54 protein-coding genes and 1 tRNA gene (2 of these 55 running past the window's edge) are annotated in these 57,671 nt (G+C 23.7%); 24 read left to right on the top strand and 31 right to left on the bottom strand.

Going from position 1 to position 57,671, the window contains the following annotated elements:
* Together purD and guaA are read left to right on the top strand one after the other, a co-directional pair.
* On the top strand, positions 1-1,033 hold the 3' portion of the coding sequence (gene purD / locus BLBCPU_RS02230; RefSeq protein WP_014246377.1) for a phosphoribosylamine--glycine ligase. Its footprint begins 203 nt before the window's first position; the window shows 1,033 of its 1,236 coding nt (coding positions 204-1,236); its start codon lies beyond the left edge, outside the window; it ends in the stop codon at positions 1,031-1,033.
* Positions 1,034-1,074: 41 nt separating this feature from the next.
* The gene (gene guaA / locus BLBCPU_RS02225; protein WP_014246376.1) at positions 1,075-2,628 is read left to right on the top strand and encodes a glutamine-hydrolyzing GMP synthase; all 1,554 of its coding nucleotides are present in this window, start codon (positions 1,075-1,077) and stop codon (positions 2,626-2,628) included.
* Positions 2,629-2,634: 6 nt separating this feature from the next.
* Here the strand turns inward: guaA and accD are convergent, their stop codons facing one another.
* Genes accD through BLBCPU_RS02210 form a run of 3 tightly spaced genes read right to left on the bottom strand, consistent with a single transcriptional unit; the run spans position 2,635 to position 6,744 of the window.
* Complete coding sequence (gene accD / locus BLBCPU_RS02220; protein ID WP_014246375.1) at positions 2,635-3,474, bottom strand: acetyl-CoA carboxylase, carboxyltransferase subunit beta; 840 nt, start codon at positions 3,472-3,474, stop codon at positions 2,635-2,637.
* A 4-nt stretch (positions 3,475-3,478) separates the two neighbouring features.
* The gene (fbaA, locus tag BLBCPU_RS02215) at positions 3,479-4,546 is read right to left on the bottom strand and encodes a class II fructose-bisphosphate aldolase (RefSeq protein WP_014246374.1); all 1,068 of its coding nucleotides are present in this window, start codon (positions 4,544-4,546) and stop codon (positions 3,479-3,481) included.
* 14 nt (positions 4,547-4,560) lie between these two features.
* A complete protein-coding gene (locus BLBCPU_RS02210; protein WP_014246373.1) occupies positions 4,561-6,744 on the bottom strand; it encodes a hypothetical protein in 2,184 nt (727 codons plus the stop codon).
* A gap of 41 nt (positions 6,745-6,785) precedes the next feature.
* Between BLBCPU_RS02210 and BLBCPU_RS02205 the strand changes: the two genes are divergently transcribed.
* On the top strand, positions 6,786-9,380 hold the full coding sequence (locus tag BLBCPU_RS02205) for an exodeoxyribonuclease V subunit beta (RefSeq protein WP_050798155.1): 2,595 nt from the start codon (positions 6,786-6,788) through the stop codon (positions 9,378-9,380).
* 17 nt (positions 9,381-9,397) lie between these two features.
* On the opposite strand, the gene lipA is transcribed toward BLBCPU_RS02205, so the two are convergent.
* Entirely contained in the window at positions 9,398-10,252 is an 855-nt protein-coding gene (gene lipA / locus BLBCPU_RS02200; protein ID WP_014246371.1) for a lipoyl synthase, read from the bottom strand.
* A gap of 164 nt (positions 10,253-10,416) precedes the next feature.
* On the opposite strand from lipA, the gene BLBCPU_RS02195 reads away from it, so the two are divergent.
* Genes BLBCPU_RS02195 through BLBCPU_RS02185 form a run of 3 tightly spaced genes read left to right on the top strand, consistent with a single transcriptional unit; the run spans position 10,417 to position 12,925 of the window.
* Positions 10,417-11,520 carry a Nif3-like dinuclear metal center hexameric protein gene (locus BLBCPU_RS02195; protein WP_014246370.1) on the top strand — a complete coding sequence of 368 codons (1,104 nt, stop codon included), beginning with the start codon at positions 10,417-10,419 and terminating at the stop codon, positions 11,518-11,520.
* 8 nt (positions 11,521-11,528) lie between these two features.
* A complete protein-coding gene (locus tag BLBCPU_RS02190; protein ID WP_014246369.1) occupies positions 11,529-12,326 on the top strand; it encodes a zinc ribbon domain-containing protein in 798 nt (265 codons plus the stop codon).
* 32 nt (positions 12,327-12,358) lie between these two features.
* Entirely contained in the window at positions 12,359-12,925 is a 567-nt protein-coding gene (locus BLBCPU_RS02185; RefSeq protein ID WP_014246368.1) for a thioredoxin family protein, read from the top strand.
* Here the strand turns inward: BLBCPU_RS02185 and BLBCPU_RS02180 are convergent.
* From BLBCPU_RS02180 to BLBCPU_RS02165, 4 genes are read right to left on the bottom strand one after another with little or no spacing between them, the layout of a single operon-like run.
* Positions 12,909-13,916, bottom strand: a complete 1,008-nt coding sequence (locus BLBCPU_RS02180; protein WP_014246367.1) for a bifunctional oligoribonuclease/PAP phosphatase NrnA — start codon at positions 13,914-13,916, stop codon at positions 12,909-12,911. The genes BLBCPU_RS02185 and BLBCPU_RS02180 overlap by 17 nt on opposite strands.
* 3 nt (positions 13,917-13,919) lie before the next feature.
* On the bottom strand, positions 13,920-15,347 hold the full coding sequence (locus BLBCPU_RS02175; RefSeq protein ID WP_014246366.1) for a CCA tRNA nucleotidyltransferase: 1,428 nt from the start codon (positions 15,345-15,347) through the stop codon (positions 13,920-13,922).
* A gap of 5 nt (positions 15,348-15,352) precedes the next feature.
* Positions 15,353-15,940, bottom strand: a complete 588-nt coding sequence (locus BLBCPU_RS02170; RefSeq protein ID WP_014246365.1) for an L-threonylcarbamoyladenylate synthase — start codon at positions 15,938-15,940, stop codon at positions 15,353-15,355.
* Between the two features lie 15 nt (positions 15,941-15,955).
* A complete protein-coding gene (locus tag BLBCPU_RS02165) occupies positions 15,956-16,783 on the bottom strand; it encodes a 2,3,4,5-tetrahydropyridine-2,6-dicarboxylate N-succinyltransferase (RefSeq protein WP_014246364.1) in 828 nt (275 codons plus the stop codon).
* A gap of 58 nt (positions 16,784-16,841) precedes the next feature.
* Here BLBCPU_RS02165 and ruvX point away from each other — a divergent pair, with 58 nt between their 5' ends.
* Both ruvX and def read left to right on the top strand, forming a co-directional pair.
* A complete protein-coding gene (gene ruvX, locus BLBCPU_RS02160; protein ID WP_014246363.1) occupies positions 16,842-17,255 on the top strand; it encodes a Holliday junction resolvase RuvX in 414 nt (137 codons plus the stop codon).
* A 3-nt stretch (positions 17,256-17,258) separates the two neighbouring features.
* Complete coding sequence (gene def, locus BLBCPU_RS02155) at positions 17,259-17,798, top strand: peptide deformylase (protein ID WP_014246362.1); 540 nt, start codon at positions 17,259-17,261, stop codon at positions 17,796-17,798.
* Here def and rplT read toward each other — a convergent pair.
* From rplT to BLBCPU_RS02100, 11 genes are all read right to left on the bottom strand, one after another.
* On the bottom strand, positions 17,793-18,140 hold the full coding sequence (rplT, locus tag BLBCPU_RS02150; RefSeq protein WP_014246361.1) for a 50S ribosomal protein L20: 348 nt from the start codon (positions 18,138-18,140) through the stop codon (positions 17,793-17,795). The two genes, def and rplT, sit on opposite strands and share 6 nt — an antisense overlap.
* Before the next feature lie 13 nt (positions 18,141-18,153).
* Positions 18,154-18,342: a 50S ribosomal protein L35 gene (gene rpmI / locus BLBCPU_RS02145; RefSeq protein ID WP_014246360.1), complete on the bottom strand. Its 189-nt coding sequence runs from the start codon at positions 18,340-18,342 to the stop codon at positions 18,154-18,156.
* A 1-nt stretch (position 18,343) separates the two neighbouring features.
* Positions 18,344-18,781, bottom strand: coding sequence for a translation initiation factor IF-3 (gene infC, locus BLBCPU_RS02140; protein ID WP_371136970.1), 438 nt, complete (start codon positions 18,779-18,781; stop codon positions 18,344-18,346).
* A 148-nt stretch (positions 18,782-18,929) separates the two neighbouring features.
* Positions 18,930-20,132 (bottom strand): threonine--tRNA ligase, encoded by a 1,203-nt coding sequence (thrS, locus tag BLBCPU_RS02135; RefSeq protein WP_014246358.1) that lies wholly within the window; start codon positions 20,130-20,132, stop codon positions 18,930-18,932.
* A gap of 94 nt (positions 20,133-20,226) precedes the next feature.
* Complete coding sequence (locus tag BLBCPU_RS02130) at positions 20,227-20,943, bottom strand: MIP/aquaporin family protein (RefSeq protein ID WP_014246357.1); 717 nt, start codon at positions 20,941-20,943, stop codon at positions 20,227-20,229.
* A gap of 26 nt (positions 20,944-20,969) precedes the next feature.
* Positions 20,970-22,466, bottom strand: a complete 1,497-nt coding sequence (glpK, locus tag BLBCPU_RS02125) for a glycerol kinase GlpK (RefSeq protein ID WP_014246356.1) — start codon at positions 22,464-22,466, stop codon at positions 20,970-20,972.
* Between the two features lie 34 nt (positions 22,467-22,500).
* Positions 22,501-24,099, bottom strand: coding sequence for a glycerol-3-phosphate dehydrogenase/oxidase (locus BLBCPU_RS02120; protein ID WP_014246355.1), 1,599 nt, complete (start codon positions 24,097-24,099; stop codon positions 22,501-22,503).
* Between the two features lie 138 nt (positions 24,100-24,237).
* Positions 24,238-25,575, bottom strand: a complete 1,338-nt coding sequence (ffh, locus tag BLBCPU_RS02115) for a signal recognition particle protein (protein ID WP_014246354.1) — start codon at positions 25,573-25,575, stop codon at positions 24,238-24,240.
* A 15-nt stretch (positions 25,576-25,590) separates the two neighbouring features.
* Positions 25,591-27,351 carry an arginine--tRNA ligase gene (gene argS, locus BLBCPU_RS02110; protein WP_014246353.1) on the bottom strand — a complete coding sequence of 587 codons (1,761 nt, stop codon included), beginning with the start codon at positions 27,349-27,351 and terminating at the stop codon, positions 25,591-25,593.
* Positions 27,352-27,356: 5 nt separating this feature from the next.
* Positions 27,357-28,424, bottom strand: coding sequence for a branched-chain amino acid aminotransferase (locus BLBCPU_RS02105; RefSeq protein ID WP_014246352.1), 1,068 nt, complete (start codon positions 28,422-28,424; stop codon positions 27,357-27,359).
* An 84-nt stretch (positions 28,425-28,508) separates the two neighbouring features.
* Positions 28,509-30,947 (bottom strand): thiamine pyrophosphate-dependent enzyme, encoded by a 2,439-nt coding sequence (locus tag BLBCPU_RS02100; protein WP_014246351.1) that lies wholly within the window; start codon positions 30,945-30,947, stop codon positions 28,509-28,511.
* Between the two features lie 117 nt (positions 30,948-31,064).
* Between BLBCPU_RS02100 and ndk the strand changes: the two genes are divergently transcribed.
* The 3 genes from ndk (at position 31,065) to BLBCPU_RS02085 (ending at position 32,968) form a co-directional block, all read left to right on the top strand.
* Positions 31,065-31,490: a nucleoside-diphosphate kinase gene (ndk, locus tag BLBCPU_RS02095; protein ID WP_014246350.1), complete on the top strand. Its 426-nt coding sequence runs from the start codon at positions 31,065-31,067 to the stop codon at positions 31,488-31,490.
* Between the two features lie 88 nt (positions 31,491-31,578).
* Entirely contained in the window at positions 31,579-32,184 is a 606-nt protein-coding gene (locus BLBCPU_RS02090; protein ID WP_014246349.1) for a LemA family protein, read from the top strand.
* Between the two features lie 25 nt (positions 32,185-32,209).
* On the top strand, positions 32,210-32,968 hold the full coding sequence (locus tag BLBCPU_RS02085) for a YgcG family protein (protein ID WP_014246348.1): 759 nt from the start codon (positions 32,210-32,212) through the stop codon (positions 32,966-32,968).
* 1 nt (position 32,969) lies between these two features.
* On the opposite strand, the gene BLBCPU_RS02080 is transcribed toward BLBCPU_RS02085, so the two are convergent.
* On the bottom strand, positions 32,970-35,615 hold the full coding sequence (locus BLBCPU_RS02080; RefSeq protein ID WP_014246347.1) for a valine--tRNA ligase: 2,646 nt from the start codon (positions 35,613-35,615) through the stop codon (positions 32,970-32,972).
* Between the two features lie 25 nt (positions 35,616-35,640).
* On the opposite strand from BLBCPU_RS02080, the gene BLBCPU_RS02075 reads away from it, so the two are divergent.
* Positions 35,641-36,141 (top strand): dihydrofolate reductase, encoded by a 501-nt coding sequence (locus BLBCPU_RS02075; RefSeq protein ID WP_014246346.1) that lies wholly within the window; start codon positions 35,641-35,643, stop codon positions 36,139-36,141.
* A gap of 1 nt (position 36,142) precedes the next feature.
* On the opposite strand, the gene BLBCPU_RS02070 is transcribed toward BLBCPU_RS02075, so the two are convergent.
* Positions 36,143-36,763 carry a bifunctional nuclease family protein gene (locus BLBCPU_RS02070; RefSeq protein WP_014246345.1) on the bottom strand — a complete coding sequence of 207 codons (621 nt, stop codon included), beginning with the start codon at positions 36,761-36,763 and terminating at the stop codon, positions 36,143-36,145.
* Positions 36,764-36,933: 170 nt separating this feature from the next.
* Here BLBCPU_RS02070 and BLBCPU_RS02065 point away from each other — a divergent pair, with 170 nt between their 5' ends.
* Positions 36,934-37,560 (top strand): hypothetical protein, encoded by a 627-nt coding sequence (locus BLBCPU_RS02065; protein WP_014246344.1) that lies wholly within the window; start codon positions 36,934-36,936, stop codon positions 37,558-37,560.
* A gap of 109 nt (positions 37,561-37,669) precedes the next feature.
* On the top strand, positions 37,670-38,650 hold the full coding sequence (locus tag BLBCPU_RS02060; protein ID WP_014246343.1) for a pyruvate dehydrogenase complex E1 component subunit beta: 981 nt from the start codon (positions 37,670-37,672) through the stop codon (positions 38,648-38,650).
* 245 nt (positions 38,651-38,895) lie between these two features.
* Here the strand turns inward: BLBCPU_RS02060 and serS are convergent, their stop codons facing one another.
* Positions 38,896-40,161 (bottom strand): serine--tRNA ligase, encoded by a 1,266-nt coding sequence (gene serS, locus BLBCPU_RS02055; RefSeq protein WP_014246342.1) that lies wholly within the window; start codon positions 40,159-40,161, stop codon positions 38,896-38,898.
* Positions 40,162-40,268: 107 nt separating this feature from the next.
* On the opposite strand from serS, the gene rsmA reads away from it, so the two are divergent.
* Both rsmA and BLBCPU_RS02045 read left to right on the top strand, forming a co-directional pair.
* Positions 40,269-41,039 carry a 16S rRNA (adenine(1518)-N(6)/adenine(1519)-N(6))-dimethyltransferase RsmA gene (gene rsmA / locus BLBCPU_RS02050; RefSeq protein WP_014246341.1) on the top strand — a complete coding sequence of 257 codons (771 nt, stop codon included), beginning with the start codon at positions 40,269-40,271 and terminating at the stop codon, positions 41,037-41,039.
* Positions 41,036-41,917 (top strand): bifunctional 5,10-methylenetetrahydrofolate dehydrogenase/5,10-methenyltetrahydrofolate cyclohydrolase, encoded by an 882-nt coding sequence (locus BLBCPU_RS02045; protein WP_014246340.1) that lies wholly within the window; start codon positions 41,036-41,038, stop codon positions 41,915-41,917. The genes rsmA and BLBCPU_RS02045 overlap by 4 nt, the downstream gene beginning before the upstream one ends.
* A gap of 195 nt (positions 41,918-42,112) precedes the next feature.
* Here the strand turns inward: BLBCPU_RS02045 and hisIE are convergent, their stop codons facing one another.
* Genes hisIE through hisG form a run of 8 tightly spaced genes read right to left on the bottom strand, consistent with a single transcriptional unit; the run spans position 42,113 to position 49,350 of the window.
* Positions 42,113-42,739: a bifunctional phosphoribosyl-AMP cyclohydrolase/phosphoribosyl-ATP diphosphatase HisIE gene (gene hisIE, locus BLBCPU_RS02040; protein WP_014246339.1), complete on the bottom strand. Its 627-nt coding sequence runs from the start codon at positions 42,737-42,739 to the stop codon at positions 42,113-42,115.
* An 11-nt stretch (positions 42,740-42,750) separates the two neighbouring features.
* Positions 42,751-43,512: an imidazole glycerol phosphate synthase subunit HisF gene (gene hisF, locus BLBCPU_RS02035; protein WP_014246338.1), complete on the bottom strand. Its 762-nt coding sequence runs from the start codon at positions 43,510-43,512 to the stop codon at positions 42,751-42,753.
* Positions 43,513-43,515: 3 nt separating this feature from the next.
* Positions 43,516-44,253 (bottom strand): 1-(5-phosphoribosyl)-5-[(5-phosphoribosylamino)methylideneamino]imidazole-4-carboxamide isomerase, encoded by a 738-nt coding sequence (gene hisA / locus BLBCPU_RS02030; protein ID WP_014246337.1) that lies wholly within the window; start codon positions 44,251-44,253, stop codon positions 43,516-43,518.
* A gap of 19 nt (positions 44,254-44,272) precedes the next feature.
* Complete coding sequence (gene hisH / locus BLBCPU_RS02025) at positions 44,273-44,863, bottom strand: imidazole glycerol phosphate synthase subunit HisH (protein ID WP_014246336.1); 591 nt, start codon at positions 44,861-44,863, stop codon at positions 44,273-44,275.
* A gap of 21 nt (positions 44,864-44,884) precedes the next feature.
* The gene (hisB, locus tag BLBCPU_RS02020; protein WP_014246335.1) at positions 44,885-46,030 is read right to left on the bottom strand and encodes a bifunctional histidinol-phosphatase/imidazoleglycerol-phosphate dehydratase HisB; all 1,146 of its coding nucleotides are present in this window, start codon (positions 46,028-46,030) and stop codon (positions 44,885-44,887) included.
* A gap of 29 nt (positions 46,031-46,059) precedes the next feature.
* Entirely contained in the window at positions 46,060-47,184 is a 1,125-nt protein-coding gene (gene hisC / locus BLBCPU_RS02015) for a histidinol-phosphate transaminase (RefSeq protein ID WP_254044395.1), read from the bottom strand.
* Positions 47,181-48,473 (bottom strand): histidinol dehydrogenase, encoded by a 1,293-nt coding sequence (gene hisD / locus BLBCPU_RS02010; protein ID WP_014246333.1) that lies wholly within the window; start codon positions 48,471-48,473, stop codon positions 47,181-47,183. Before hisD ends, hisC begins: the two co-directional genes overlap by 4 nt.
* A 19-nt stretch (positions 48,474-48,492) precedes the next feature.
* On the bottom strand, positions 48,493-49,350 hold the full coding sequence (hisG, locus tag BLBCPU_RS02005; protein WP_014246332.1) for an ATP phosphoribosyltransferase: 858 nt from the start codon (positions 49,348-49,350) through the stop codon (positions 48,493-48,495).
* Between the two features lie 125 nt (positions 49,351-49,475).
* Between hisG and BLBCPU_RS02000 the strand changes: the two genes are divergently transcribed.
* Positions 49,476-50,249, top strand: coding sequence for an exodeoxyribonuclease III (locus BLBCPU_RS02000; RefSeq protein ID WP_014246331.1), 774 nt, complete (start codon positions 49,476-49,478; stop codon positions 50,247-50,249).
* 17 nt (positions 50,250-50,266) lie between these two features.
* Here BLBCPU_RS02000 and BLBCPU_RS01995 read toward each other — a convergent pair.
* Positions 50,267-50,339 (bottom strand) — tRNA-Lys (locus tag BLBCPU_RS01995).
* A 75-nt stretch (positions 50,340-50,414) separates the two neighbouring features.
* On the opposite strand from BLBCPU_RS01995, the gene BLBCPU_RS01990 reads away from it, so the two are divergent.
* The 7 genes from BLBCPU_RS01990 to BLBCPU_RS01960 all read left to right on the top strand — a co-directional run.
* Positions 50,415-50,927 (top strand): shikimate kinase, encoded by a 513-nt coding sequence (locus BLBCPU_RS01990; protein ID WP_014246330.1) that lies wholly within the window; start codon positions 50,415-50,417, stop codon positions 50,925-50,927.
* Between the two features lie 6 nt (positions 50,928-50,933).
* Positions 50,934-52,262: a tRNA lysidine(34) synthetase TilS gene (tilS, locus tag BLBCPU_RS01985; RefSeq protein ID WP_014246329.1), complete on the top strand. Its 1,329-nt coding sequence runs from the start codon at positions 50,934-50,936 to the stop codon at positions 52,260-52,262.
* Positions 52,263-52,341: 79 nt separating this feature from the next.
* Positions 52,342-53,406 (top strand): 3-phosphoserine/phosphohydroxythreonine transaminase, encoded by a 1,065-nt coding sequence (gene serC, locus BLBCPU_RS01980; protein ID WP_014246328.1) that lies wholly within the window; start codon positions 52,342-52,344, stop codon positions 53,404-53,406.
* A gap of 2 nt (positions 53,407-53,408) precedes the next feature.
* Positions 53,409-54,068 carry a YggS family pyridoxal phosphate-dependent enzyme gene (locus BLBCPU_RS01975; protein WP_014246327.1) on the top strand — a complete coding sequence of 220 codons (660 nt, stop codon included), beginning with the start codon at positions 53,409-53,411 and terminating at the stop codon, positions 54,066-54,068.
* Between the two features lie 272 nt (positions 54,069-54,340).
* The gene (locus tag BLBCPU_RS01970) at positions 54,341-56,206 is read left to right on the top strand and encodes a putative porin (RefSeq protein WP_014246326.1); all 1,866 of its coding nucleotides are present in this window, start codon (positions 54,341-54,343) and stop codon (positions 56,204-56,206) included.
* A 409-nt stretch (positions 56,207-56,615) separates the two neighbouring features.
* Positions 56,616-57,023, top strand: a complete 408-nt coding sequence (gene gcvH, locus BLBCPU_RS01965) for a glycine cleavage system protein GcvH (protein WP_014246325.1) — start codon at positions 56,616-56,618, stop codon at positions 57,021-57,023.
* A gap of 44 nt (positions 57,024-57,067) precedes the next feature.
* Positions 57,068-57,671, top strand: partial view of a cation-translocating P-type ATPase gene (locus BLBCPU_RS01960; protein ID WP_014246324.1) — the start only. Its footprint extends 1,622 nt past the window's final position; the window shows 604 of its 2,226 coding nt (coding positions 1-604); the start codon lies at positions 57,068-57,070; the stop codon falls past the right edge of the window.

The raw sequence follows: 57,671 nt of genomic DNA, 5'->3' as shown, positions 1-57,671 counted from the left end.
TTCAGAAACTTTTCTATTGGATGGAATTGTAGACGTATTTAAAAATTTTGGACTAAAAATTATGGGTCCACATTACCTTGCTGCTAGATTAGAAGGTGATCGTGTTTTTTCTAAATCATTTATGAAAAAATATGGAGTACGGACTCCTAAATACGAAGTTTTTTCTTCTTATCAAAAAGCTGTAGCTTTTTTAGAAAAAAAAAATTATTCTGTAGCTATAAAAACAAGTGGTATAGCAGGAGGGAAAGGAGTAATGTTGGTGAGAAATAAAAACGAAGCAAAGCAGGCTTTAACTTCTATTATGATAGATAAAAAATTTGGAAAATCTGGAAATAAAGTTATCATAGAAGAATTTTTGAAAGGTCATGAATCCTCTATTATATCCATATTTAATGGGAAAGATATTATTCCTTTTTTATCCGCTAAAGATTACAAAAAAATTGGAGAAAAAGAAACTGGTAGAAATACAGGAGGAATGGGTACGATAGCACCTAATCCCTATATGAACGATGAAGTTTGGATAGATTTTCAAAAAAATATATTGGAACCAACTTTAAAAGGACTTTTTTTAGAAAAATTAACTTTTTTCGGATTTATTTATTTCGGATTAATGATCACTTCAAATAGTGTATACTTATTAGAGTATAATACTCGTATGGGAGATCCTGAAACTCAAACTTTATTGCCATTAATGGAAAGTAATTTTTTTCATATAATCCAGTCGGTATTTCTTCAAAAAGAAATATCTATTTCTTGGAAAAAATTATGTTCTTGTTGTATCGTACTATCTTCAAAAGGCTATCCGGAACAATATGAAAGTGGAAAAATTATAAATGGATTAAATTCTTTAAAAGAACCTTTTTATATTGCTGGGGCTAAAAAAGAAAAAGAAAAATGGATGACATCACATGGACGAGTTTTAAATATCGTAGGAATTGGGAGTACAGGAGATTCCGCTAGAAAAATAGCTTATAATAAGGTAAAAAAAATTCATTTTGAAAACTTGTATTTTAGAAAAGATATTGGATTATAGTTTTTTTTTAAAAAAATTCCAATGATACAAAAAAAATTATAATGAAAAAAGACTCTATTTTGGTATTAGATTTTGGTTCCCAATATAGCAAGATAATTGCACGAAGAATTCGAGATATAGGAGTATATGCCCATTTATATCCTTATGATATTTCTATTCATAATATTTTATCCAAAAAACCAAAAGGGATTGTTTTATCTGGAAGTCCTTTTTCTGTTTATGACGAAAATCCTCCATTAATATCTAAAAATATATTTCAATTGAATATTCCGATACTTGGAATTTGTTATGGAATGCAACTTATTTCTTTTCTTTTTGGAGGAAAAATAGAAAGATCAAAGTATAAAGAATATGGAAAATCTATTTTTATGATAGATCATTGTAAAAATGATTTATTCCACGGAATTCCTAAAAAATCTATTGTTTGGATGAGTCATTTTGATGAAATAAAAAAGATTCCAAAAGAATTAAAAGTGATTGGACATACTTCTTCTTGTGCTATTGCAGCTTTAATTCATAAAAATAAAGATATTTATGCCGTACAATTTCATCCAGAAGTGAATCATACCGAATTTGGAGTTTCGATCATGAAAAATTTTATACTTCATATTTGTAAGTGTTACCCAAACTGGAAACTAAACCATTTTGTACAAAAAAATGTAGAAAAAATAAGAAAACTTGTAGATACTAAAAAAGTAATATTAGGATTTTCAGGAGGTGTAGATTCTTTTGTAGCCGCTTATATCATTAAAAAAGCTATTGGTTCATCCTTACATTGCATTTTCGTTGATACTGGTTTTCTTATAAAAGAAGAAAAAGAAAAAATATCTTTTTTTTGTAAAAAAATGAATTTATTTATTAAAATAATAGATGCTAAAAAACGATTTTTATCTAGTTTAATTGGAATTATTGATCCTGAAATGAAAAGAAAAATTATCGGGAAAGAATTTGTTTCTATTTTTCAAGAAGAATCAAAAAAAATTAAAAATGTAGAATTTTTAGCGCAGGGAACTATATATTCAGATGTCATTGAATCTTCTACATATTCTTCATCCAAATTATTAAAAAATACTTTTTTTATTAAATCTCATCATAATGTAGGAGGATTACCTAATTTAATGAAATTGAAACTTTTGGAACCATTAAAAGAATTATTTAAAGATGAAGTACGAAAAATAGGAAAATATTTAGGAATTCCAAAAGAAATTTTATACCAACATCCATTTCCAGGTCCTGGATTAAGCATTCGGATTATTGGAGAAGTAAATAAGAAAAAAATTTCTATTCTTAAAGAAGCGGAAATGATTCTTTTGCAAGAATTAAAAAATTATAATTTATATAAATTTGTAAGTCAAGCTTTTATAGTATTATTACCTATAAAATCCGTAGGAGTAATGGGTGATAAACGAACCTATGAATATGTCTCTGTATTACGTGTTACAAATACGGAAGATTTTATGACTGCTACTTTTTCACATTTACCTTATAATTTTTTAGAAAAAGTTTCGAGTAGAATAATTAATGAAGTTAATGGAATTAATCGTTTAGTATACGATATTACTTCTAAACCTCCAGCAACTATAGAATGGGAATAATTTTTTTTACATCATCATAGAAACAAGATTGGATATATTTTTTTTTAAATCAATTCTAGAAGAAATGAAATCTATAAATCCATGTTCTAGAAGAAATTCTGAAGTTTGAAATCCATCTGGAAGATTTTTTCCAATAGTTTCTCTAATTACTCTAGGTCCAGCAAATCCAATTAAAGCACCTGGTTCGGCTATATTTATATCTCCAAGTAATGCATAAGATGCTGTAACCCCTCCTGTAGTTGGATCTGTAAGAATGGATATATAAGGAATTCTTGAATCACGTAACTGAGTTAATCTAGCTATTGTTTTAGCCATTTGCATTAAAGAAAAAGAAGATTCCATGATTCTTGCCCCTCCAGATTTAGATATCAATACATATGGAAATCTTTTTTCAATACAATGTTTTATAGCTCTAGATATTTTTTCTCCTACTACAGATCCCATAGATCCTCCTATAAAAGAAAAATCCATACAAGAAATAATTATATCCATCCCATTTATTTTTCCAACTCCTGTTCTAATAGCATCATATAAATTTGTTTTTTTTCTTGCTTCCTCAATTCTATCTGTATATTTTTTTCTATCCATCCATTTTATAGGATCTTTACTAATCATTTTAATATTTTTTTCTGAAAATTTTCCATTATCAAAAAGAATATCAAAATATTCTTTGCTATGAATTCTTACATGATATCCATCTTCTAGACTCACATATGCATTTTTTTTTAGTTCATCCGTATCTATAATTTTTCCATTTGGAGTTCTGTACCAAAGCCCTTTAGGTAAATCTTTTCTATCTTCTATAGGGGTAATAATATTCTTTTTTTTTCTTAAAAACCATGCCATAGTTTTATAAAGTGTTAATATTATTCATTAATTCAAAATATTTTTTTAATAATTCTTTGAATGATTGTTCTCCTTTTCTAAGCCATATTCTAGGATCATAATAGTTTTTATTTGGAAGATATTTACCTTCTGGATTTCCGATTTGTTTATTCAGATATTCCTTATTTTTATTCATATAATCTCTTATTCCACAGGTAAAAGCATATTGTAAATCTGTATCCACATTCATTTTAACAACTCCATAACTAATAGATTCTTGAATTTCTTTGATAGAAGAACCAGATCCTCCATGAAAAACAAAAAAACTGGTTTTTTTTTTGGTATAAAATTTTTTTTGTATGTACTTTTGAGATTCTTTTAAAATTACCGGACGTAGAATAATATTACCAGATTTATATACTCCGTGTACATTTCCAAATGAAGCCGCTATAATAAATTTTTTGCTTATTTTGATTAATCTTTCATAAGCATACGAGACTTCTTTTGGTTGAGTATAAAGTTTATTGTTTTCTATATTAGAATTATCTACACCATCTTCTTCACCTCCCGTAACTCCAAGTTCTATTTCAATGGTCATTTTAATTTTATTCATTCTTTCAAAGTATCTTTCACAAGTACTAATATTTTCTTCTAAAGATTCTTGAGAAAGATCTAACATGTGAGAACTAAATAACGTTTTACCAAAACGTTTATAATGTTTTTCATTAGCAATCATCAATCCATCTATCCATGATAGAGATTGTTTAGAACAATGATCTGTATGAAGAATTACAGTAGATTTATAAAATTTAGCTAGTTCATGGATATGTTTTGCACAAGCTATAGACCCTTGGATAGCTGCTTTTTGTTCGTGATTACTTAATCCTTTTCCTGCGTTGAAAACAGCTCCACCATTAGATATTTGAATAATTATGGGGGAATTAACCTCTGCAGCAGTTTCCATTGCAGCATTCATAGTATTAGATCCAATAACATTTACAGCAGGTATGGAAAATACTTTTTCCCTAGCATATTCAAATATTTCTTGGATAATACTCCCGGTAATAACCCCAGAAGGAAATTTTTTAGACATGTGTTTTTTTTTATTTAATTAAGAATTAAAAAATGTAAAGAATTTTTTTCTAAAAAGGGGGGGTCAATTCCAAAATTGATCCCTGGTTTTTTTAATTTTATATAATTTATGATCCATCCCTTTTGAGATGAATCATAAAATTTATATACAAGATCTACAAAAAAAACAAAAAATTTAAGATCATATCGAATTCCTATTCCTCCTTCTAATAAAAATTCTTTATAAAAAGGGTTCCATATCAACTTTTCTATTTTTTTTGAATTATTATTTTCTTTGTTTAACAGTTCTCTATTTTCTAAGTAAAAAAAAATAACTGAAAATAAATTAGAAAGTATTTGATTTCTATATTCGTTTACTAATAAAATTTTATTAAATGATGAATTTTTATCTATATTTAGATGAATACTATTCGATTCTATACCCTTTTTACAAAATTTAGATATTCCTGAAAAATAATTTTTTGGAATTTTTTCATAATTAAAATTTTTTTCAAGAAATAACCTTGATATTAGAAAATAATTTTTAGATAAAAAAAAATATTTTTTGAAATCTAAATTGTATTTAACCAAAAAAATATTATTCAATAACTTATTTTTATAAGGAAAAAAAATTTTTTGAAATAAATAATATAAAATATTTCCAGAAATATCTATATTTCCACGTAATGCAATAGGATTTTTTTTACTATAATCCAAAAATTGATTCATATCATAATTATAAATAATAGAATTGATAAAATTATCCTTTATCCTATTAATTTTTGTCTTTTGTATAGGATTTTTTGAATCAAAATGATCATTATTTGTTTTTTTACCATTTTTATAATTAATCATTTTTTTGATAACTTTAAAAATGATCATTTTTATTTTATGTTTTCTATAAGGAGTTACCTTCCATTCATAATTAATAAAATTGGAAAATATGTATTTTTTTATATCTATATTTTTTTTATTCTTTTTTTGAAAAATAATAGAAGTATGAGTTCTATATAAGTAATATTTAGGAATCATAGATGATATAAAAGGTGATAAAAATCCTGGATAGATAAAATTTCCTTTCAAGGAAATTTTAGATAGGTTAAAAATTTCTTTTGGAGAATAATTTAAACTTCCTTTTATAGAAAACATAAAATTTGCACCATTTTGTTGTAGTATATTTCTACTTAGTAAAGTTATTTTTGGATTGATTTTTATATCCATTTTTTTGGATATAGAATTTACTAAATAAAATTTTAATTCATTACTTTTTATAGTTTTCAAAAAAATTTCAGCATTTAAAAAGGCAATTTTTGAATTTAAATTGTTTTTTTTTTCTTCTTCTAGTTTAAATTGATTAATATCAAAATTATGCAAAGAATAAATATTTTTTTGAGTCTTTAAAACCTCATTTTTATTATACAAAGATCCAGGAAAAATAGTGAAAACATCCGTGATAATTTTTGGATTAAATTTTTTATCGGTAGGAACAAAAAATTGATATCCATTGTAAATAAAAAAATTTTTATTTTCATTATTGATTCTTATCACAATTTTATTGAAGAAATATTTTTTATGATTATGGAAATTTTTTACTTCCATATATAAATTTATTTTTTGATTTTCTATAAAATTTACATGAAACTTAATATCGGATACCTGAAAATTATAATAACCATAATTTTCATACATTTTTTTCATCCTTTCTATTTCAAATATTATGTTTTTTTCACTGTATTGTTCTTTTTTTTTAATTAAACTAGAATTAATATTATTTATATAAATATCCTTTAACTCTTTTTCTTGAAAATTGTAAATAATTTCATTGATAAAATAAGGTCTTCCACTAGTATGAATATTATAAGTTATTTTTCTTTTTTTTTTCTTCTTTTTAAGAATATAAAAATTTATATTATCCTCAAAAAATCCTTTTGAATTAACATTTTTTACATAATTTTTTTTAAAATAAGGGAATTCGATTTTTATAGGTTTTTCTACGTTTTTAAAATAAAAAAAATTACAATAAATACTTTTTATAGATTTATTTTTTGGAATTATTTTTTTTAAAAATAAAAAATTTATATTTTTTTTATTTGTTTTAAGTAAATATTTTTCTTTTGGTATTTTTTTTATAATTTTACACGATACAAAAAAAAATCTGAAAAAATAAACGATAAATAATATTTTAATTAAATTTTTTTTTTCCCAAATTTTTTTTATCATTTTAATTTTTTTTTTATTTCGTTTTATCTTTAAAAGAATTATTGATAAAATTTATTATATTGATTCCAGCTACATTAAAAATATACAACGCTTCAGCAGGCTCTGGAAAAACTTTTTTTTTGGTAAAAAATTACCTTTTTATTCTTTTTAAAAGTCCTCATTGTGACGAATTCAAGCGGATTTTAGCTTTAACTTTTACAAATAAAGCTACTGAAGAAATAAAAAAAAGGATATTACAATGTATAAAAGAATTTTCTAATCAAAAAATTAGTAAGGAATATCATTCTTTGTACAATTCTATTATAAAAGATTTAAAATTAACAAAAAGGCAACTATCTGAACGCGCTAAAAAAATATTATCTGAAATTTTATCCGATTTTTCTTCTTTATCTATAAGTACTATTGATAAATTTACTTATCGTATCATTCGATCTTTTTTTTCTAATAAAAATATATATATAGAAATGGATACCCATAAATTTTTATGGGAAGTTATAGATAATTTATATAATAGATTAAAAAGTTCAGAAAAATGGTCTCATATTTTGATCCAATTTTCTTTGGAAAGATTAAAAAAAGGAAAAAATTGGGATATCAGAAAAGAACTATTTAAAATAGCTAGTCTTATAGTAGAGGAAAATAGTTTTTTTTATATGAAAAAAATTAGATTTCAATCTTTTGATGATTGGATAATACTAAAAAAAAAATTGTTAAAAAGAACGAAAAAATTTGAAAAAAAATGTAAAAAACAAGGAGAAAAATTTTTTGAATTTTTAAAAAAAACATCTATTAAAAAACATTCATTCTATTATTCAGATTTTCCAAAACTTTTTCAAAAATTCCGTGTAAAAAACATAATATTAAATCCTTTTCATCAACGTATTGAAAAATCTATTCAAAAAAAAGTATTGTATAGTAGTAAAAATTCTACTATAAATATGGATCAAAAAATATTGATAGAAAGGAATAAAAAAAAAATACTTTCTTTATATCAAGAAACAAAATTTATATATAAAAAATATATTTTCTCCTATATTTTAGATAAACTTTTTTTAAAAAATTTTCATTATTTATCTATAATACAGGAAATTGAAAAAGAATTTTTATTTTTAAAAGAAGAAAAAAAAATTTTTTTAAACGCAGAATTAAATAAAATACTTCATGAAAGAATTATTCAAGATCCCATCCCCCTAATTTATGAAAAAATGGGGGTACAATATAAACATTATTTTCTAGATGAATTTCAGGATACTTCATTTTTACAATGGTATAATATTCGAATTCTAATTGAAAATGCTTTATCAGAAAATGGATCAGCTATGATTGTAGGAGATCCTAAACAATCTATATATCGTTGGAGAGGTGTAGATTATAATCTTTTTCTTCATTTAATTTCTTCTTCATCTAAATCTTATCACAAAAAAATAATCACTATAGGTACTAATTTTCGTAGTTATGAAGAAATTGTAAAATTTAATAATTCACTTTATCAATCAGTATCTAAAATTTTTAATTCTACTCTTTATAAAAAAATATATAAGGAATCCAAACAAAAAGAATTTAAAAAACCTGGAGGATATGTAGAATTAAATTTTATTATAGAACAAAAAAATTACAGAAATGAACTTTACTGTAAAATAAAAAAAAAAATAAAAAAATTGTTAAAACAGAAATATAAATTATCAGATATAGCTATATTAGTTAGAAATAACGAAGATGGAAATTTTTTATCTGAAAAACTTTTAGAAGATGGATTTATTGTAAATACTTCCGTATCTCTTCTTGTAAAAAATCATTTGGAAATAGAAATCATTATACATTTTTTTTATATACTTTTAAAACCACATTGTTATCAAAAAAGAGCTACTTTAATTTTATTATTATTAAAAAATAAGTTAATTTATACCAAAAAAAGAGATCATGACTTTCTAGTAGAATCTATTTTTTTACCATTCGATCTTTTTTTAAAAAAAATTTTTATTACAAATAAAATATTAGATTTAAAAAATATATATAATAAATCTATCTACAATATAGTAGAACAGGTCATTGATGGATTTGGATTATTAAATCAATATAATACGGAATCTATCTATTCTTTTTTAGACTTTGTTCATCGTTCTATAAAAATTGTAGGAAATTCTATTGTAGATTTTTTAGAATATTGGGAATCCAAAAAAGAAAAAGAAAGTATCATTATTTCTGATAATACAGATGCTCTTCGTATTATGACTATTCACAAATCTAAAGGATTGCAATTTCCTGTAGTAATTCTCCCTTTTACAGATTGGAATGCTTTTTCAAAAAAAAAAAAGGAAGGAATATGGATAGATGTATGTCCTAATTTATATCATGGGTTGGATTCTATCTATATAGAAATAGAACCTTATTTTAAATATATAAATGATCATTTTTTCATAAATATTTATGAAGAATATCTATCTAAAATAAGGATTGATAATCTAAATTTATTATATGTAGCTACTACTCGTCCTATGGAACAACTTATTATTTTTTCTAGATATGGAAAGGATCAATCTGTATCTTTTTATCTAAAAAATTTTCTCTATGAAAAAAAATTATGGAATGATAAAATATTTCAATATTCTTTTGGAATAGAAAAAAAAAATTATTAAAAAATATTTTATTTTTTTTATTTTACATGTTTTTCTGCATGATAAGAAGAGCGAACCAAAGGTCCACTTTCTACATATTTAAATCCTATTTTTAATCCAATTTTTTTCAATTCTTTAAATTCTTCCGGTAAAACAAAAAAACGTACGGAAAAGTGTTTTAAAGAAGGTTGTAAATATTGTCCTATAGTTAAAATATCTACTTGAGAGTTTTTTATATCTTTCATCGTTACTAATATTTCTTCTTTTTTTTCTCCTAATCCTAACATAATCCCCGTTTTTGTACGAATATTTTTATTTTTTTCCTTAATATATTGTAGAACTTTAAGACTACGATCGTATTTTGCTTGAATACGTATTTTTTTTGTTAACCTAGAAATAGTCTCTACATTATGAGAAATAACTTCTGGATTAAGATCTATTATTTGATCTATAATTTTTTGTTCCCCTTTAAAATCCGGAATCAATGTTTCGATTGTTATACCTGGATTTAGTTTTCTAGTAATTTTTATGGTTTCTATCCATATAGCAGCACCCATATCTTTTAAATCATCTCTATTCACAGAAGTGATCACAGCATGTTTAATTTTCAATATTTTAATTGATTTAGCCACTTTTTCTGGTTCTTTCCAATCTATATTTTCAGGACGTCCTGTTTTGACACCACAAAATCTACAAGATCTTGTACAAACGTTACCTAATATCATAAAAGTGGCAACTCCTTTTTCCCAACATTCTCCTATATTAGGACAACTACCACTCTGACAAATTGTATTTAGTTTGTGTAAAGAAACTAATTTTTGTAAATTTTTATAATTTTTTCCAATTGGAAATTTCACTTTTATCCAATTAGGTTTTTTTTGAATTAAATTCATGATATTTTTTTTTATTTTTTAGTAAATAAAAATTAATATTTTTATTTTAAACTAAAATTAATATAATAGAATTTGATCTAGATTCTATTTTATCTATCTACTAAATATAATAAAATCAATTTTTTTTATAAATTTGTCATACTTTTTATTTTATATTTTTTTTAATGGAAGTCTTAGTAAGAGATATCGCTGAAGAGTTAGAAAATTTAGCTCCTAGGGAATATGCAGAATCCTATGATAATATAGGACTTATAGTGGGATCTTATTTTCAAAAAGTAAAAAAAATATTGATAACTTTAGATCTTACTGAGGAGGTATTTTCAGAGTCTATACATAAAAATTGTAATCTTATTATATCATTTCATCCGGTTCTTTTTAAATCAATAAAAAGTTTAACTGGAAATACTTTTTCAGAAAGAGTCGTAATTTCTGCATTAAAAAATGATATATCTATTTATGTAATTCATACTAATCTGGATGTAAGCTGGGAAGGAACTCATTCTTACATATCCAAACTTTTACAGTTAAACAGAGAAAAATCTTTATTTCCTAAAAAGGGGACTATAAAAAAATTAACAACTTATGTTCCAATTTCTTATTCTGATAAAGTTAGAAATGCTTTATTTAATGCAGGAGCTGGAAAAATATCTAATTACAGTCGTTGTAGTTATAATTTTGATGGTTTTGGAAGCTTTATGGGAAACGAAAAATCAAAACCTTTTTTTGGAAAAAAAGGACATTTTCATATAGAAAAAGAAACTTGTATTAATGTAGTTTTTTCATCCCATAAATTGAATTTAATTAAAGAAGCACTTTTTAAAAGTCATCCTTATGAAGAAGTTCCATATGAAATTTATAATATTGAAAATATTAATCCCTATATTGGAATAGGAATAATAGGATTTCTGATAGAAGAAATGAATGAATATGATTTTCTTCTTTATTTAAGGAATAGAATGAATTTATTGTGTATTAGACATTCTATATTCATAGGAAAAAAAATTAAAAAAATAGCTATGATTGCAGGTTCTGGAAGTTTTGGTATTGAAAAAGCTATACAAGAAAAAGCCCATGTTTTTATATCTTCTGATTTTAAATATCATGATTTTTTCAAATCTGAAAAAAAAATATTGATTGTAGATATAGGACATTATGAATCTGAAAAATTTAATAAAAATCTTCTTAAATTTTTTTTAGATAAAAAATTTACTCATATACCTGTTTATGAATCAGAAATTCATACTAATCCAGTTAAATATTTTTATTAAAAAATATTATGGAAAATAATAAAATAAAAGTAGCTATTACAATAATAGATAAATTAAGAATTTTATATAATCTTCAACTGATAGATTCTCGTATAGATGAAATAGAAAATTTTCGTAAAAATATTCCTATAGAAATCAATTCTTTGGAAGAAGAACTTGAAAAAATGAAAAAAAAATTAAAAAATATTAATGAGGAAATTCTTTCTATAAAAGAGGATATCAATCAAAAAAACAAAGAAATTAAATATTCAGAAAATTTGATAAAAAAATATGAAAAACAGAAAGAAAATATAAGAAATAATAAAGAATTATATTTTCTAGAAAAAGAAATTGATTATCAAAAACTAGAAATTAAATTATATAAAAAAAGAATTCAACAAATGAATTTAAATATTCATAAAAATGAAGAAATTTTTAAAAAAAAAGAAAATCTTTTTTTAAATAAAAAAGAACATATTTTTCATAAAAAAAAAGAATTAAATAAAATTTTTTCAGAAAATAAAAAAGAAGAAAAATTATTACTAGAAAGATCTATAGATTTTTCTAAAAAAATCGATAATAATTTATTAAAAATTTATAAAAAAATAAGAAATAGAGTTAAAAATGGAGTAGCCGTTTCTCCTGTACAAAGAGGGGCCCCGTTAGGATCTTATCTTGCTATTACTCCACAAAAATACTACGAACTAATACAACGTAATAAACTTTTAATAGATGAAAATAGTGGAAGAATATTAATAGACGAGGAATTAGCTGAAGAAGAAAAAAAAAAAATATTTTATTTTTTTTCAAAAAAACAGAAAAAATAAACTAATTTTATAAAATTGTTAAAAAAATAATTATGGTAATTACCTATTCTTCCAATGAAATTAAAAAAATAAAAATAAAAAATTTTAAATTATTAGAATCTTTATCAGGGGAAAAAAAATATATTCAAGATTTTTTTTCTAATAAAGCAACTGTGATTATGTTTATTTGTAATCACTGTCCGTATGTTAAACATATCAATCCAGAATTAGTACGTTTAACTAATGATTATATTCCTAAAGAAATTTCCTTTTTAGCTATAAATTCCAATGATATCGAAAAATATCCAGAAGATTCTCCTGAAAATATGAAAAAAATATCTCATAAATTAGGTTATATATTTCCTTATTTTTTTGATGAAAAACAAGAAGTAGCTAAATATTATGGGGCTCAATGTACTCCTGAATTTTTTATATTTAATGGTATAGGAGATTTATATTATCATGGACAATTAGATGATTCTAGACCAAACAATGGAATTCCAGTTACAGGATACGATGTTAGAAACATATTAAATTTTCTTTTAGAGTATGATGGTGAAAAAAAAATATCCCCCATAAAAAAACCAAGTTATGGATGTAATATTAAATGGAAAAAATAAGATGTTTATGATAATTAGGAATAATTTTTAAAAAATATTCAATCGTTTCGGATAAACTTTTTTCTAATACTCCACCAGCTGCATTTTTATGCCCCCCTCCTCCAAAATGTTTTCTAGAAAAAAGATTTACATCAAAATTTCCTCTTGAACGAAAAGAAATTCTAATTGGAGATTGTTCTTTTTCTTCAAAAAAGAATACTGAAAACACAATATTTTTTATTCCTAATCCATAGGAAATAATACCTTCTGTATCCCCTTTTTTATAAGAATATAAATCTATATCATAAGCATTAATACTGGTATAAACTGTACGATATTTTTCTATTACTTTCAATTTTTCCAAAGCTTTAGACAAAATTTTCAACCTATTTTCGTTATATTTTTCGTGTAAATGATTATATATATTTTCCACGTTTATTCCATTTTCTATCAATTTCCCAGCAATAAAATGGGTTTCCGATGTTACGGAAGGAAAACGAAAATTTCCAGTATCTGTCATTAACCCTACGTATAAACAGGTAGCTATTTTTTTATCTATTTTATCTAAATTATTCATTTTAGATATAAATCTAAATACTAAAATACTAGTAGCTGCTACCGTTGTATCTGAAAACATAAAATCAAAATAAAAAGGAGAAGGATGATGATCGATTAATATTTTTTTTGCTTTAGATAATGAAAGTAATTTTTTAAAAATTTCTATTCTTGATAAATTATTGAAATCTATAAAAAAAATATAATCGGAATCTATAATTTTTTTTTTTATCAAAGATTGAGTTTTTTCAGAAAAAATAATAATATCCTTACTTCCAGGAAGCCATCTAAAAGATTCGGAATATTCTGTAGGAGATATTAAATATACATCATGTTTAAGTTTTCTTAAATAAAATAATAGAGCTAAAGAAGAACCTAAAGCATCTCCATCGGGATTATTGTGTGGTAATAATACAATTTTTTTTTTTTCTTTTCCATTAATGCTATAAAAAAACATATATTAATTTTTAATTATTTTTTTCAATCCTAATTCTTTTCCTTTTTTTAACATAAGAAAATAAGCTGTAGAAAATTCATTAGATATTTTTCCATCTAAAATAGACTCTTTAATAAAATTTTTTATTATTCCTATTTCTTTACATGGATTAATATGAAAAGCATTCATAATATCATTTCCGGATATAGGAGGTTTCCATTTTTGGATACGATCTTTCTCTTCCAATTTTTTCATTCTTTCCATTAAAAGAAAAAAATTTTTTTTATATTTATTTTTTTTTTCTATATTTTTTGTAGTAATATCCGCTATACATAGTTTTATTAAATCTTCCATATATTCTCCCATATCAAATAATAATCTACGTATAGCTGAATCACTAGAATTATGTTCTATTAAAGAAACAGGTCTATAGCTATTCTGGATTATTTTTTTTACGTATTTTATATATTTTCCTTTTGGGAGCTTTAAACGTTTAAATATATTTGAACTCATTTTAGATCCTACTAACTCATGTGCATGAAAAGACCAACCAGTTTTTGGAAAAAATTTTTTCGTATAAGGTTTTCCTATATCGTGAAGCAAAGCTACCCATCTTAACCATATAGAATTATTTTTTTCTTGACTAATATTATCCACTACTTGTAAAGTATGATAAAAATTATCTTTGTGTTTATATCCATTTTTTTCTTCTATTCCTTGTAATAAAACTAATTCCGGTAATATTATTGATAATAATCCAGATTTAGATAATAAAAATAATCCTATAGAAGGCCTGTTAGATAGAAGTATCTTATTAAATTCTTCTGTAATTCTTTCTATAGAAACAATACTGATTCTATTTTTATTTTTCTGAATAGATTTAAATGAAGATTTATCTATGATAAATTGAAGTTGAGTTGCAAATCGTATAGCTCTCATCATTCGTAATGGATCATCAGAATAAGTAATATCTGAATTTAATGGATTCCTTAAAATTTTTTTTCTCAAATCTAATACCCCACCAAATGGATCAAATAATTTTCCATAATTATTTTTATTTAAACTAATCGCTAAAGCATTAATTGTAAAATCTCTTCTATTTTGATCATCTTGCAATGTTCCAAAATCAATAATTGGATTTCTACTATAGAAATGATACGATTCTTTTCTAGAACTAACAAATTCTATTTTTTGATTATCAAATTCTAACATAGCAGTTCCAAAACGTTTAAATATATTTATTCTAGGAGTTGGTTTTATATGTTTAGCAACTTCTTTAGCTAATTTAATTCCTTCTCCTATTGTTAAAATATCTAAATCTTGAGAAAGATTTTTATCAAGTAAAAAATCCCTAACATAACCTCCAACTACATAACAATCTTGTTGTATTTTTTTAGCAGAATTACTAATAATACGAAATATATCCCTATGAATAGCAGAAACTAAATTCATGTAAATTACATACGTAATATTTTAATTTTATTTGAAATAATTTTTAGTATAGAAGAACTATTATAGCGGGCTTTTTCTCTTCTACGAAAATTAACAGAATAATCTATTTTACTTAATATAGAATAACTAATTTCAGAAAAGGATTTAGGAGTTGGAAATCCTGATAAATTTGCAGAAGTAGATATAATAGGTCTATCTAATGTTTTAATTAAATGAGAACAAAATGGATCGTTAGTTAATCTAATAGCTAAAGTGTTATCTTGACTATTGATCAATAAATTAGAAACTATTTTACGAGGTTTTTTATATACTATAGTAATAGGTTTCTCTTTTTTTATAAAATTATCCTGAATAATTTTCTTAACTAAATTAGGAATATACTCTATTAATTCGTATAAACGATCTATATTTTCTACTAAAATAATCATAGATTTAGAAATATTTCTATTCTTTATTTTATATATTTTTTCTATAGAATTTAAATTAAAAGCATCACATCCCAATCCCCATACAGTATCTGTTGGGTATAGTAAACATTTTCCTCTTTTCAATATTTTTACACTTTTTTCTATTTCTTCTTTATAAAAATACATGATAAGTAAAAAAAATTACAAAATAAGATGATGCGTTCTCAACACTTCATTTAAAGATATTTTTTTATTAGTACTTTCTTTTCTTTTTCCTATAATCATTGCACATGGAATATGATATATTCCTGAAGGAAATTTTTTAGGATAGGATCCAGGTATTACTACAGAATATTTTGGAATTATACCTTTCATTTCTATAGGTTTTTGATTTGTTACATCCAAAATTTTAGTAGAGGAAGTTATAACAACATTTGCTCCTAATACGGATTCTTTTTCTATAAGTACTCCTTCTACTAAAATACACCTAGATCCAATAAAAACATCATCTTCAATAATTACAGGATTATTTTGGATGGGTTCTAAAACCCCTCCTATTCCAACTCCTCCACTTATATGGACTCTTTTTCCAATTTGAGCACAGCTTCCTATAGTTGCCCATGTATCTATCATTGTTTCTTTTCCTATATAAGATCCTATATTTACATAAGAAGGCATCAGGATAACTCCAGGAGAAATATAAGACCCATAACGTACTATAGCATGAGGGACTACGCGAATTCCTTTCTCTTTAAATTTATTTTTTATCGGTATTTTATCATAAAATTCGAATGGTCCCAATTCTATAGTCTTCATTTTTTTTATAGAAAAATACATAATTATAGCTTTTTTTATCCATTCATTGACTTGCCATTTTCCATTTATAAACTCCGAAACTCTTATTGATCCTTGTTCTACATAATCAATAACATGAATCACGATTTTTCTTATACTATCATTTGTAGACCATATTTCTTTTTTTTTATCCCAGTAATTTTCTATTTCTAATTTTAGTTGATTTACTTTCATAAAAATTGATACAAACAAAGACAAAAATATATATAATATAAATATATTTGTTATAATAATGAAAAAAATTTTGGGGATAGATTACGGAAAAAGGATAACTGGTTTGTCTATATCAGATATTTCACAAGTATTTTCCTTTGGATTAAAATCTATTCCAACTAAAAAATTAATGGATTTTTTGGATATTTTTATAGTTACCGAAAAAATAGAAAAAATTGTTATAGGGTTACCTAAAACATTAAAAAATAAAAATTTTTTAATAGAAAAATATATTCAAAAATTTATTTTTAAATTTCATAAAAAATATCCTAAAATATTAATAGATAGATTAGATGAACGTTTTACATCTAAAATTGCTTTTTACACTATGATCGAACTAGGGATAAAAAAAAAGAAAAAAAATATTTTAAATAAAATTAGTGCTACCCTAATTTTACAATCTTATCTTTCAAAAAAAAAGAAAAAAAATTAATCTATGATCTTACCTATAATACTTTATGGAAATCCAATTTTAAGAAAAAAATGTATCGATATAGATATGAATATCTATTACCAAGATAGTCGAATTAATCAATTGATCAAAGATATGTTTGAAACTTTACATAAAGTAAAAGGAATAGGATTAGCAGCACCTCAAATTGGTAAAAATATCCGATTATTTATAGTAAAAACGCCTTACCTATCAAAAAATGGAAAAAATAATTATCAAGAAGTTTTTATTAACGCTAGAATATTGAAAATATATGGAGAAGAATATGAATTCAATGAAGGATGTCTAAGCTTTCCTGGAATCATGGAATATGTAAAAAGAAAATCTCATATATTAATAGAATATTACGATAATAACTGGAATAAAAAAAAAAAGACTTTAAAAGGAATTTGTTCAAGAGTTATCCAACATGAATATGATCATATTGAAGGTAAACTTTTTATAGATTATTTTTCTTCTATGAAAAAAAAATTAATAAAAAAAAAATTGATAATTTTTTTTGAGAAAAAAAACTCTCTGTTATAAGGTAATATCATCCACTATTTTTTTGAAAATATCCGGATGATTCATAGAAAAATCTGAAAGAAATTTTCTATTAATTTTAATACTTTTATCAGATATTTTTTTCATAAACTTGGAGTAAGAAATTCCATATTTACGTGATCCAGCATTAATACGTTGAATCCAAAGAGATCTAAAATATTTTTTCTTTTTTTTTCTTCCTAAAAAAGCATAACTAAAAGATTTTTCTACCGCATTTTTAGCAATTGTATAAACCTTACTTCTAGCTCCATAAAATCCTTTCGCTAATTTAAGTATTTTTTTTCTTTTTCGTCTTGAGTAAACAGAATTTGTAGATCTTGGCATGCTTTTCTATAATTTAGAATTGTTTTTTTATATTCTTTTGATCAGACTTTTTTAATAGAGAAAATGTAGAAAGTTTCCGTTTTCTTTTTTTTGATTTTTTCGTTAAAAGATGATTTTTAAATGCATGTTTTTTTTTTATATATCCATTAGCGGTTTTTTTAAATCTTTTTTTAGTTCCGGATTTTGTTTTTAATTTTGGCATACTAAATTTTTTTTGGGGCTAATATCATGTACATTCTTTTTCCTTCCATAACTGGCATTTGTTCAACTTTTCCATATTCTTCAATTTCTTCTGCAAATTTTAGCAATTTAATTTTTCCTTGGTCTTTATATACTATAGAACGCCCTTTGAAAAAAACAAAAACTTTTACTTTATCCCCCCTCATTAAAAATTTTTCAGCACTTTTTATTTTAACTTTTCCATCATGATCTCCGATTTGTGGTCCAAATCGGATTTCTTTAGTATTTACCTTAATTTGTTTTGCTTTAAATTGCTTCTTTTTTTTCTTTTGTTCATATAGGAATTTTTTATAATCCAATATTTTACATATTGGAGGATCAACTTTTGGGTTTATCTCCACCAAATCTAATCCTTTATCTATAGATAATTGAATTGCATCTTGAATGGATAAAAATTCCATTTTTGATAGAATCACCAACTAAACGAACTTGATTAGAATTTATATGATTATTAATACGATGTTCCTCCTTTTTTTTATAAATGAACGATATATTCTCTTTTTTTATTCCCCCTTGAAAATTTTTTTTTATAATAATAGTTTTATAAATTTAATTAATTTCTTTAAAAATAGTGTTTATTCCGTTGGAAATAGATAATATTCCTATATGACCTAATCCATGTTTTCGTAATGAAATAGTTTGAGTAATTACTTCTTTTTCCCCCAAAATAATCATATAAGGAATTTTATTTTCTTCCGAATCTCTGATTTTTTTATCAATTTTCTCGTTTCTTTTATCAATAAAAACACGAATATTATAATTTAACATCAAATTTAAAATTTTTTTTGCATAAACTATATATTTATCACTTATAGGAAGTATTACCACTTGATTAGGTACCATCCATAAAGGAAGGTTCCCCTTTGTATGTTCTATCAAAATAGCTATAATACGTTCTAAAGAACCAAATGGAGCTCTGTGTATCATTACTGGACGGTGCTTTTCATTATTTTTACCTCTATAATATAAATCAAACCTTTCAGGTAAATTATAATCTACTTGAATAGTTCCTAATTGCCAATTTCTTCCCAAAGAATCTTTAATAAGAAAATCCAGTTTAGGACCATAAAAAGCAGCTTCTCCATAATGAATCGTAGATTCTATTTTTTCTTCTTTTACCGCTAAAAGTATAGCTTTCTCAGCTTTTTTCCAATTTTTTTCAGATCCAATATAATTATTTATTTTTTTGGGATCTCTAAGTGATACTCTAACTGTATATTCTAAAAAACCTAAACGACGAAATACATGAAAAAATAAATTTATTACTTTTTTAAATTCTTCCAATAACTGATCATAAGTACAAAAAATATGTGCATCATCTTGAGTAAATCCTCTTACTCTTGTAAGTCCATGAAGTTCACCACTTTGCTCATAACGATATACGGTACCAAATTCTGCAAAACGTTTAGGAAGATCGCGATAGGACCATTCCTGTGAACGATAAATTTCACAATGATGAGGACAATTCATTGGTTTTAAAAGAAATTCTTCTTCTGAATGAGGAGTTTGAATAGGTTTAAAACTATCTTTTCCATATTTATTCCAATGTCCACTTATAACATATAATTTTTTATGTCCAATATGTGGAGTAATAATCATCTCATATCCAGATTTTTTTTGAATATCTGTTAAAAAATTTTCTAAATTTTTTCTTAAAATTGTGCCTCTAGGCAACCATAATGGTAATCCTGATCCAACTCTATCAGAAAAAATAAAAAATTTCAATTTTTTTCCTATTTTTATGTGATCCATATTGGAATCTTATTAAAAAAAAAGGATCGAATATTTATTATCCATTAATATATATTATACACTTAATTAATAAAAAAAGTTACAAGTTTTTTTATTATGAGAATAACAATAAATATAATGCAGCAGCTCCTGAACTACCTACAATTGGTCCTAAAACAGGAACAAATGCATAATCCCAGTTACTTTTACCTTTTCCAGGAATTGGAATTATAGAATATATAATCCTTGGACCTAAATCACGAGCTGGATTAATTGCACAACCCGTAGTTCCACCTAAAGATAATCCAATTCCCAAAACAACTAAAGAAGATAAAAAAGCCCCTAAAATCCCTAATCCTACAATAGGATATTTTTTTGTAAGGTAACAATTCACCAACATAAAAATAAATGTAGCCAATACTTCGCTTAAAAAGTTAGAAAAAAAATTTTTTATAGTAGGGCCTGTACTGAAAACAGATAATTTATCTTGTTCTTTCTTAGTTTCTAAAAAATGATCTTTATAGAAAATCCATACTAATAAAGCACCTAACATTGCTCCAATAAATTGAGCAAAAATATAAAAAGGGACAAGATTCCAATTTAACTTACCAGTTATGGCAAACCCTATTGTTACAGATGGATTTAAATGTCCTCCACTATAAGGATAAGATACTAAAATACCTATAAAAACTGCTAAAGCCCATCCTACAGTAATAGTTAACCATCCTGCCCCATTTCCTTTTGTTTTTGACAAAAGTACGTTAGCTACTACTCCATTTCCTAAAAATACTAAAATCATAGTTCCTATAATCTCGGCATATATTTTTGTCATTTTATTTTCATTTTTATAAAAAAAATTTACTTACTAGACCAAGTACGGGTTGTTTTTATCGCTTTTTTCCAACCTTGAATTCTTTCCAAACGACTGGACATCCTTTTCGGTTCAAAAATCTGGTCCATTTTCCAATTATCTTGAATTTCTTCAAGACTATTCCAATAATTTACAGCTAATCCAGCTAAATAAGCTGCTCCTGCTGCTGTAAGTTCAGAAATTTTAGATTTAACAACTTTTACATTTAAAATATCAGATTGAAATTGCATTAATAATTTATTTACTGTAGCACCTCCATCTACACGAATTTCTTTAATAGAAATCCCAGAATCTGCTTCCATTGCTTTTAGTACATCCATATTTTGAAAAGCAATACTTTCTAAAGCTGCACGAACAAAATGTGCAGAAGAAGTCCCCCTAGTAATTCCAACAATAGTCCCTCTAGCTCTTTGATCCCAATAAGGTGCCCCTAATCCAGAAAAAGCGGGGACCATATACATTCCTTCTGTATCTTCTACTGAAGAAGCAAGGATTTCTGCTTCACTTGAAGATAAAAGTAACCCTAATCCATCCCTAAGCCATTGTACAACGGCTCCTGCAATAAAAACACTACCTTCTAAAGCATATTGAACTTTATCTTTAATTTTCCAAGCAATAGTAGTTATTAAATTATTTTGAGAAAAAACAGGATTTTCTCCTACATTCATTAACATAAAACAACCAGTCCCATAAGTATTTTTTACCATTCCAATTTTTGTACACATTTGACCAAAAAGAGCTGACTGTTGATCTCCAGCAATTCCAGATATAGGAATCTTATGAGAAAGTATATGTCCAGTTGTATAACCAAAAATTTCACTAGATGATTTTACTTCTGGAAGCATTGTTTTTGGAATATCAAATAAATTTATTAAATCTTGATCCCAACTAAGAGTATGAATGTTGAAAAGCATAGTACGAGATGCATTAGTCACATCCGTAACGTGAATTTTTTTCCCAGTTAAATTCCATATTAACCATGAATCTATAGTACCAAAAGCTAAATATCCAGAATGAGCTCTTTTTTTAGCTCCTGGAATATTTTCTAATATCCATTTTATTTTAGTAGCAGAAAAATAGGGATCTATAATAAGACCAGTTTTTTTTCTAATCATTTCAGTTAATCCATCACACTTGATTTTATCACAATAATTAGATGTTCGTCTATCTTGCCAAACAATAGCATTAAAAATTGGTTCCCCCGTTTTTTTATCCCATACTACAGTAGTTTCTCTTTGATTAGTGATTCCTATCGAAATAATATTTTCTCCTTCTAAATTTGCTTTTAAAATTGCTTCTAAAGCAACTGAAGCTTGTGTAGACCAGATTTCTTCTGCATTATGTTCCACCCATCCAGGATAAGGATAAATTTGTGTAAACTCTCTTTGAGCTACGGAAATAATATTTCCAATTTGATCAAAAATAATAGCTCTAGAACTCGTAGTTCCTTGATCTAACGATAGAACATATTTTTTCATAAACATATAAATAATTACAAAAAATTTTCTCCTTAAAAAATCAAAATGGATAATAATATTGCATGGCTAATTCTTTAAAAGAAGCTATCTGAGATTCTTCCCATTCTTTATCTCGATAAAGTTCTTTTGCCATTAATGATGCTATTATTGGTGCTATATCTATTGCTATTTTAGCATTTAAAAATAATAAACGAAATCTTCTTGCTAAAACATCTTCAATTGTTCTAGCCATTTCATAACGTACCATCCATATAACTTCTGCTTTTGTACAATGATAAGGATATTGATAAATTAATGGATCTCCCCATAAAGGATTTTCCTCAATTAATTTTTGAATATGAATTTCTTCTTCTCCATATTTATCCCCCCAATTATTATAATTTTTACATGAATAAAAATCAGTTCTATAACCAAAAATCTTAAGATTTTTGGTTATAGAAGAAACTTTCTTTAATTTTCCAATTTCAATAGCTTTATTTACGGTTTCTTCTGCCATTTTTCTATATGTAGTCCATTTCCCTCCTATAATAGTTATTAAACCTGAAGGACTCATCATTAATTTATGAGATCTAGAAATGTCTTTAGTAGAAGAATAAGATAAATTAGGAGGTACGAAAAGAGGACGTAATCCAGAAAAAGCACTTAAAATGTCTTTTTTATTCGGATTATATAAAAAATATTGATTAAAAGTTTGTAAAATAAAATCTATTTCTTTTTCTAAAGGTTTGGGTTCAAGAACACTTTTTTCCAAAAATGTATCTGTAGTTCCTACTAAAACATGATCATACCATGGTATACTAAATAGAATTCTTCCATCCGAAGTTTTTGGAATTACTATAGCATCTGAACTACTAAAAAAAGATTTTTTTAATACAATATGCGTTCCTTGACTAGGCTTTATCAAAATAGTAGATGTGGAATCATCCATTTTTAAAATAGTATCGGAAAAAACTCCAGTTGCATTAATCACTATTTTTGAATAAATAGAATATTTTTTTTTAGTTTCAAGATCATAAGCTATTACTCCAATTATTTTATTTTCTATTTTTTTAATAAGATTTTTCACTTTAAAATAATTTAATAATACTCCACCTTGTTGAACACAAGTTTGTGCTAAATCAATAGCTAAACGAGCATCATCAAATTGTCCATCATAATATAAAATCCCTCCTTTTAAATTATTTGATCTAATTTCAGGAAACATTTTTAGTATTTCATTTTTAGATAAAAATTGAGAATTTCCAAAACTCAAGGATCCAGATAACCATTCATAAATTTTTAAACCAGTCCAATACAAAATCCCCATTTTCCAATTAAAAATAGGAATAATAAATCGTTTTTTTTTCACTAAATGAGGAGCATTTTTTAACAAATACCCCCTCTCTTGCAAAGCTTCATAAACTAATTTTATATTTCCTTGAGCTAAATATCTTATTCCACCGTGTATCAATTTCGTACTACGACTAGAAGTTCCTTTAGAAAAATCATTTTGTTCTAAAAGTAAAGTTTTAAATCCTCTAGAAGCTGAATCTAATGCTATTCCTAATCCTGTTGCTCCTCCTCCAACAATAATAATATCCCAAATATTTATATTTTCTAAAATTCTTAAAAATCTATCTCTATTTAAAAAACCTTTCATTATGATTTACTCATTCATATTATTCAAAATAAAATACCCCTATTGGGATATTTAAACATATAACGAACAAAATTAAAAATATTTTCAATAAAAGAAAACTTTTATTAAAGTTAATCCAATAACTTTTTACATTATATTTTATTTATTAATAATTTTTGATAAAAAATTTTTTATAATATCTTTCCCTGAATTATCCTTAATAGTTTTCATTATTTTACTTATGTTAGAAAATTGTTTTAATAAAAGATCTATATTTTTTAATGAAATCCCAGATCCATTTGATATTCTTTTTTTTCTTTTTATATCAGTAAGTATTTTGGGATGATTCCTTTCATAAGGAGTCATGGATAAAATAATAGATTCTATTTCTTTGAAAGAATATTTTTTTTTATTTTTATTATCAATAATTTTTTCCATACCAGGAATCATGGAAACAATATTTTTAATACTTCCTATTTTTTTTACTTGTTGAATATGCTCTAATAAATCTTCAAAATCAAAACGATTTTTTGATATTTTTTTATAAATTTTTTTAGTTTTTTCCTCATCAAATTGTTCCTGAATTTTTTCTACCAAAGAAACTATATCTCCCATTCCTAAAATTCTATTAGCTATTCTTTCTGGATAAAAAATTTCTAGATTTTCTATTTTTTCTCCATTACTAATAAATTTAATAGGTTTTCCAATGACACTAGACATAGTAATAGCTGCTCCACCTCTACTATCCCCGTCTAATTTAGTCATGACTATTCCATCAATATTCAAAAATTTGGAAAAACTTTGAACAGTATTTATAGCATCTTGTCCAGTCATTGAATCTACAACGAATAAAGTTTCATCTGGTTTAGAATATTGATAAATTTTTTGAATTTCATCCATCATAATTTTATCAATTGCTAATCTCCCTGCAGTATCAATAATAATGACATTGCATTTTTTTTCAGAAGCATAAATAAGAGACTTGTCAAAAATTTCTATTATATTTTTACTTTTTTTTAAGAAAAATACGGGAAGATTATTTTTTTCTGCTATAATTTTTAATTGATCTATAGCTGCAGGACGATGAATATCGGCTGCTACTAATAAAGGGTTTTTCTTTTTTTTTTTTAAAAAAAAAGAAAGTTTAGAAGAAAAAGAAGTTTTTCCACTACCTTGTAATCCACAAATTAATATAATAGTAGGATTATTAGAAATATTTATTTCTATATTTTTTTTACCCATTAAGGAAACTAATTCATCATATATTATTTTTATAATTAATTGTTTTGGATTTAAAGAAGAGAGTACTTTTTTACCAATAGATTTTTCTTTAACTTTTTGAACAAATATTTTAGCTATCTTATAATTAACATCTGCATCAATAAGAGCTTTACGAATATCTTTTAGTGTTTCTGCTATATTGATTTCGTTTATTCTACTATTTCCTTTGAAAATATGAAGAGCTTTATCTAATTTTTTTTGTAAATATTCAAACATAAGTGTGTTTATTTATTACATACGATCAAGCATTTTGATTCCTAATAAACTCATTCCTGATTTTAAAATATTTCCTGTAACATGAATAATATTCATTCTAATATTACTATGAATAATCTTTAAAGGATCTATTAATCTTTTATTTTGATAGAGATTGTTAAAATTTTTAGAAACTTCATAAACATAATTTGCTACTAAAGAAGGATTCAAATACATTGCTGATTTTTTTAATATTAATGGATATTTTTGAAGAATTTTAATCATTTTTTTTTCATAAAGATCAAATTTGATATTTGACCAATCCTTATTAGTTAAGGAACATAAATTTAAAAAATTTCGTTCTAATGAACGAATTCTAGAATAAGTGTATTGAATATATGTTCCAGTTTTACCCTTAAAATCTATAGATTTTTCTGGATGAAAAAGAATCCTTTTTCTAGGATCTACTTGAAGAAAGTAATATTTTATAGCTCCTAATCCTATTACTTCAGAATATTTTTCTTTTTCCATATTGGAAAAATTTTTAAAAAAAATTTTTTTTACAATGGAATACATTTCTAATATCAAACTATCAGCATCTATAATATTCCCCATTCTAGATTTCATTTTACCACTTGATAAATCTACCATTCCATAAGAAAGATGAGATAATTTTTTTACCCATATATATCCTAAACGTTTTAATATACTAAAAAGTACTTGAAAATGATAATCTTGTTCTTTTCCTACAATATAAATTAACCTATCTATACAATATTTTTTAAAACGTTCTACAGCAGTTCCTATATCTTGGGTTATATAAACAGAAGTTTCATCTGATCGTAATAAAAGTTTTTGATCAAATCCTTCTTTTTCCAAATTTACCCAAATAGATCCATCTTTTTTTTTAAAAAATAGACCTTTTTTTAGACCATTTTTTACAATATTTTTTCCAAATTTATAAACATGACTTTCATATTCTATTTTATCAAAATTGATTCCCAACTTTTTATAAGTTTCTTTAAATCCTTCATAAACCCATTTGTTCATTTTTTTCCAAATATTTATAGTTTCATGATGTCCAGATTCCCATTTTTTTAATAAAATTCTTGCCTGTTTTAGAATAGGAATATTTTTATCATTGTAATCTTTATTTTTTTTGGAATAATCGTGAATTTCCTTATGATAAATTTTATCAAATAGATTATAATATTTACCGACAAAGTGATCACCTTTCATTTTGGAACTATTAGGGGTTTCTCCTTTACCTAATTTTTTCCAAGCAATCATAGATTTACATATATGTATTCCTCTATCATTAATCATTTGAATTTTAGTTATTTTATGTCCCACAATTTTCAGAATTTTGGATATAGAATGTCCAATAAGGCTATTTCTAATATGACCTAAATGAAGAGGTTTATTTGCGTTAGGAGAAGAGTATTCCACTATTATATTTTCAGATGGTAATTTTAAATTATAAAAATTTTTATTCAACATTTGTTTAAGAATATGAAGATAATAACTATCCTTAAAAATAAAATTTAAAAAACCACCTATAATAGAAAAAGTGATCATATCTCCTAATTGACTATTTACATAATTTCCAATATCTTTTCCAATTTTTTCTACAGGTTTTTTTAATTTTTCAGATAAAGGAAATAAAATCAAAGTAATATCTCCTATATATTCTTTCTTAGTATATTGAAAATTCAAACTTGGACAAGGTTCCAATCTATATAAAATAGATAAAGATTGTTTTGTTATATGTTCTATGGATTGAAATTTTTTATTCATAGATCTTACAAAATTCTTTTTAATTTTAACCTCCATCCAAAAGGATCTACCGATAAATTATGTTGTATATCTAATAATCTTTTTCTTAATCGAATTGATATCCTTTCTTTATCTAAAATATCAGGTAAAAAAAAATTTTTACCTTTATAACTAATTATTTCAAAATAAGTGACAACTACGGCCGTACCACAACCAAAAGCTTCTTTTAAGATCTTATTTTTCAATCCATCTATAATTTCTGAAACCCTTAATTTTCGTTCTTCTATCTCTAATCCTTCTTCTTTAGCTAAAGAAAGAATACTTTTACAGGTTATTCCACTTAATATATTCTCATTAGATAATGGAGTAATAAGTTTATTTTTTAACCAAAAAAATACATTCATAGTTCCAGATTCTTCAATCAATGTATGAGTAGAAGAATCTGTCCATAATATCTGATCAAATCCCTCTTCTTTAGCTAATCTAGTAGGATAAAATGAAGAGGCATAATTACCAGAAGCTTTAGTAAACCCAACCCCTCCAGATGCAGAACGACTATATTTTTCTTCTATTTTTATTTTTAAAGGTTTTTTATAATAATAATCTGCTGGTGTAGATATAATCATAAATAGATAATCCTTAGAGGGCTTTGCCGACAAACATTTATCTATTGCAATTAAAATAGGACGAATATATAAAGATTGTCCATACTTTTTTGGAACCCAATCTCTATCTATATTTATTAAACTTTTTAATCCATTCATAAAAATATATTCTGGAATTGTCGTCATTTCCAAACGTATAGCAGATCGATTCATTCTTTTAAAATTTTCTTTTGGACGGAATAAAAATACTTCTTCATGTTTATCTTTATAAGCTTTCATCCCCTCGAAAACAGATTGACCGTAATGAAAAACAAGAGATCCAGGAGAAAACATAATATTTCCAAATGGTTTAATAATAGAATTTATCCAATTTCCATTTCGAAATTCTGAATAATACATATGATCCGAATAGTGATTTCCAAAAGAAATATTTTCGAAATCCATTTTTTTAATTCTTGAATGCAAGTTTCTTTTTATTTTTATTTTCATATATAATAATGATAAAAATAACACTGAATCTTTTTGATAATTCAAAGATAATAATTTTATTACTACTACTTATCTATTTATTAACTAATTATTATGCATTATTTTCAATACTTTTTCTACAATATCTTCAATAGATGGTTTAGAAAAATAATCTCCATCTGATCCATAAGGTGGACGATGTTCTTTAGCCGTAATTGTAATAGGTGGACAATCTAAATAATAGTACCCCTTTTGTTCTTCTAATATTTTTTGTAAAATATAAGCAGAGGCCCCTCCTGGAACATCCTCGTCAATAATTAATAATCGATTTGTTTTTTTTAAACTTTTTTCAATATCTTTTCGAAGATCAAAAGGTAATAAAGATTGAATATCAATTACTTCAGTTTCTATATTAATTTTAGATAATTCATTTGATGCTTCATTAACAATTCTCCATGTAGAACCATAAGTAACTATAGTGATATCTTTTCCTATCCTAGTAACTTCTACTATTCCAATTGGAATTCTAAAATAACCTAAATTTTTTGGTAATTTTTCCTTGATTCTATAACCATTTAGACACTCAATTACTAAAGCAGGATCGTCCCCATATAACAAAGTATTATAAAAACCGGCTGCTTTTACCATATTTCTGGGAACAAGTATCAAAATACCTCTTAAATAATTAATAATTCCTCCCATAGGAGATCCAGAATGCCAGATCCCTTCTAAACGATGCCCCCTAGTTCTAATAATAACGGGGGCTTTTTGTCCACCTTTTGTTCTATATTGCAAAGTTGCTAAATCATCACTCATGATTTGCAAAGCATAAAGAATATAATCTATATATTGAATTTCAACTATGGGACGAAGTCCTCGCATTGCAAGACCTATTCCTTGTCCAAGGATTGTAGATTCTCGTATTCCAGTATCAAAAATACGTATTTCTCCATATTTATTTTGAAGTCCTTCTAATCCTTGATTGACATCTCCAATTTTACCAACATCTTCTCCAAAAATTAAAAGATCAGGATATAGTTCTAATAATTTATCAAAATTATCTCTTAAAATTATTCTTCCATCTACTTCATAATCAGAATAAATTGGTTTAATTTCGGTAATTTTTATTGATGATTTTTTAGAAATGCTATATAAATTTGAAGAATAATTTTCTTTTTCTTTATTAAATTTTTCTTTTAACCATTTTATCAGGAAATTTTTTTTATAAAATTCTTCTTCAGAAAGTAAATATAAAGATCTTCGAACAATACAAAATATGAATTTTTTAGTATATAAATGTTTATTTATATGTAATTCTTTGATATGATTTTTTATCCATTTTTTACAAGGAAATGTATTTTGCAACTTTTCTAAAATAGTTATAGCTTCATTTTTTATTCTTTCAATAGGTTTTTGAAAAGATTCCCAAGCCTTTTTTTGTTCAGAATGAACATATTTTTTTGCTTCTATATCTATTTTATCTAAAAAATGAATATCTGCAATATTCTGAAATACTCCTGGTTCATTTTCAATCTTAAAATTTAAAATCCAATCTCTAAATTTTTTTATTCCATCATTTTTTTTTTCCCATTCTAAACGTTCTTTGGATTTATATCTTTCATGTGATGAAGAAGTAGAATGTCCTTGTGGCTGAGTTAAATTAGTAACATGTATTATTACAGGAACATGTTCATAACGTGCTATTTTATCTGCTTTTATATAAGTCTTTGTAAGATCTATATAATTGGATCCATTTACACGAATAATTTCTATTCCATTTTCTTTTTTATTTCTTTGAAATCCATATAAAATATCACTAATATTTTTTTTTGAGAATTGATACCTATTAGTAACAGATATTCCATATTCATCATCCCAAATAGAAATAATGATTGGTATTTGTAATACTGAAGATGCATTCACAGTTTCCCAAAATAATCCTTCAGAAATACTTGCGTTTCCAATAGTTCCAAAAGCTACTTCATTTCCATTATGAGAAAATATTTTATGTGTTTTTTTTAAATTTTTTAAATTTTTATAAATTTTGGAAGCTTGAGCTAACCCTAATAATCTTGGCATTTGAGAAGCAGTAGAAGAAATATCTGCACTAGAATTTTTTTTGTTCATTAAATTTTTCCAATTACCATCATAATTGAGTAGACGTGTACCAAAATGAGATGTCATCATTCTACCAGAAGATACCGGTTCTTCCTCTAAATCAGAATGTGCATATAACTGAGAAAAAAAACTTCTTACATTTAAAACTCCAATGGCAATCATAAAAGTTTGATCTCTATAATATCCAGATCTAAAATCTCCATTTTTAAAAATTTTAGCCATAGCTATTTGAGGAATTTCTTTTCCATCTCCAAATATTCCAAATTTAGCTCTACCATTTAAAACTTCTTTACGTCCTAAAATACTTATTTCACGACTTATTTTTGCTAATTTATAATCATTTAAAATCATTTTCTTAAACAAATAAAAAGAGGAAACTCCAAAACTTTTAAAGTTAAATTTATTGTTCTTTTTTTTTTTATTCATGATCATGAATACTAATTTTTTTTAAAATACAGTAATTTTTACTTTATTTATTTCTAATTTTAGAATTATTTTTTAAATTAAAAAAAATACAAATATGATAATTTTTCATATAAAAATATGATAATAGGAAAAATTACATTAGCTATTATAAAACCTGATGCTGTTAAAAAAGGATATATAGGACCTATTTTATTTCATATTATTAATGCTGGATTTTTTATAAGAGCAATTAAAATGACGGAAATTTCCAAAAAATTAGCTAAAAAATTTTATTATGAACATAAAAAAAATTTATTTTTCGAATCGTTAGTGAAATTCATGTCTTCTGGACCAATAGTATTGATTATCCTAGAAAAGGAAAATGCAGTAAAAAATTTTAGAAATTTAATAGGAAATAAAAATCCAATAAAAGCCAAAGTAGGAACTATACGTAAATTATATGCAAGTTCTTTAGAAAAAAATGCTATTCATGGATCCGATAGCGATAAGAATGCTTTTAGAGAATGTCGATTTTATTTTTCTGATATAGAAATATTCTTTTAAGAATATTTTTAAAATATTTGATTTAAAAAAAATATAAGAATTAAACATTACAAAAAATTTGTATTTTATAATCAAAATACTTACTATTATGAAAAAAGGGTTTTTAATTTATATTTCTACTATTTTTATAGTGATATTTTTAATCATTTTTTGGATTACTGGAACATATAATCAATTAGTTCAACTAAACGAAAATATAAAAAAACAATGGAGTCAAGTAGAAAATTCTTATCAACGAAGATCCGATTTAATACCCAATTTAGTAAATATAGTTAAAGGGGCTTCTAATTTTGAAAAAAATACCTTGAATCAAGTAATAGAATCAAGATCAAAAGCAACCTCCATAAATATAAATCCAGATAATTTAAATCAAAATCAAGTAAGTAGATTTCAACAATCACAAGAAGAGTTAAATAACTCTATCAATAGATTACTATTAATTGTAGAAAATTATCCTAATTTAAAATCAATACAAAATTTTTCTGAATTACAAAATCAATTGGAAGGAACAGAAAATCGTATTAATGTAGAAAGAAATAAATTTAACGATAAAGTAAATAATTTTAATACTTACAGAAATAAATTTCCAAAAATTATAATCTCAAATTTATTTTCTCAATTTAGAGAAAAAGGATATTTTAAATCTAAAATAGGATCGGAAAAAGCACCTATTGTAGATTTTTATAATTCATGATAGGGTTAATTTGAAAAAATTAGGAATGAAAAATTTCATAAAAAAAGTTTTTAACTCATTATCTATTTTACTATTTTTCACAAATATCGTACAAGGACAATTCAATATACCTGACCCTCCAAAAAAAATATATCCTGTTAATGATTATGCTGGAGTACTATCTCATATCCAAATAGAAAAATTAAATAAAAAACTTATTCAATATTCAAAAATTACCTCAACAGAAATTTTAATTCCTATCGTTAAAGATATCCATGGGGAAGATTCTAATTTTTTAGCTTCCAAATGGGGAGAAAAATGGAATATCGGAAAAAAAGATAAAAATAATGGAATTATTATTTTATTATCTATAAACGATAAAAAAATATCCATCCAAAATGGATATGGAATAGAGCCATATCTTACAGATTTTTCCACTCAAAATATAATAAAAAAAATCAAACCTTTTTTAAAAAATCATCTTTATTATAAGGCTATAGATATCGGTATTAAAGAAATATTTAAAATTTTTAAAAAAATAAATATGAATATAAAAAAAAACATAATAAAAATTCTTTATGGAAATTTTTTATTCCTATTAGTATCTTTTTTTATTATGTTTTTTTTATTTCAAAAAAAAAGTATAGAACCTTCATTATTAAATACATTATTTTTAACCAATATTCTATTCAAAAATAGATCTATAAATAATCAACACGATCATAACAACAACCATGAAGATAATTTTGATGGATTTGGAGAAGGAGGAACCTTTGGAGGTGGAGGATCTAGTGGAAACTGGTAATTTAATTATTCATTTTTTTTAAAATTTCTTTGAGATAAACTATTTTTTTCAAAGTATCACTTTCTTTTTTTTTTTCCTTTAATAGTAGGTATTGTGGAACCGATTTTACATATTTATCGTTTGATAAATTTTTACGAATTATAGATAAAAAATTCTTAAAATACTGAATTTTTTTTTCAATATTAAATGAATCATTTTTATCTAAATGATACTTTTTATCTAAAGATAAAAAGTATCTATCCGTTTCAATAAAAAAAGAAAAAAATTGTCCTTGTTTAGGTTTTTTTAAGATTGTAATAATGTTAGATAAATTTGCTAATTTTAATATCACTGGATGATATTCTTCTTTCTTTTTTACAGAAAATAAAATTAAACTTGTCTTATGAGGAATATGTATCTTATTTCTTATATTACGTATTTTAGATACAATTTTAATAGCTCTTTCAAAAGAAACTAATAAATTCCAATTATATGATTTTTTTTTAGGCCAAGAAGAAATAATTAAAGCTTCTTTTTTCGTTCTACTTTTAAGAATACTCCAAATTTTTTCTGAAATAAAAGGCATATATGGATGTAACAATTTTAAAATATTTTCAAACCATTTAACAGTATTCAAATACACAGTTTTTGATATAAAATTTCCAGAAATTGGTTTAATAATTTCAAGAAATAATGAACAAAAATCATCCCAAAATAATTTATATAAAATCATTAACGATTCATCAAATTTATATTTATGGAAATAAATCTCAAAAATTTCTAATACATAATAAAAACGATTTTCAAACCATACGATTGCCATATTAGATACTTTAGGAAAATCATCATATCTATGATGATTTTCTTTTATTTCCCAACTTTTTATCAAACGAAAAGCATTCCATATTTTATTAGAAAAATTTCTTCCTTGTAAACAAAAATTTTCCTCAAAATGAAAGTCTTTTCCGGCACTAGCTCTAAGCATAATCCCCATACGAACAGCATCTGCTCCATATTTTTCAATTAAATCTATAGGATTGGGAGAATTATTTAATGATTTAGATATTTTTTTATTTTTTGAATCTCTCAAAATTCCAGTAAAATAAACATTTTTGAATGGTTTATTTTTTTTAAAAAAGTATCCTGCTATAATCATACGAGCAACCCAAAAAAATAATATATCCGAACCTGTTATCAAATTTTCAGTAGGATAATAATAAGATATTTCATGATTATTAGGATTAAAAATTCCATCAAATACAGATATAGGTAATATCCAAGAAGAAAACCAAGTATCTAAAACATCTGAATCTTGCCAAATATTATCATAGTTTAAATCGTAATTATGACTCTTAATTTTCGCTTTTTTTAAAGCTGATTCCAAATTTTCTGCAACCACAAAATCATTTGGAGATGAACCATAATAATAAACAGGAATACGGTGTCCCCACCATAATTGTCTCGATATATTCCAATCATGAATTTTATACATCCATTGAAAATAAATTTTTTTAAATCTATTTGGATAAAATTTAATTTTCCCATTTTTAACTGCTTCTATAGCAGGATGCGATATTTTTTTCATTTTTAAAAACCATTGAAGAGATAATTTTTGTTCTACTACAGATTTAGTTCTTTCTGAAATTCCTATTTTTTGATTAAATTTTTCTATATTTACTATAACTCCTAATTTATCTAACTCTTTAATTATCTTTTTTTTTACTTCAAAACGATCCATTCCTTGATAGTGAAGTCCATTTTCATTTAAAGTTGCATCCTCATTAAAAATATTAATTATATCTAAATGGTATTTATCCGCAATATTTTTATCATTAATATCATGAGCTGGAGTTATTTTTAAACATCCTGTACCAAAATTTGGATCTACGTATGAATCTTGAATAATGGGAATAACTCTATTTATTATTGGTATAATTACATACTTACCCTTTAAATGATAATAACGTACATCATCTGGATGAAAACAAACTGCTGTATCTCCAAATATCGTTTCCGGACGACTTGTTGCAATAGTAATAAAATTTTCTTCTCCTTTGATTTGATATTTTATATAATAAAGAGTTCCTATCCTTTCTTTATATACAACTTCTTCGTCAGAAATAGTCGTTCTAGCTTTTGGATCCCAATTAACTACATGATACCCTCTGTATATATATCCTTTTTCATATAAATCTATAAAAATTTTTGTGATAGATTCAGATAATTTTTTACTCATTGTAAATTGCCCCCGGTTCCAATCACAAGAACACCCCAATTTTTTTAATTGATTAAAAATAATATTCCTATGTTTTTCAGACCATTTTACAACATAGGATAAAAATTTATCTCTTCCTATAATAAATTTGGATAACCCTTTTTTTTTTAATTGATAAACGATCTTTGCTTCGGTGGCAATAGAAGCATGATCGGTACCTGGTATCCAACATGGATTATACCCTTTCATTCTAGCATATCTAATTAATATATCTTGTATAGTATTATTCAAAATGTGCCCTATGTGAAGAATTCCAGTAATATTTGGAGGAGGCATTATAATAGTATAAGATTTTCTATTATCTGGATAGGAAAAAAAGTAATCATTATTTATCCAATGATGATATATTTTTTCTTCTACAGATTTTGGATCATATTTAATTGGAATATCCATAAAATATAAAAAAAATTAATTTTTAATGAAAATTGTACTGATCTCTGCGATTTCTAAAAATGGATTTATAGGAAAAAATAATAAATTAATGTGGCATCTTCCTAATGATTTAAAAAGATTTAAAAATATGACTATTGGAGAAATTGTTCTTATGGGTAGAAAAACTTTTGAATCAATTGGTAAACCACTACCAGGTAGAAAAAATATCATATTAACAAAAAAAAATAAAATAAAATTATCATATTCTTATAACGGAATTTTTAAAATTTTTTCTTCTTTAAAAGAAGTATATGATTTAAATTATAAAAAAATATTTGTTATAGGAGGAGAAAAAATATATACTTCTACTATAAATAAAGCAAAAATTCTAGAATTAACCATCATTCATAAAAAATTTTACGGTGATGCAAAATTTCCCAAAATAAATTTTAAAAAATGGGAAAAAAAATATGAATTTTTTTATGAAAAAGATCAAAATCATTTATACGATTATAGTTTTGTTCGATACGAAAAAAAAGGGGAATAGATTATTCTCTTCTATGATCTAATTCTTTCTTGATTTTTGCCGCAAGTTCATAACATTCATTTACTACTGCATTATTCAATAAAGCATTAAGATCTCTTTCGGTCATTTTTTCTAATTCTTTTTTACTTTTATTTTCTTTATCAAAATAAAAAGAGGAAGTATTTTTATTTTCTAATTCACCTTCAAAATTATCATTTTCAGGAAATCCATTTTCAAAATAAATTCCAGCTTTATCAAAAATTTCTTTTGTAGTATAAATAGGAGATTGAAATCTTACTGCTAAAGCAACTGCATCCGATGTTTTTGAATCTATTTTATGTTCTTTATTTTCTTTTTCAAATAGAATATAAGAAAAAAATATTCCATTTACTAATTTATATATCACAATAGATTTTAATCTAATATGAAATACTTTTGCAAAAGTTAAAAATAAATCATGTGTAAATAATTTAGATATATCTCTTTTACCTATAGCAGAAGCGATAGATTGAGCTTGTAAACTTTCTATAATAATAGGAAGTTTTATTTTTCCAGATTCTTCTTCCAGTAATAAAACATATATTCCAGATTGTATTTGACTTAAGGATATTCCACGTATAGCTAATCTTATTAGTTGTTCCATAGGAAAAAATATATATAAATAAATCTTACTATTCTCATCAAATATACTAAATTTTATGTCTTTTTATATATATAAGGATAAAACATCATATAATTTTAAAAAAAAAGAATAGTATTCATCTGTAATATTTTTTTTATATATTTAAAAATTATAAACTAAAAATTTTTATTATGAATACTTCTATGAAATTTTTAATTCCAACAATTTTTTTATCGTTAGGAGTTTTTATTGTATCCTGTAATGATGATGAAATAACTTATTCTAATGATCCTGTAAATAATACAAAACCTCAAGAATCCAACAATAATATACCACCCCCACAACAAAATCCAACTCTTGTAAATTCTAATCCTGAAGAAAATATTATTCCTCAGAATTATCCTTTTTTTATGGAGGAAATCCCTAATTTTAAAATACCTGCTGATATAAAACCTGAAGAATTATCTAAAAGAATAAAAGATCTAGAAGTAAAAATTAAAGAATTAGAAAAAAAAAATAATTTTCATCAAAATCAATATTATGATATGATAAATAATCAGAAACAAATTTTAAATGAAACAAAGAGAAGAAGAGCGGTAATGAGATCTAAACCTTACGGTTCAGAAGAGCAATTACAAGCTAAAAAAGATTTTGAAGAATATAAAGAATATGAAAAAGTAAAATTAAAAATTCTTAAAGATAAAAGTTTATTTTTGAATGAAATAAATAAAAATCTAACAGATTCTAAAAATGAACAACTCGCTCTTCATAAAATGCAGGAAAATTTACAAAAGAAAAATAAACCAGCTAATCATTAATTAATTATTCAAAACGGAAAAGGAATAAATTTTATCCCTTTTCCGTTATTCTTTTTTATATGGAATTTTTACTTTTTACTAAATTTTGAATCCATTAATAAAAAATATTATGAAAAAAATTACTTTTCGTGAAGTCATAGCGGAAGCTATGAGTGAAGAAATGAGAAGAGATAACTCCGTATATCTAATGGGTGAAGAAGTTGCTAAATATAATGGAGCTTACAAAGCTTCTAAAGGTATGTTAGAAGAATTTGGGCCAAAACGAGTCATTGATACTCCAATATCCGAATTAGGATTTTCTGGTATAGGAGTAGGATCAGCAATGAATGGTTGTCGCCCAATTATTGAATTTATGACATTTAATTTTTCTTTGGTAGCAATGGATCAAATTATTAATAATGCTGCAAAAATACGTTATATGAGTGGTGGACAATGGAATATTCCTATTGTTTTTAGGGGACCTACTGGATCTGCTGGACAATTAGGAGCTACCCATTCTCAATCTTTTGAAAGTTGGTATGCAAGTTGTCCGGGTTTAAAAGTAGTAATTCCATGTAATCCATATGATGCTAAAGGACTTTTAAAATCTTCTATTAGAGATAATAACCCCGTAATTTTTATGGAATCTGAACAAATGTATGGTGATACTATGATTATTCCAGAAGAAGAATACCTACTACCTATTGGAAAGGCAGATATAAAAAAAGTAGGAACTGATATAAGTTTAGTTTCTTTTGGAAAAATTATGAAATTGGCTTTAAATATAGCAGAAAAATTAGAAAAAGAAAATATTAGTGTAGAAGTAATAGATATTCGAAGTATTCGTCCATTAGATTATGAATCTATACTTTTTTCTGTAAAAAAAACCAATCGTTTAGTTATTTTAGAGGAATCATGGCCTTTTGCTTCAATAGCTTCTGAAGTTTCATATATTATACAAAAATATGGATTTGATTACCTTGATGCTCCTATTAATAGAATAACTTTACTAGATACACCAGCACCTTATTCTTCCCATTTGATAAAGAATTGGTTTCCAAATGAAGAAAAAGTAATTAACTCCATAAAAGAGACACTGTATCTTGTTTAATTTTTTTAATAAATAGCTTGAACTATCTTAATAAATATTTTCGGGTTTATCCATAGTATAATAATGAATGAATTTTACTCAATAATTTTTTAACTCTTTATATTGTTTTATATATCATTCAATTCCAATATTAAAAATCAATTTTTTATCTTTTGATTTTTCAATTTATTTTACTAATTCATTAGGAATATTTAAATGAAAACGAGAAGGAAGACAATTTAATTAAATTTTAGAAAAAATATTTTTTATTTAATATTATCAAATCCTGTATAAGGAATTAAAACTTTAGGAATATTAATTTGATTTACAGTTTGATTATTTTCTAATAAAGCGGCAATAATTCGTGGTAAAGCTAATGAGCTTCCATTAAGTGTATGACAAAACTCCATTTTTCCTGTAATAGTTTTATATCGAAGATTTAATCTATTAGATTGAAAATTAGTGCAATTTGAAATTGAACTTACTTCTAACCATTTTTTTTGTGCCATAGAATATACTTCAAAATCATAAGTTATAGAAGATGAATAACCGAGATCTTTACCAATTAAACGAAGTATTCGAAACGGTAATTCTAAAGATTTTAGAATGTTTCTAACATGTAAAATCATTTCCTCTAAATAATAATAGGAAGTTTCATGAGAAGTAATTTGAATAATTTCCACTTTTTCAAATTGATGTAATCTATTTAATCCTCTAACTTTAGAACCATAAGATCCCGCTTCCCTTCTAAAGCAAGAAGTATAAGTAGTAGCTTTTATTGGTAAGTCTTTATATGTAAGTATATTATCTCTATAACAATTCATAAGAGGAATTTCGCCAGTTGGGATAAGATAAAAATTATCTTTTTCTATTAAATACATTTGACCTTCTTTATCCGGAATTTGTCCTGTTGAATATCCTGACTTTTCATTTATAAGATATGGAAAACTGTATTCTGTATATGAAGCACGGATATTCTGATCTAAAAAATATTGAATCAAACTTCTTTGTAATTTAGCCCCCTTTCCAATATAAACTGAAAAACCAGATCCACATATTTTCGTACCTAATAATAAGTCGAATAAATGAAATTTTTTAGATAATTCCCAATGAGTAAGGGCTCCTTCCATTATTGTTGAATAAATAGGACCTTCTTGAAAAAGAATATCATCTTTATCGGCATTTTTTTTTACTTTTTCATTGGGTATATTAGGTATTTGATTTAGTTTTTCTTCTAAACATTGAATAATATTTTTTAATTGAATATTAAAATCTTTTTTTTTTTTTAAAAAAAGGGATTTTTCTTTTAAAGAATTTATTTTTATACCTTTATCCATATTCAGAATAAGATGACTTATATTTTTGGATATTATATTTTCTTCTTTTGAAATTTTGTTCAGAACAGTTTTTAATTCTTTTTTTTTATCTAAAGTTAATATTTCATCTATCAAATAAACTTTCTGAAAGTTTCTTTTTTTTAATCCTAATAAAACTTTTTTCCTATTATTACGTATAAAAGTTGGTTGAAGCATATAAAAATTAAAAAAATTGTATTTACAATTTTAATTATATAAAATATATATTATTATTAAATATACAAAAATAATATTATTATATTTCTTTTTTATATTTTTGCATAATGAAAGAATCTTTTTTTGAAAAAAAATTCGATCAATATTTTTTAAAAGATAAAAATATAGCTAAGAAAATTGTAAAAAATCTATCTTTTCAAGATTATAATACAGTAGTAGAAATAGGGCCAGGGTTAGGAATATTAACCCATTATTTATTATTATTATGTAAAAAAGTATTTTTAATAGAAATTGATGAAAATCTCATCTTTTTTTTAAAAAAAAAATTTTCTATTTCTAAAAATAAAATTATACATCAAGATTTTTTAAAATGGAATCCAGAAGAAATTAACCTTAATAATTTTGCATTAATTGGAAATTTTCCTTATGGAATTTCTTCTAAAATATTATTTCATATATTAAAATATAATCAATATATACCAGAATGTATTGGAATGTTTCAAAAAGAATTTGTAGAACGTATCCTTTCTCATAAAGGAATGGTTAAATATGGAATTTTATCTGTTTTAGTACAATCATTTTATGATGTAGAATATCTTTTTTCGGTAAAAAAACATGTATTTTATCCTATTCCAAATGTAAAATCGGCCGTAATATCTTTAAAAAGAAAAAAATCAAAAATCCTTTTTAATAAGGATATTTTATTTTTATGCGTAAAAATGGCTTTTAATCAAAGAAGAAAAATATTGAAAAATGCACTCCAATATTTTAAAAAAATTCCAAATTTTTATGATATTCCATTTTTGAATAAAAGAGCTGAACAATTATCTATAAAAGAATTCCTTCAATTAACAAAAGAAATAGAAATTCGAAAATGACCCAATTATTAAATGGAAATCGTTTAGCAATTGAAATAAGAAAAGAAATTTCTAAGGAAATAGATAAAAATATACGAAATAAAAAAAAACGAATTCCTCATCTTGGAATTATTTTATTAGGAAATAATAGTTCCAGTCTAATATATGTCAATAGTAAAATAAAAGAATGCAAAAATCTTGGAATACAATCAACTTTAGTACATCTAACTGTAGAAATTTCCGAATTGGAATTATTAAAAGAAATTCAAAAAATGAATGAAAATTCTTTAATAGATGGTTTTATTATACAATTACCTATTCCAAAACATATCAATACGGATAATATCATTTTAGCAATTAATCCAAAAAAAGATGTAGATGGATTTCACCCCGAAAATTTTGGAAAAATGGCTTTGAATATGAATACTTTTTTACCCGCTACTGCATTAGGAATATTAGTTCTTTTAGAAAGATATAAAATAAAAATTTCTGGTAAAAATACTGTAGTAATTGGAAGAAGTCGTATTGTAGGAAGACCTATTAGTATCTTGATGAGTAGAAAAAATTATCTTGGAAATAGCACTGTAACACTGACACATAGTTATACTAAAAATATTGAAAACTATACGAAAAATGCAGATATAATTATAATTTCTGTTGGAATTCCCGGTTATTTAACAGGAAAAATGATTAAAAAAGGAGCTATCATTATAGATGTTGGCATTAATAAAGTAAAAAATAAAAAAAAATTTATTTTAAAAGGAGACGTTGATTTTAATAGCGTTTATGGAAAAGCTTCTTATCTTACACCTGTCCCAGGTGGAGTTGGTCCTATGACCCGAATTATGCTTATAAAAAATATTTTAATAGCTGCCGCATTAAATAACAAAAAAAAATAATATATTCTATCCTATAGACTCATTTATAATTGGTATTTTAAAAAGATTTGGAAAATAAAAAAAATTATTTTAAATAGTTTATCAAATCATCAATAAAATTACAATAAAAAAATGATCATTATTTACAGTACAGGGGATTCCTTATGATGTTGCATTTATCTATTTTTTTTAATAAATTTAAGTAAATAAAAAATTTTAAATATTTATTAATTCTTTTTTTTCATTTTTTAAATGTCTTTCTTCTAAAATATTTATAATTTCTTGTATGGAAATTCCTTTTTTATGTAAAAGAATAAGATAATGAAATAATAAATCTGCAGATTCATTTAAAAAAAAATGTTTATCATTATCTTTAGATTCAATAATCATTTCTATGGCTTCTTCCCCTAATTTTTGAGATATTTTATTAATTCCTTTTTGAAATAGTTGAAAAATATAAGAATTTTTATATTTTTTATTTATTCTATTAGAGATTATATTTTCTAAATGAAATAAAAAATTCATTTTATTTATTTCTTTCCAACAAGTATCCGATCCATTATGGCAAATGGGACCTGTAGGATTTGCTTTAATCAATAAAGTATCTTTATCACAATCAATTAATATATCTTTAATTAAAAGATAATTATGACTAATTTCTCCTTTTTTCCACAATCTTTTTTTAGATCTACTATAAAAAATAACTTTTTTTTCTTCAATACTTTTTTTATAGGATTCTTGATTCATATAACCAAGCATTAAAACTTTACTAGTTTTTGAATCTTGAACAATAACGGGAATTAATCCTTTTTTAAAATTTATTTTTTTTTTAATGTACTTCATTTTGTTGAAATTTATTTATTAGTTCTCACAGGTATATTATGATAATTTAAATAATATTTTAAATTAGGAATTTCGATTTCTCTATAATGAAAAATACTAGCAGCTAATGCTGCATCTGCATTCCCATTTTTAAAAACTTGATAAAAATCTTCTAATTTACCAGCTCCACCTGAAGCAATAATAGGTATAGAAAGTAGATCTGAAATTTTTTTAGTTATATCTAAAGCAAATCCATTTTTCATCCCATCATGATTTATTGAAGTTAATAATATTTCTCCTGCCCCTCTATTTACTCCTTCTTTAGCCCAATCTAAAGTTTTTTTTCTAGTTGAAATTCTGCCTCCATTTAAATATACCCACCATTCATTTTTATCGTATTTTGTATCAATAGCTAAAACAATAGATTGACTACCAAATCTTCTAGAAAGAACTTCTAAAATTTTTGGACTTTTAAAAGCAGCTGTATTAATAGATATTTTATCTGCTCCTGCATTTAATAATAATTCTACGTCTTTTTCTTCCATAATACCTCCTCCAACAGTAAAAGGAATATTAATATAACGAGAAATTTCTTTCACTAAAGAAAATAATGTTTTTCTTTTTTCATTTGTAGCTGTGATATCTAAAAATATTAATTCATCTGCACCTTGTTTTGTATACCAATGACTCATTATTATTGGATCTCCAGCATCTTTTAAATTATTAAAATTAACTCCTTTGACAATCCTTCCATTTTTAATATCTAAACATGGGATAATACGTTTAACTAACATAGTTTATTTTAATTTTTTATCACCATCTTCCCAATTTCTAAGTTCCGATAACGATATTTTATTTTCATATATAGCTTTTCCAATAATTACTCCATGACAACCTAAATCATACAATATTTTGATATCGGACATATTTCTTATTCCTCCACTTGCAATAAGTTCAATATTTGGAAACCTATGAATGATATTCTTATATAAGGATAAAGATGGTCCAGAAAGACCTCCATCTTTAGATATATCCGTACAAAAAAATTTTTTTATTCCATGAAAATTTTTTTCTTCTAAAAAATCCCAAAAAGGAATTTTATGAAATTTTGTCCATCCATTAGTAGCAATTTTATAATCCTTAACATCCACTCCAAGAAGTATTTTATCTTTTCCATAAATTTGAATCCATTTTTTGAGAAGAAATGGATTTTTTACAGCTATACTTCCAATAGTAACCATATTCCCTCCATTCTCAAATACAATACGTACATCTTCTTCGGAATGAATTCCACCTCCAAAATCAATGATTAGATGTGTATATTTTGCAATTTTTTCCAAAATATTCCAATGAATGACTTTCCCTTTTTTTGCTCCATCTAAATCTACTAAGTGTAATCTAGATATTCCATGATCTTCTAATAAATAGGCCATATCTAATGGATCTTTATTATAAATTTTTTTTCTTTTATAGTCTCCTTGTGTTAAACGAACACATTTTCCATCAATAAGATCTATAGCTGCAATAATATTCATTATAAAAATTTATTTTTTTTTATAATCTTATAAAGTTTTCTAATATTTTATGTCCCACATAAGAAGATTTTTCTGGATGAAATTGTACAGCATAAAAATTTTTTTTTTGTAGTGCTGAACTATAAGAAACTATATAATCTGTTTTAGCTATAGTATATTTTCCTAAAGGAGCATAATAACTATGTACAAAATATTGATAACTTCCATCTGGAATATTTTCAAATAATGGGCCTTTTAGTGTATCAATAGTATTCCAACCAATTTGAGGAATTTTATGATTTTTATTTTCTGATTGAAATTTTTTTATTAATAAATCAAAAATTCCTATACAATTAGTACTACTTTCTTCTGAATATTTACATAATAATTGCATTCCTAAACATATTCCTAATACTGGTTGTTCCAATTTAGATAAAATAATATCCAATTTCTTTTCTTTCAAATATTTCATAGCAAAATTAGCTTCTCCTACACCAGGTAAAATTACTTTTTCTGCATTTTTAATAGACTCTATAGAGTCCGTTACGAAAGCATCTACTCCTATTCTTTCTAAAGAAAAAAGTACAGATTGTACATTTCCAGCAGGATATTTTATAATAATTATTTTCATAATTTTTTTATTGAAAAATTTTTATAATAGGCCTTTAGAACTAGGCAATTTTTTAATATTGTTTTTTTTTATAGCCATTTTAATAGCTCTAGCGAAAGCTTTAAAAATAGATTCTATCTTATGATGATCATTTTTTCCTGTAGCATAAATATGAATATTACATTTTGCAGAAGAAGAAAAAGATTTAAAAAAATGGATAAACATTTCTGTAGGAACTTGACCAATCTTTTCACTTAAAAAATTGGTTTTCCAAGATAATTCACTTCTACCTCCAAGATCCAATATTACTGTAGCTAAAGAATCATCCATAGGAATAGAAAAAAAACCATAACGTTCTATTCCTCTTTTATCTATAATAGATTGATTAAAAACTTCTCCTAAAGCAATTGCAGTATCTTCTATAGTGTGATGTTCATCTATATTTAAGTCTCCGTTGGTGTGAATATTCATATCTATCATACTATGAAAAGAAATTTGTTCTAAAAGATGATCAAAAAAACCTAATCCTGTTTTTATATCTGATTTTCCTTCTCCATAAAGTTGAATAGTGATTTTTACATCTGTTTCTAATGTTTTTCTTCGATGTTTAATCAATTTTTTATTAGATACATATTTTAAATATTCGTAAACATTTTTCCAATTATCAGTTTTCAAAACTATTTTTTTTTTTAAAATTTTTTTTTCTATGGAAAATTCTTTTTCGGATACATAATGATTATTTTCATTGATCCATATGGACTTACATCCTAAATTATTTGCTAATAAAACATCCGTTATTCTATCTCCAATAACAAAAGAATTGGAAAGATCATAATCCGAATGAAAATAAGAAGTAAGCATTCCTATTCCTGGTTTTCTGGTAGAAGAATATTCTTCTGGAATAGTTCTATCTATATGAATAGAAAAAAAATGAATTCCTTCTGTTTTTAATATCTTTAATATATGATTATGGATAGGCCAAAAATTTTTTTCAGGAAATTTTTCAGTACCTAATCCATCTTGGTTAGTTACCATAACTAAATCATAATCCAATTCATTAACTATTTTAGTTAAAAAAAATATAACTCTTGGAAAAAAATTAACCTTTTCGATAGTATCAATTTGATAATTAGGAGGATTTTCTTGAATTATTGTTCCATCTCTATCAATAAACAATATTTTTTTCATGGTATTTTTTTATGTTATTCCTTATATACTTAGGAACATTTTTCGGAATATTTTTTCATTTGATCTATCAAATACTCATTTTCTTCATGAGTACCTACTGTTATTCTTAAACATTCATTACACAAAATAATTTTAGACTGGTCTCTAACAATAATGTTTTTATTAACTAAATGTTGATAAAGATTTTTTGATGAAAAGGAAATTTTAACTAGTATAAAGTTTGAAGAACTAGGATATACTTTATCTATAATAGGAATTTTTGTTAAAGAGTCTTCCATATATTTTCTTTCTGAAAGAATATTTTTTAAATGATAAAAAAATAAATCCTTATTATTAAGAGCTTGAATAGCTATTTTTTGAGAAATTTGACTTACGTTATAGGGAAATTTCACTTTATTCATCCATTGAATAATTTCTTCAGAAGAAATAGCAATTCCTATTCTTAATCCGGCTAGCCCCCAAGATTTAGAAAGTGTTTGTAAAATAATTAAATTAGGATATTTATCTATTTCTAGAGAAAAAGATTCTTTTTTTGAAAAATCAATATAGGCTTCATCTAAAACAACAATACCGGGAAATTTTTTTATGATATTTTCAATATCTTCTTTTTTTATATCATTTCCAGTAGGATTATTTGGAGAACAAATAAAAATGATCCGACTGTATGGATTAACTGAATTTTTTATTTTTTTCAAATTTAATTGATATTCTTCTTCCGTTAAAAAAATTTTTACAATATCTACTCCATGAATTTTTCCACTAACTTCATACATCCCATATGTAGGAGGAAAAATAATTACATTATCTGTATTGGGACGAGAAAAAATACGATAAATTAAATCAATAATTTCATCACTTCCATTTCCTAAAAAAATTTTAGATGAAGAAATTTTTTTTATTTCTGATATTTTTCTTTTTAATTCTTTTTGCAATGGATCCGGATATCTATTATAGGAATTAGAAAAAGATAAAGGAGCCCCGAAAGAATTTTCATTGGCATCTAGAAATATAGAATTTTTTTTTCCTTGATAAGAATATTCTTCTCTAGCAGATAAATAAGGATCTATTTTTAAAATATTATCTCTGATTAAAGAATTCAAATTAAAATTTGAAAAATCATTTTTATTCATCATGTATTCACATTCAATATTCATTTTTTTAATCTAATATTAATGGATTTTTTATGTGCTATTAATCCTTCTTCAGAAGACAATACATCAACACATTTTGATAAATTTCGTAATCCTTTTTTGGAAATTTTTTGAAAAGTTATTTTTTTAATAAAACTATCTACAGATACTCCACTATAAGATTTAGCATAACCATATGTAGGAAGTACATGATTAGGACCAGTAGCATAATCCCCAATACTAATTGGAGAATAATTTCCTAAGAATATTGAACCAGCATTTTTTATTTTATTACTCCAATAAATAGCATTATTACAATTAATAATAAGATGTTCTGGAGCAATTTCATTAATCAAGTTGATCCCTTCTTCCAAAGAATCAAAAACAATGATTTTGCTTTTTTCAAAAGCCTTTTTCATAATATTTTTTCTATAGGATAGATTAATTAATTGTTTTTTTAATTCACTTTTTACTTTTTCTATCCACCAAGATTCATTTATAGTAACTAAAATAATATAACTTTCTATATCATGTTCTGATTGAGAAAGTAAATCGGAAGCTACATATTCTGGATTAGCTGTATTATCGGCTAATATAACAATTTCTGAAGGACCTGCAGGTATATCAATAGAAACAATTCCGTTTTGAGATACAATTTGTTTAGCTATTGTTACATAAGAATTACCTGGTCCAAATATTTTATAAACTGATGGTATACTTTCTGTACCATATGCCATGGCAGCTATTGCTTGAGCTCCTCCTATTTTATATATTTGTTTAATACCTATATATTTAGCTGTGTATAAAATAGATGGATGGATTTCTCCATTTTTATTTGGAGGTGAACATAAAATGATATTTTCACATCCTGCTAACTTACCTGGAATTCCTAACATTAATACAGTAGATAATAAAGGAGCGGATCCTCCAGGTATATAAAAACCTACTTTTTCTATAGGAACTGATTTTCTCCAACAAATAATTCCTGGTAGTACCTCAATTTTAGATTCTTCATGTATTTGTTTTTGATGAAAAAATTTGATGTTTTTATATGCTATTTCAATAGATTTTTTTAAACAATTTGAAATTTTTATATTTGCTTTATTAATATCTTCTTCCGTTACTTGAATATATTTAAGATTAAAATTATCATATTTTTTTGTATAGGTTTTTAAAGCTAAATCTCCATATTTTTTTACATTATTTATAATAGGAGTAACTGAATCAGTTAATATGGAAATATTTTTTATAGGTCTTTTTATAATATATTTCCACGTATTGAATGAAGGTTGCATATAAACTTGAATATTCATATTATTATATTTTAATATATTAAAGTATAATTTTTTCTATTGGAAGTACTAATATATCTTGTGCTCCAAGTGCTTTTAAATTTTCTATAATTCTCCAAAAATTATTTTCATTTACTACAAAATGTACAGAACTGCATTTTGAATTTTCTAATGGAAAAATAACTAGACTTTTAATTCCTGGAAGATGAGATATTATTTTTTCTAAATGTTCATTAGAGACGTTTAAAAGAATATATTTATGATTTTTAGCTTTTTTTACAGATCGAATCCGAAATAATAATTTTTTCATTATGATATTTTGTGGTTCTCCTAAATGAAGATTAGATGCTAAAACAGCTTCAGATTGAAGAATTGTTTCTACTTCTTTTAATCCATTCATAAAAAGTGTAGATCCACTACTTACCAAATCACAAATACAATCGGCTAATCCTATTCCAGGGGCAATTTCTACAGCTCCAGAAATTTCGTGAATTTCTGCTTTTATATATTTCTTTTCGAAAAATTCTCTAACCAAAAATGGATAACTTGTAGCGATTATTTTTCCATTTAAATCATTTATTTCTTTATAAACTAAAGATTTAGGAATTGCAATAGCAAGACGACATTTTCCAAATCCTAAAGTTTCTTTGATTTTTATTTTTTTTCTTTTTTCCAAAAGAACATTTTTTCCAACAATTCCTATATCGGCTACTCCATCTTCTAAATATTGAGGAATATCATCATCACGTAAAAAAAGTATTTCTAGTGGAAAATTAAGAGCTGTTGTTTTTAATTTGTCTATTCCAATATTAACCTCTATACTACAATCTTTAAGTAATTTGATGGAGTCGTCATAAAGACGCCCTGATTTTTGAATAGCTATTTTAAGTTTATCCATTTTATATAGGAAGGAATAATATATTATAATAATAGTAAAAGCTTACTATTTTGTAAGCTTTTACAGTAATTTTTATCTTTATCTATAGATTTAATGAGCAAATATAAAAAATTTTTTTATGGAATATGAAAATTATTAGTTATAATATTAATGGAATTAGATCTGGAATAAATAAAGGTTTATCCAATTGGATTGAAATAAATCAACCAGATATTTTATGTTTTCAAGAAATAAAAGCTTTTCCGGAACAAATAGATACCAGTATATTTGATAATTTGGGTTATTATCATTATTGGTATCCTTCAACAAAAAAAAAAGGATATAGTGGAGTAGGTATTTTATGTAAAAAAAGACCAAATCATATAGAATATGGAATAGGAATTGATTCTATTGATCAAGAAGGAAGAATATTACGAATAGATTTAAAAAAAATATCCGTGATAAATATTTATATACCATCAGGAATAGATATGGAAAATAGATTAAATTTTAAATTTTATTTTATGGATAATTTCATTTTTTATATAGAAAAAATGAAAAAAAAATTAACAAATCTTATTATTTGTGGAGATTATAATATTTGTCATAAAAAAATAGATATTTATGATCCTATAAAAAATCATAAAAATTCTGGCTTTTTGCCAAAAGAAAGAAAATGGATGAGTGATTTTTTAAATTTAGGATTTATAGATAGTTTTAGAAACTATGTTAAAGAATCTAAACATTATAGTTGGTGGAGTTATCGTTATAATTCAAAAAAAAATAATAAAGGTTGGAGAATTGATTATATAATGGTTAGCAGTTTTTTAAAAAAAAAAATGATTAATGCATATTTATTACCTGAAATAAAATATTCGGATCATTGTCCAACTGTATTAGAAATAGAAATAAATAAATGATGTGATGAATGTAATAATGACCTGACTGGGATTCGAACCCAGGACCCTTACATTAAAAGTGTAATGCTCTACCAGCTGAGCTATCAGGTCTGAATTCTATATTTTTATTCTATCTATGTATTTTTTTTATATAAACAAATATACTATTATAAATTTTATATTTTCATGAAAGTAACTTTGATTGGATATATGGGTTGTGGGAAAACTTCTATAGGAAAAATTTTATCCGAAAAATTGAAATTTTTTTTTTATGATTTAGATTCTATGATAGTTCAAAAAAAAAAGGATTCTATTTATAATATTTTCAAAAAAAATGGAGAAATTTTTTTTAGAAAAATAGAACATTTAATGCTTAAAAAATTTTTAAAAAAACATAAACAATATATTTTATCTGTTGGTGGAGGGACACCTTGTTATTATAACAATATTTATTTATTAAATAAATATTCGAAAACATTTTATCTAAAAACCAATATTTATACATTATATAAAAGGCTATATATAGAGAAAAAAAATAGACCTATTATATCTCATTTATCTAAAAATGAATTATTTATATTTATTATGAAGCATTTTTCAAATAGAATTTTTTTTTATGAAAAATCTTCTAAAATAATTGACATTACTGGAAAATCCAAAAAAAAAATAATTAAGGAAATTATAAATAATATTGAATAGTTAGTTATGGAATATAAATTATATGATACTTTATTTTTAGAAAAATTAATAAAAGATTTTTCAATTGAAAATAAAAATGTTTGTGTTGCTGTAAGTGGAGGATTAGATAGTATGGTACTTCTAAATTTATTACTTCATATTTCTTGTAATCTTAAAAAAATAACATTAAGTGTAGCTCATTGTAATTTTTCCCTAAGAAATAAAGAATCTAATGAAGATGAATATTTTGTCAGGAATTTTTGTATAAAAAAAAATATTTCATATCATATTAAACGATTTAATACTTTGGATTTTTCTAAAAAAAAAAAAATATCCATACAAATGGCTGCTAGAAAACTTAGGTATGATTGGTTTGAAGAATTATTAGAAATAAATTCATATGAATATATAGCTTTAGGGCATCATTTTAACGATTCTATTGAAACCTTTTTTATTAATATGATGAGAGGAACAGGAATTAAAGGATTGTTAGGAATACCTATAAAAAACAAAAAATTTATTCGTCCTCTTTCTGATTTTACTAAAAAAGAAATTTTACATTATGCTAAAATAAAAAATATCAAATGGAGATTAGATAACAGTAATAAAGAATATAAATATTTAAGAAATAAAATTCGCTTAATAACATCTACTTTTTCTAATTCTTTTTATAAGGGGGTAAAAAAAAGTATGGAATATCTTTATCAGGAAAATTCTTTTATAGAGATAGAAATAAAAAAAATAAATAAAGATATTACAGTAGAAAAACAAAGTAATCCATTTTTATGGAAGATAGAATACAAAAAAATAAAAAATTTACAACCATTATCATTTTATTTATTTAAATTATTTTTTCCATATGGATTTTCTAATGTAGAAAATTTAAAACATCTTATTTATGCACAATCTGGAAAACAACTAATTTCAAAAAGATATCGTATTATTAAAAATAGGAATTATTGGATTTTAATAGAAAATCATTTTTTTGATAAAAAAGATAATGGTTACGTTATACAGGATATACAATTTGGAAATTTAAAATATTTACCTATTGATATACAATTTATTATAAATCCTTCACTAAAAAAAGAAAATACGAAAAATATGTCATTCATCGATTTTGATAAAATTAAATTTCCTTTAGAATTAAGAACATGGAAAAAAGGAGATTACTTTTTTCCTTTAAACATGAAAGGTAAAAAAAAATTAAGTAAATATTATAAAGAAAAAAAATTTTCTCTTTTGGAAAAAAAACAAATATGGTTATTGATTAATGGAAATGGAGATATTATTTTGGTTATAGGAAATCGATTAGATGATAGATTCAAAGTAACAAAAAAAACAAAAAAATATTAGGAATAAAGATATAATTTAGTTATTATATTAGTATTTTTTTTAATTTTAAAAAAAAAATTAGTTATTCTATTCATGATATATGAAAATACATAATTTTAATGCTGGTCCTTCTATTTTACCAAAACAAGTTATTAAAAAATCAGTTAAAGCTGTAATTAATTATAATCAATATGGATTATCTTTGCTTGAAATATCTCATAGGAGTAAAGATTTTGAAGAAATAATGGAAAAAACTACTAATTTGGTAAAAAATTTGATGAATTTAAATGAAGATTATTCTGTTTTATTTCTTCAAGGAGGTGCTACATTACAATTTACCATGGTCCCATATAATTTAATGCAAAAAGAAGCAGCTTATTTAGATACAGGAATATGGGCTAATATGGCTATTGAAGAAGCGAAAAAGATTGGAAAAGTAAAAATACTTTTTTCTGGAAGAGAAAAAAAATATGTTCATATATCTAAAAATTATAAAATTCCAGATGAAGTAGATTATTTTCATTGTACTTCAAATAATACTATTGTTGGAACACAAATGAAAATATTTCCTAATACTTCTGTACCAATAATTTGTGATATGTCTTCTGATATTTTTAGTAGAAAATTAAATTTTTGTAAATTTGGATTAATCTATGCTTCTGCACAAAAAAATGTAAGTTCGGCTGGAATGACTATTGTTATAGTAAAAAAAAATATTTTAATAAAAACTCAAAGAAATATACCTTCTTATCTAGACTATAAAATTCATATTAAAAATAAAAGTATTTTCAATACACCAAATATATTTTCTATTTATACTTCTATGTTAACTTTAGAATGGATAAAAAATAAAGGAGGAATTTCTATTCTAGAAAAAAAAAATAAAGAAAAATCTAAATTATTATATGATGAAATAGATAGAAATAATCTATTTGAAAATAAAATTTATAAGGAAGATCGTTCTAATATGAATGTTACCTTTTTTTTAAAAAAAAAAAATCTAAAAAAAAAATTTGATGATATGTGGAAAAAAGAAAATATTATTGGATTAGAAGGTCATAGAGTTTTAGGTGGATATCGTGCTAGTATATATAATGCGATACCATTAGAAAGTGTACAGGTTTTAATTGATGTAATGAAAGAATTTGAAAGAATATTTTCATAAAAATGAAAACAATCGAATATCGTATTTTTTCCATAAAAAAATCAATACCAAAAAATATAAAAATTTTAGTAGTATCTAAAAATCAAGATATTTCTTCTATAAAAAAAGTTTATCAAACAGGACATAGAGATTTTGGAGAAAATTATATTCAAGAAATGATCCTAAAATATAAAAAATTACCAAAGGATATTCGTTGGCATATGATTGGTAGAATTCAAAGTAATAAATTAAAATATATAGTTCCTTTTATTAATTTAATTCATAGTGTTCAAAGAATTGAACATCTTAAAATAATAAATAAAGAAGCACTAAAATATAATCGGATTATAAACTGTTTATTGCAAATAAAAATTTGCAATGAAAAAAATAAATCCGGAATTACTAATAAAGAAGTTCATGAAATTTTAGAAAATAATCATTATAAAAATATGAAAAATGTAAAAATTATTGGACTAATGGGAATGGCAACTTTTCATGGATCTATTCAAAAAATACGTCATGAATTTGATTATTTAAATAAAATATATAATGAATGTAAAAATAAATATAAATATTCTGTACTTTCCATGGGAATGAGTAGAGATTATCCTATAGCTATAGAATGTGGTAGTACACTTATTCGATTAGGAACATTTTTTTTTGGTAAAAAAAATATTCAATAATCAATAAAATATTGAATATTATCGTAATAGATAATATCTATAAAAAAAAGGTATAGTTCAATTATTAATTATCTAAAATTTTTTAGGAATCATTCTAAAAATAAATTAGAATATAATTTATGATATTTTTACTATATGATATTTACTACATAATAAACAAATTCTTCTTTTAAAAAATAATTTATAATATATAGAATAATTGTTGGAATAGAATAATTTTATTAAGAATCTTATACACTAATAAAATTAGTAACTATATAAATTTTATTATTATGAAAATATTTATCTTTCCTTTTTTATTTTTTATTATTTCTTTTTCTGTAAAATCTATGGAAAAAGAAAATATAATGCAAAAAAAATTTGGGGTATTTATTATCCTATTTCTAAAGATTATAAATATTGGACAGAAGATAATAAAAAAAAGAAATTTAGATACAAATTTATTTTCTATAGAAAAAGAATATTCTCATAATTTTTTTAGAAAGGATAATTTTGGTTTTTTTAAACTTAAAGAAAAAGATTTAATTATTCCTAATTCTGATACAGAAAAAAATTTTTTATCGTATTGTAATACAATATTTTTTAATAAAAATTATCTACCTAAAATGTATTTTTTAAATGATATTTTTTTTTCTCGTGAAAAGATTAGATATTTTGACGTAAAAACTCCAATATCAGAAATTTTTTATATAAAAAATTCTTTTCAAGAAAAAATACTAAGTGGTTTATTTAGTCAAAGTCCTAATCAAAAAATCAATTATTCTATAGAATATAAAAATATTTTTTTTGAAGAAGAATCAAATATAAATTTAAAAAAACATCATAATTTATTCTTAAGTACATTTAATTATAAATATTCTGATTTTTCTCATGATAAATTAATATGGGGACATTTTTTATATCAAAATTTTTATAATAAAAAAAAAGTAAAAATCCTTTTTGGAAAACAACGGATAATTCAAATTTTTTTTGATAAAAAAAATCTTTTTCATAAAAGATTATACATAAGTTTTTTTCAAAATATTTCCCCTTCATGGATTAAATCAAATCATAGAGAAAGGTCAATTTTTTTCATAGAAAAAATAGAATATTCCAAATATTTAAAATCTTTTTTTGATTCTAAAGAAAAATTTCAAAATAATAGGATCAATTTATCATATTTAAAAAATGAATCTTCTTTAATTTTTGAAATTAAAAAAAAATTAAATATAGAAATAGGTGCTATTCATGATCAAATACATTATCAATTATTTTCAAATTATTTATTTGATCCAGTTCATGAAAATGAAAAGAAAAATTTAAATTTCAATAAAATATATTTAGAAACAAAAATTAATTATTTCATTAATAATATATTTAAAATTAATTCCTATGCAAAATGGTTGATATCTAAAAATTATTTACAAATATCTACTCAATTGGATACCAATTTATGGTCAAAATTTCAGTTTTTAATCAAATTTAATATCAATAATAATATTTCTTCTGATTTTATCAATTTTTATATGTTTCAAAAAAATGGAAATTGTTACAATAATCAACAATACAATAATGAAATATTATATATAAAATCAATTAATTTTTCTATTTTTTCAAAAAAAAAGTTGAACGTTTTTTTTAATATATATGATATTAACCGTCCTAATCAAAATAATAATCCAAATCTATTATATTGGAAGTATATACGTACCTGTAATTTAAAAATTAAAATAATTCATGATATATGGAAATTTCATTTTAATAATCTGGTTTTATTCCAAAATCAAAAATCTGATCAATTAAATTTTTCCATTCCAAATTTTCTTTCAAAAAATACAATATCTTACGAAGATAGTTATTTTAATAAAGCATTATTAGTACAAACTGGATTTTCTATTCATTATTTTAATAAATATTTTCATCAATATTTTTCATATCCCTTTGATTTATTTTCTTTTTATTTAGAAAATGAATGTTTTCCTACAAAAATAGGAGGGGGGCCATTTATAGATTATTTTTTAAATTTTAAAATATTTAGAACTATTTTTTATAGTAGTATACAAAATATAGGATTTTCTTATAATAAAAAAAATATTTTTAATCATAAAAATAAAGATTACTTGTTTGAAATAGGAATATTATGGAACCTTTTCACTTAATTCGATTAATTAATTTTTATTTTTAAAATTTGTAATTTAAAAAAAATAAAAGATATCATTATACTACTAAAAAAAAATACGTTTGATTTTTTATTGAAAAATAATGAATAATTTTTTTTTCATTAACTATCTAGTATTAAATTAGGAAAATATCTTTTAGAATCATCTAAATAAATAATTTCTTATAAAGGAAAATAATTTTTATTGGTAATAAAATATGGGAAAAATTATAATTTTAGTGATGATTTTCATGATGATGATATTCAAAAAAATATTTTATAAAATACAAATTTATAATAGATTTTTTTTAATAATCATTCAATATTATTGAAAAAAGTAATTTTTTGGATTATCATAAAAATTGAATAATTTATCAATCAATAAAAAAAAATATTTAATATTTAATAAAATGAATTTCAATAATTTAAAATACAGCAAAAATCATGAATGGATAGGATTATATGGTTTTAATGATAATAATAATGAAAATATATATGCAGTAGGAATTACTCATTTTGCTCAAAAAGAGTTAGGAGATATTGTTTATTTAGATATAGAGAAAACTATTATAGGAACAAAAATCAAAGAAGGAAATATCTTTGGAACAATAGAAGCAGTTAAAACTGTTTCCGATTTATTTATGCCAGTTTCAGGAAAAATACTAGAATTCAATAAAATTTTACTATCTAATCCAGAATATTTAAATAAAGATTCTTATAATGAGGGTTGGATACTTAAAATTAAAATATTGAATAAAAAAGAATATGATATCCTGATGTCATTTAAAGAATATAAAAAATATATAGGAGAAAAATAAAAAAGTAAAATTCTAAAATTACAAAGAGATAATAATCTATAAAGATGAAACAAAATGAAAATTTTAAATTTCTTGATGATGAAAAAATTGCCGAAAAAATAATTGATTTTAAAGATAAAAATATCACTTCCGTTCGTTTTTTTATTCCATCTATTCATTGCAGTTCATGTATCATGATTTTGGAAAATTTATCTAATATTCATAAAAATATAATTGAATCCACTGTTGATTTTCCAAGTAAAATAATTAGAATAATATTCAATCATTCTGGATTAAAATTAAGCTATTTAGCAATTATTCTTGAAAAAACAGGTTATAAACCTTCTATTAATTTTGAATTTTTAGAAAAAAAAAATAAGAAAAAAATATTTGATAGAAAATTAATAGGAAAATTAGCTATTTCTTTTTTTTGTTTTGGAAACATTATGCTTTTATCTATTCCAGAATATGTAGGATCTCATGAAGATATATGGTATTTAGAAAATCGTAATTTCTTTCGTTATTTAATGTTAATTCTTTCGTTACCTATTGTATTATTTTCTTTCACAGATCATATAAAATATGCTATTTTAGGATTTAAAAAACATATTATTAATATGGATATTCCTATTTCTATTGGAATATTAGTTCTTTTTTCATGGAGTTGTT

This window comes from Blattabacterium sp. (Cryptocercus punctulatus) str. Cpu (genome assembly GCF_000236405.1).
GTDB lineage: Bacteria > Bacteroidota > Bacteroidia > Flavobacteriales > Blattabacteriaceae > Blattabacterium > Blattabacterium punctulatus.
Note: the sequence above shows the minus strand (reverse complement) of the source record. Positions and strands in the feature narration are given on the sequence as shown.

Bases quoted from the DNA above. Each gene is read 5' to 3' on its own strand.
- BLBCPU_RS02085 (WP_014246348.1), top strand. From the start codon at position 32,210: ATGAAAAATTTCATAAAAAAAGTTTTTAACTCATTATCTATTTTACTA.
- BLBCPU_RS02070 (WP_014246345.1), bottom strand. From the start codon at position 36,763: ATGGAACAACTAATAAGATTAGCTATACGTGGAATATCCTTAAGTCAA.
- fbaA (WP_014246374.1), bottom strand. From the start codon at position 4,546: ATGTCTAAAAAATTTCCTTCTGGGGTTATTACCGGGAGTATTATCCAA.
- hisG (WP_014246332.1), bottom strand. From the start codon at position 49,350: ATGGATAAACTTAAAATAGCTATTCAAAAATCAGGGCGTCTTTATGAC.
- BLBCPU_RS02060 (WP_014246343.1), top strand. From the start codon at position 37,670: ATGAAAAAAATTACTTTTCGTGAAGTCATAGCGGAAGCTATGAGTGAA.
- gcvH (WP_014246325.1), top strand. From the start codon at position 56,616: ATGAATTTCAATAATTTAAAATACAGCAAAAATCATGAATGGATAGGA.
- hisB (WP_014246335.1), bottom strand. From the start codon at position 46,030: ATGAAAAAAATATTGTTTATTGATAGAGATGGAACAATAATTCAAGAA.
- lipA (WP_014246371.1), bottom strand. From the start codon at position 10,252: ATGAATTTAATTCAAAAAAAACCTAATTGGATAAAAGTGAAATTTCCA.
- rplT (WP_014246361.1), bottom strand. From the start codon at position 18,140: ATGCCAAGATCTACAAATTCTGTTTACTCAAGACGAAAAAGAAAAAAA.
- hisF (WP_014246338.1), bottom strand. From the start codon at position 43,512: ATGTTAGTTAAACGTATTATCCCATGTTTAGATATTAAAAATGGAAGG.
- BLBCPU_RS02080 (WP_014246347.1), bottom strand. From the start codon at position 35,615: ATGGATATTCCAATTAAATATGATCCAAAATCTGTAGAAGAAAAAATA.
- serS (WP_014246342.1), bottom strand. From the start codon at position 40,161: ATGCTTCAACCAACTTTTATACGTAATAATAGGAAAAAAGTTTTATTA.
- def (WP_014246362.1), top strand. From the start codon at position 17,259: ATGATCTTACCTATAATACTTTATGGAAATCCAATTTTAAGAAAAAAA.
- tilS (WP_014246329.1), top strand. From the start codon at position 50,934: ATGGAATATAAATTATATGATACTTTATTTTTAGAAAAATTAATAAAA.
- BLBCPU_RS02045 (WP_014246340.1), top strand. From the start codon at position 41,036: ATGACCCAATTATTAAATGGAAATCGTTTAGCAATTGAAATAAGAAAA.
- BLBCPU_RS02105 (WP_014246352.1), bottom strand. From the start codon at position 28,424: ATGAAAATAAAAATAAAAAGAAACTTGCATTCAAGAATTAAAAAAATG.
- glpK (WP_014246356.1), bottom strand. From the start codon at position 22,466: ATGTTTATGAAAAAATATGTTCTATCGTTAGATCAAGGAACTACGAGT.
- hisH (WP_014246336.1), bottom strand. From the start codon at position 44,863: ATGAAAATAATTATTATAAAATATCCTGCTGGAAATGTACAATCTGTA.
- serC (WP_014246328.1), top strand. From the start codon at position 52,342: ATGAAAATACATAATTTTAATGCTGGTCCTTCTATTTTACCAAAACAA.
- ndk (WP_014246350.1), top strand. From the start codon at position 31,065: ATGATAATAGGAAAAATTACATTAGCTATTATAAAACCTGATGCTGTT.
- guaA (WP_014246376.1), top strand. From the start codon at position 1,075: ATGAAAAAAGACTCTATTTTGGTATTAGATTTTGGTTCCCAATATAGC.
- argS (WP_014246353.1), bottom strand. From the start codon at position 27,351: ATGAATAAAAAATTTCAATCCATAGAACATATAACAAAACAATCTTTA.
- hisD (WP_014246333.1), bottom strand. From the start codon at position 48,473: ATGAATATTCAAGTTTATATGCAACCTTCATTCAATACGTGGAAATAT.
- BLBCPU_RS02190 (WP_014246369.1), top strand. From the start codon at position 11,529: ATGGAAAATAATAAAATAAAAGTAGCTATTACAATAATAGATAAATTA.
- rsmA (WP_014246341.1), top strand. From the start codon at position 40,269: ATGAAAGAATCTTTTTTTGAAAAAAAATTCGATCAATATTTTTTAAAA.
- BLBCPU_RS02100 (WP_014246351.1), bottom strand. From the start codon at position 30,947: ATGAATAAAAAAAAAAAGAACAATAAATTTAACTTTAAAAGTTTTGGA.
- BLBCPU_RS02000 (WP_014246331.1), top strand. From the start codon at position 49,476: ATGAAAATTATTAGTTATAATATTAATGGAATTAGATCTGGAATAAAT.
- hisA (WP_014246337.1), bottom strand. From the start codon at position 44,253: ATGAATATTATTGCAGCTATAGATCTTATTGATGGAAAATGTGTTCGT.
- BLBCPU_RS02120 (WP_014246355.1), bottom strand. From the start codon at position 24,099: ATGAAAGGTTTTTTAAATAGAGATAGATTTTTAAGAATTTTAGAAAAT.
- BLBCPU_RS01970 (WP_014246326.1), top strand. From the start codon at position 54,341: ATGAAAATATTTATCTTTCCTTTTTTATTTTTTATTATTTCTTTTTCT.
- rpmI (WP_014246360.1), bottom strand. From the start codon at position 18,342: ATGCCAAAATTAAAAACAAAATCCGGAACTAAAAAAAGATTTAAAAAA.
- hisC (WP_254044395.1), bottom strand. From the start codon at position 47,184: ATGAATATTGAATGTGAATACATGATGAATAAAAATGATTTTTCAAAT.
- accD (WP_014246375.1), bottom strand. From the start codon at position 3,474: ATGGCATGGTTTTTAAGAAAAAAAAAGAATATTATTACCCCTATAGAA.
- BLBCPU_RS01990 (WP_014246330.1), top strand. From the start codon at position 50,415: ATGAAAGTAACTTTGATTGGATATATGGGTTGTGGGAAAACTTCTATA.
- thrS (WP_014246358.1), bottom strand. From the start codon at position 20,132: ATGGATCACATAAAAATAGGAAAAAAATTGAAATTTTTTATTTTTTCT.
- BLBCPU_RS02165 (WP_014246364.1), bottom strand. From the start codon at position 16,783: ATGAAAGTAAATCAACTAAAATTAGAAATAGAAAATTACTGGGATAAA.
- BLBCPU_RS02180 (WP_014246367.1), bottom strand. From the start codon at position 13,916: ATGTTTTTTTATAGCATTAATGGAAAAGAAAAAAAAAAAATTGTATTA.
- BLBCPU_RS02175 (WP_014246366.1), bottom strand. From the start codon at position 15,347: ATGAATTTAGTTTCTGCTATTCATAGGGATATATTTCGTATTATTAGT.
- BLBCPU_RS02185 (WP_014246368.1), top strand. From the start codon at position 12,359: ATGGTAATTACCTATTCTTCCAATGAAATTAAAAAAATAAAAATAAAA.
- BLBCPU_RS02130 (WP_014246357.1), bottom strand. From the start codon at position 20,943: ATGACAAAAATATATGCCGAGATTATAGGAACTATGATTTTAGTATTT.
- BLBCPU_RS02065 (WP_014246344.1), top strand. From the start codon at position 36,934: ATGAATACTTCTATGAAATTTTTAATTCCAACAATTTTTTTATCGTTA.
- BLBCPU_RS02210 (WP_014246373.1), bottom strand. From the start codon at position 6,744: ATGATAAAAAAAATTTGGGAAAAAAAAAATTTAATTAAAATATTATTT.
- ruvX (WP_014246363.1), top strand. From the start codon at position 16,842: ATGAAAAAAATTTTGGGGATAGATTACGGAAAAAGGATAACTGGTTTG.
- BLBCPU_RS02090 (WP_014246349.1), top strand. From the start codon at position 31,579: ATGAAAAAAGGGTTTTTAATTTATATTTCTACTATTTTTATAGTGATA.
- infC (WP_371136970.1), bottom strand. From the start codon at position 18,781: ATGGAATTTTTATCCATTCAAGATGCAATTCAATTATCTATAGATAAA.
- hisIE (WP_014246339.1), bottom strand. From the start codon at position 42,739: ATGAAGTACATTAAAAAAAAAATAAATTTTAAAAAAGGATTAATTCCC.
- ffh (WP_014246354.1), bottom strand. From the start codon at position 25,575: ATGTTTGAATATTTACAAAAAAAATTAGATAAAGCTCTTCATATTTTC.
- BLBCPU_RS02195 (WP_014246370.1), top strand. From the start codon at position 10,417: ATGGAAGTCTTAGTAAGAGATATCGCTGAAGAGTTAGAAAATTTAGCT.
- BLBCPU_RS02170 (WP_014246365.1), bottom strand. From the start codon at position 15,940: ATGTATTTTTATAAAGAAGAAATAGAAAAAAGTGTAAAAATATTGAAA.
- BLBCPU_RS02075 (WP_014246346.1), top strand. From the start codon at position 35,641: ATGAAAATTGTACTGATCTCTGCGATTTCTAAAAATGGATTTATAGGA.
- BLBCPU_RS01975 (WP_014246327.1), top strand. From the start codon at position 53,409: ATGAAAACAATCGAATATCGTATTTTTTCCATAAAAAAATCAATACCA.